The sequence below is a fragment of the Streptomyces sp. NK08204 genome, from assembly GCF_020400585.1.
Classification (GTDB): Bacteria; Actinomycetota; Actinomycetes; order Streptomycetales; family Streptomycetaceae; genus Streptomyces.
The window spans coordinates 1-56,281 of record NZ_JAINVF010000032.1 but is presented as its reverse complement, the minus strand read 5'-3'; the positions used below and the strand labels follow the sequence as shown (position 1 = coordinate 56,281).

51 protein-coding genes (1 of these 51 cut by a window edge) are annotated in these 56,281 nt (G+C 72.0%); 21 read left to right on the top strand and 30 right to left on the bottom strand.

Annotated features, from left to right (window positions below):
- Nucleotides 1–496, bottom strand: partial view of a carbohydrate binding domain-containing protein gene (locus tag K7G59_RS31195; protein ID WP_225840049.1) — the beginning only. It extends 1,190 nt beyond the left edge of the window; the window shows 496 of its 1,686 coding nt (coding positions 1–496); it begins with the start codon at nt 494–496; the stop codon falls past the left edge of the window.
- 195 nt (nt 497–691) lie between these two features.
- Nucleotides 692–1,813: an ATP-grasp domain-containing protein gene (locus K7G59_RS31190; protein ID WP_225840048.1), complete on the bottom strand. Its 1,122-nt coding sequence runs from the start codon at nt 1,811–1,813 to the stop codon at nt 692–694.
- Nucleotides 1,814–2,132: 319 nt separating this feature from the next.
- On the opposite strand from K7G59_RS31190, the gene K7G59_RS31185 reads away from it, so the two are divergent.
- Together K7G59_RS31185 and K7G59_RS31180 are read left to right on the top strand one after the other, a co-directional pair.
- The gene (locus tag K7G59_RS31185) at nt 2,133–3,038 is read left to right on the top strand and encodes a metallophosphoesterase (RefSeq protein ID WP_225840047.1); all 906 of its coding nucleotides are present in this window, start codon (nt 2,133–2,135) and stop codon (nt 3,036–3,038) included.
- On the top strand, nt 2,986–3,678 hold the full coding sequence (locus K7G59_RS31180; protein WP_225840046.1) for a 4'-phosphopantetheinyl transferase superfamily protein: 693 nt from the start codon (nt 2,986–2,988) through the stop codon (nt 3,676–3,678). The genes K7G59_RS31185 and K7G59_RS31180 overlap by 53 nt, the downstream gene beginning before the upstream one ends.
- 102 nt (nt 3,679–3,780) lie before the next feature.
- On the opposite strand, the gene K7G59_RS31175 is transcribed toward K7G59_RS31180, so the two are convergent.
- The 3 genes from K7G59_RS31175 to K7G59_RS31165 form a co-directional block, all read right to left on the bottom strand.
- A complete protein-coding gene (locus K7G59_RS31175; RefSeq protein WP_225840045.1) occupies nt 3,781–4,008 on the bottom strand; it encodes a hypothetical protein in 228 nt (75 codons plus the stop codon).
- A gap of 199 nt (nt 4,009–4,207) precedes the next feature.
- Nucleotides 4,208–4,780, bottom strand: coding sequence for a toxin-antitoxin system, toxin component (locus K7G59_RS31170; protein WP_225840044.1), 573 nt, complete (start codon nt 4,778–4,780; stop codon nt 4,208–4,210).
- Nucleotides 4,781–4,794: 14 nt separating this feature from the next.
- Nucleotides 4,795–5,451 (bottom strand): helix-turn-helix transcriptional regulator, encoded by a 657-nt coding sequence (locus K7G59_RS31165; RefSeq protein WP_225840043.1) that lies wholly within the window; start codon nt 5,449–5,451, stop codon nt 4,795–4,797.
- Nucleotides 5,452–5,689: 238 nt separating this feature from the next.
- On the opposite strand from K7G59_RS31165, the gene K7G59_RS31160 reads away from it, so the two are divergent.
- Nucleotides 5,690–6,364: a hypothetical protein gene (locus K7G59_RS31160; protein ID WP_225840042.1), complete on the top strand. Its 675-nt coding sequence runs from the start codon at nt 5,690–5,692 to the stop codon at nt 6,362–6,364.
- Nucleotides 6,365–6,586: 222 nt separating this feature from the next.
- Entirely contained in the window at nt 6,587–7,420 is an 834-nt protein-coding gene (locus tag K7G59_RS31155) for a phospholipid scramblase-related protein (protein ID WP_225840041.1), read from the top strand.
- 111 nt (nt 7,421–7,531) lie between these two features.
- On the opposite strand, the gene K7G59_RS31150 is transcribed toward K7G59_RS31155, so the two are convergent.
- Entirely contained in the window at nt 7,532–8,482 is a 951-nt protein-coding gene (locus K7G59_RS31150; RefSeq protein ID WP_225840040.1) for a hypothetical protein, read from the bottom strand.
- The gene (locus K7G59_RS31145) at nt 8,479–9,282 is read right to left on the bottom strand and encodes a phosphatase PAP2 family protein (protein ID WP_225840039.1); all 804 of its coding nucleotides are present in this window, start codon (nt 9,280–9,282) and stop codon (nt 8,479–8,481) included. The genes K7G59_RS31150 and K7G59_RS31145 overlap by 4 nt, the downstream gene beginning before the upstream one ends.
- Nucleotides 9,283–9,568: 286 nt before the next feature.
- Here K7G59_RS31145 and K7G59_RS31140 point away from each other — a divergent pair, with 286 nt between their 5' ends.
- Nucleotides 9,569–10,183 carry a TetR-like C-terminal domain-containing protein gene (locus K7G59_RS31140; protein ID WP_225840038.1) on the top strand — a complete coding sequence of 205 codons (615 nt, stop codon included), beginning with the start codon at nt 9,569–9,571 and terminating at the stop codon, nt 10,181–10,183.
- A gap of 161 nt (nt 10,184–10,344) precedes the next feature.
- Here the strand turns inward: K7G59_RS31140 and K7G59_RS31135 are convergent, their stop codons facing one another.
- A complete protein-coding gene (locus tag K7G59_RS31135; RefSeq protein WP_225840037.1) occupies nt 10,345–11,403 on the bottom strand; it encodes a DUF2510 domain-containing protein in 1,059 nt (352 codons plus the stop codon).
- Nucleotides 11,404–11,819: 416 nt separating this feature from the next.
- Here K7G59_RS31135 and K7G59_RS31130 point away from each other — a divergent pair, with 416 nt between their 5' ends.
- Nucleotides 11,820–14,504: an AAA family ATPase gene (locus K7G59_RS31130; RefSeq protein WP_225840036.1), complete on the top strand. Its 2,685-nt coding sequence runs from the start codon at nt 11,820–11,822 to the stop codon at nt 14,502–14,504.
- 86 nt (nt 14,505–14,590) lie between these two features.
- On the opposite strand, the gene K7G59_RS31125 is transcribed toward K7G59_RS31130, so the two are convergent.
- From K7G59_RS31125 to K7G59_RS31115, 3 genes are all read right to left on the bottom strand, one after another.
- On the bottom strand, nt 14,591–15,382 hold the full coding sequence (locus K7G59_RS31125) for an SDR family NAD(P)-dependent oxidoreductase (RefSeq protein WP_225840035.1): 792 nt from the start codon (nt 15,380–15,382) through the stop codon (nt 14,591–14,593).
- 76 nt (nt 15,383–15,458) lie between these two features.
- Nucleotides 15,459–16,376, bottom strand: coding sequence for a DUF3048 domain-containing protein (locus tag K7G59_RS31120; RefSeq protein WP_225840057.1), 918 nt, complete (start codon nt 16,374–16,376; stop codon nt 15,459–15,461).
- A gap of 170 nt (nt 16,377–16,546) precedes the next feature.
- Nucleotides 16,547–17,617, bottom strand: a complete 1,071-nt coding sequence (locus K7G59_RS31115; protein WP_225840034.1) for an ATP-dependent DNA ligase — start codon at nt 17,615–17,617, stop codon at nt 16,547–16,549.
- 112 nt (nt 17,618–17,729) lie between these two features.
- Between K7G59_RS31115 and ligD (K7G59_RS31110) the strand changes: the two genes are divergently transcribed.
- Nucleotides 17,730–18,749: a non-homologous end-joining DNA ligase gene (gene ligD / locus K7G59_RS31110; protein WP_225840033.1), complete on the top strand. Its 1,020-nt coding sequence runs from the start codon at nt 17,730–17,732 to the stop codon at nt 18,747–18,749.
- 168 nt (nt 18,750–18,917) lie between these two features.
- On the opposite strand, the gene K7G59_RS31105 is transcribed toward ligD (K7G59_RS31110), so the two are convergent.
- The 4 genes from K7G59_RS31105 to K7G59_RS31090 all read right to left on the bottom strand — a co-directional run bounded on the left by K7G59_RS31105 (nt 18,918) and on the right by K7G59_RS31090 (nt 22,116).
- The gene (locus K7G59_RS31105) at nt 18,918–19,088 is read right to left on the bottom strand and encodes a hydrophobic protein (protein ID WP_225840032.1); all 171 of its coding nucleotides are present in this window, start codon (nt 19,086–19,088) and stop codon (nt 18,918–18,920) included.
- A gap of 92 nt (nt 19,089–19,180) precedes the next feature.
- The gene (locus K7G59_RS31100; protein WP_225840031.1) at nt 19,181–20,284 is read right to left on the bottom strand and encodes a hypothetical protein; all 1,104 of its coding nucleotides are present in this window, start codon (nt 20,282–20,284) and stop codon (nt 19,181–19,183) included.
- Nucleotides 20,285–20,436: 152 nt separating this feature from the next.
- Nucleotides 20,437–21,375 carry a non-homologous end-joining DNA ligase gene (gene ligD, locus K7G59_RS31095; protein WP_225840030.1) on the bottom strand — a complete coding sequence of 313 codons (939 nt, stop codon included), beginning with the start codon at nt 21,373–21,375 and terminating at the stop codon, nt 20,437–20,439.
- A gap of 531 nt (nt 21,376–21,906) precedes the next feature.
- Entirely contained in the window at nt 21,907–22,116 is a 210-nt protein-coding gene (locus tag K7G59_RS31090; protein ID WP_225840029.1) for a hypothetical protein, read from the bottom strand.
- 355 nt (nt 22,117–22,471) lie between these two features.
- Here K7G59_RS31090 and K7G59_RS31085 point away from each other — a divergent pair, with 355 nt between their 5' ends.
- Nucleotides 22,472–22,717, top strand: a complete 246-nt coding sequence (locus K7G59_RS31085) for a WhiB family transcriptional regulator (protein WP_225840028.1) — start codon at nt 22,472–22,474, stop codon at nt 22,715–22,717.
- Nucleotides 22,718–22,899: 182 nt separating this feature from the next.
- Here K7G59_RS31085 and K7G59_RS31080 read toward each other — a convergent pair whose 3' ends face one another.
- The 4 genes from K7G59_RS31080 to K7G59_RS31065 form a co-directional block, all read right to left on the bottom strand.
- Nucleotides 22,900–23,874 (bottom strand): acyl-ACP desaturase, encoded by a 975-nt coding sequence (locus tag K7G59_RS31080; protein WP_225840027.1) that lies wholly within the window; start codon nt 23,872–23,874, stop codon nt 22,900–22,902.
- Nucleotides 23,875–24,111: 237 nt separating this feature from the next.
- On the bottom strand, nt 24,112–24,888 hold the full coding sequence (gene ddaH / locus K7G59_RS31075) for a dimethylargininase (protein ID WP_225840026.1): 777 nt from the start codon (nt 24,886–24,888) through the stop codon (nt 24,112–24,114).
- Between the two features lie 132 nt (nt 24,889–25,020).
- Nucleotides 25,021–26,664 (bottom strand): ABC-F family ATP-binding cassette domain-containing protein, encoded by a 1,644-nt coding sequence (locus K7G59_RS31070; protein ID WP_225840025.1) that lies wholly within the window; start codon nt 26,662–26,664, stop codon nt 25,021–25,023.
- A gap of 274 nt (nt 26,665–26,938) precedes the next feature.
- Nucleotides 26,939–27,355 carry an SsgA family sporulation/cell division regulator gene (locus tag K7G59_RS31065; protein WP_225840024.1) on the bottom strand — a complete coding sequence of 139 codons (417 nt, stop codon included), beginning with the start codon at nt 27,353–27,355 and terminating at the stop codon, nt 26,939–26,941.
- Nucleotides 27,356–27,575: 220 nt separating this feature from the next.
- Here K7G59_RS31065 and K7G59_RS31060 point away from each other — a divergent pair, with 220 nt between their 5' ends.
- Entirely contained in the window at nt 27,576–27,914 is a 339-nt protein-coding gene (locus K7G59_RS31060) for a plasmid stabilization protein (protein ID WP_225840023.1), read from the top strand.
- A 10-nt stretch (nt 27,915–27,924) separates the two neighbouring features.
- Here the strand turns inward: K7G59_RS31060 and K7G59_RS31055 are convergent, their stop codons facing one another.
- Nucleotides 27,925–28,221, bottom strand: a complete 297-nt coding sequence (locus K7G59_RS31055) for a YciI family protein (protein WP_225840022.1) — start codon at nt 28,219–28,221, stop codon at nt 27,925–27,927.
- A 60-nt stretch (nt 28,222–28,281) separates the two neighbouring features.
- Between K7G59_RS31055 and K7G59_RS31050 the strand changes: the two genes are divergently transcribed.
- Nucleotides 28,282–28,977 carry an endonuclease V gene (locus K7G59_RS31050; RefSeq protein ID WP_225840021.1) on the top strand — a complete coding sequence of 232 codons (696 nt, stop codon included), beginning with the start codon at nt 28,282–28,284 and terminating at the stop codon, nt 28,975–28,977.
- Here the strand turns inward: K7G59_RS31050 and K7G59_RS31045 are convergent.
- A complete protein-coding gene (locus K7G59_RS31045; RefSeq protein ID WP_225840020.1) occupies nt 28,967–30,145 on the bottom strand; it encodes a trans-acting enoyl reductase family protein in 1,179 nt (392 codons plus the stop codon). The two genes, K7G59_RS31050 and K7G59_RS31045, sit on opposite strands and share 11 nt — an antisense overlap.
- A gap of 160 nt (nt 30,146–30,305) precedes the next feature.
- Between K7G59_RS31045 and K7G59_RS31040 the strand changes: the two genes are divergently transcribed.
- The 3 genes from K7G59_RS31040 (at nt 30,306) to K7G59_RS31030 (ending at nt 35,144) form a co-directional block, all read left to right on the top strand.
- The gene (locus K7G59_RS31040; protein WP_225840019.1) at nt 30,306–31,478 is read left to right on the top strand and encodes a CaiB/BaiF CoA-transferase family protein; all 1,173 of its coding nucleotides are present in this window, start codon (nt 30,306–30,308) and stop codon (nt 31,476–31,478) included.
- A 220-nt stretch (nt 31,479–31,698) separates the two neighbouring features.
- Nucleotides 31,699–32,913, top strand: a complete 1,215-nt coding sequence (locus tag K7G59_RS31035) for an acetyl-CoA C-acetyltransferase (protein WP_225840018.1) — start codon at nt 31,699–31,701, stop codon at nt 32,911–32,913.
- Between the two features lie 47 nt (nt 32,914–32,960).
- Nucleotides 32,961–35,144, top strand: a complete 2,184-nt coding sequence (locus K7G59_RS31030) for a 3-hydroxyacyl-CoA dehydrogenase NAD-binding domain-containing protein (RefSeq protein WP_225840017.1) — start codon at nt 32,961–32,963, stop codon at nt 35,142–35,144.
- Here K7G59_RS31030 and K7G59_RS31025 read toward each other — a convergent pair.
- Nucleotides 35,130–35,876 (bottom strand): MerR family transcriptional regulator, encoded by a 747-nt coding sequence (locus K7G59_RS31025; RefSeq protein WP_225840016.1) that lies wholly within the window; start codon nt 35,874–35,876, stop codon nt 35,130–35,132. The genes K7G59_RS31030 and K7G59_RS31025 overlap by 15 nt on opposite strands.
- 211 nt (nt 35,877–36,087) lie before the next feature.
- On the opposite strand from K7G59_RS31025, the gene K7G59_RS31020 reads away from it, so the two are divergent.
- From K7G59_RS31020 to K7G59_RS31010, 3 genes are read left to right on the top strand one after another with little or no spacing between them, the layout of a single operon-like run.
- A complete protein-coding gene (locus K7G59_RS31020; protein ID WP_225840015.1) occupies nt 36,088–37,554 on the top strand; it encodes an amino acid permease in 1,467 nt (488 codons plus the stop codon).
- A 42-nt stretch (nt 37,555–37,596) separates the two neighbouring features.
- A complete protein-coding gene (locus K7G59_RS31015) occupies nt 37,597–38,088 on the top strand; it encodes a macro domain-containing protein (protein ID WP_225840014.1) in 492 nt (163 codons plus the stop codon).
- A complete protein-coding gene (locus K7G59_RS31010; protein ID WP_225840013.1) occupies nt 38,085–39,002 on the top strand; it encodes an adenosine kinase in 918 nt (305 codons plus the stop codon). The genes K7G59_RS31015 and K7G59_RS31010 overlap by 4 nt, the downstream gene beginning before the upstream one ends.
- A 12-nt stretch (nt 39,003–39,014) precedes the next feature.
- On the opposite strand, the gene K7G59_RS31005 is transcribed toward K7G59_RS31010, so the two are convergent.
- On the bottom strand, nt 39,015–40,508 hold the full coding sequence (locus K7G59_RS31005) for a M1 family metallopeptidase (RefSeq protein WP_225840012.1): 1,494 nt from the start codon (nt 40,506–40,508) through the stop codon (nt 39,015–39,017).
- 190 nt (nt 40,509–40,698) lie between these two features.
- Here K7G59_RS31005 and K7G59_RS31000 point away from each other — a divergent pair, with 190 nt between their 5' ends.
- Nucleotides 40,699–42,654 (top strand): Xaa-Pro dipeptidyl-peptidase, encoded by a 1,956-nt coding sequence (locus K7G59_RS31000; RefSeq protein WP_225840011.1) that lies wholly within the window; start codon nt 40,699–40,701, stop codon nt 42,652–42,654.
- Between the two features lie 4 nt (nt 42,655–42,658).
- Here the strand turns inward: K7G59_RS31000 and K7G59_RS30995 are convergent, their stop codons facing one another.
- Nucleotides 42,659–43,606 carry an FAD-dependent oxidoreductase gene (locus K7G59_RS30995; protein WP_225840010.1) on the bottom strand — a complete coding sequence of 316 codons (948 nt, stop codon included), beginning with the start codon at nt 43,604–43,606 and terminating at the stop codon, nt 42,659–42,661.
- A 79-nt stretch (nt 43,607–43,685) separates the two neighbouring features.
- Here K7G59_RS30995 and K7G59_RS30990 point away from each other — a divergent pair, with 79 nt between their 5' ends.
- Nucleotides 43,686–45,326, top strand: a complete 1,641-nt coding sequence (locus K7G59_RS30990; protein ID WP_225840009.1) for an ABC-F family ATP-binding cassette domain-containing protein — start codon at nt 43,686–43,688, stop codon at nt 45,324–45,326.
- Here K7G59_RS30990 and K7G59_RS30985 read toward each other — a convergent pair.
- The 4 genes from K7G59_RS30985 to K7G59_RS30970 all read right to left on the bottom strand — a co-directional run bounded on the left by K7G59_RS30985 (nt 45,323) and on the right by K7G59_RS30970 (nt 50,457).
- Entirely contained in the window at nt 45,323–46,108 is a 786-nt protein-coding gene (locus K7G59_RS30985) for a calcium-binding protein (RefSeq protein WP_225840008.1), read from the bottom strand. The genes K7G59_RS30990 and K7G59_RS30985 overlap by 4 nt on opposite strands.
- 96 nt (nt 46,109–46,204) lie before the next feature.
- Nucleotides 46,205–46,774 (bottom strand): DinB family protein, encoded by a 570-nt coding sequence (locus K7G59_RS30980; protein WP_225840007.1) that lies wholly within the window; start codon nt 46,772–46,774, stop codon nt 46,205–46,207.
- A gap of 90 nt (nt 46,775–46,864) precedes the next feature.
- Nucleotides 46,865–49,264 carry a Tex family protein gene (locus K7G59_RS30975; protein WP_225840006.1) on the bottom strand — a complete coding sequence of 800 codons (2,400 nt, stop codon included), beginning with the start codon at nt 49,262–49,264 and terminating at the stop codon, nt 46,865–46,867.
- A gap of 437 nt (nt 49,265–49,701) precedes the next feature.
- The gene (locus K7G59_RS30970; RefSeq protein WP_225840005.1) at nt 49,702–50,457 is read right to left on the bottom strand and encodes an enoyl-CoA hydratase/isomerase family protein; all 756 of its coding nucleotides are present in this window, start codon (nt 50,455–50,457) and stop codon (nt 49,702–49,704) included.
- 184 nt (nt 50,458–50,641) lie between these two features.
- Here K7G59_RS30970 and K7G59_RS30965 point away from each other — a divergent pair, with 184 nt between their 5' ends.
- Nucleotides 50,642–51,256 carry an HdeD family acid-resistance protein gene (locus K7G59_RS30965; RefSeq protein ID WP_225840004.1) on the top strand — a complete coding sequence of 205 codons (615 nt, stop codon included), beginning with the start codon at nt 50,642–50,644 and terminating at the stop codon, nt 51,254–51,256.
- Between the two features lie 138 nt (nt 51,257–51,394).
- Nucleotides 51,395–51,925 carry an ATP-binding protein gene (locus K7G59_RS30960; RefSeq protein ID WP_225840003.1) on the top strand — a complete coding sequence of 177 codons (531 nt, stop codon included), beginning with the start codon at nt 51,395–51,397 and terminating at the stop codon, nt 51,923–51,925.
- Between the two features lie 268 nt (nt 51,926–52,193).
- Here the strand turns inward: K7G59_RS30960 and idi are convergent, their stop codons facing one another.
- Together idi and K7G59_RS30950 are read right to left on the bottom strand one after the other, a co-directional pair.
- Nucleotides 52,194–52,787: an isopentenyl-diphosphate Delta-isomerase gene (idi, locus tag K7G59_RS30955; RefSeq protein ID WP_225840002.1), complete on the bottom strand. Its 594-nt coding sequence runs from the start codon at nt 52,785–52,787 to the stop codon at nt 52,194–52,196.
- Between the two features lie 233 nt (nt 52,788–53,020).
- Nucleotides 53,021–53,962, bottom strand: coding sequence for a cation diffusion facilitator family transporter (locus K7G59_RS30950; protein WP_225840001.1), 942 nt, complete (start codon nt 53,960–53,962; stop codon nt 53,021–53,023).
- A gap of 454 nt (nt 53,963–54,416) precedes the next feature.
- Between K7G59_RS30950 and K7G59_RS30945 the strand changes: the two genes are divergently transcribed.
- Nucleotides 54,417–56,222, top strand: a complete 1,806-nt coding sequence (locus K7G59_RS30945) for a DUF5941 domain-containing protein (RefSeq protein WP_225840000.1) — start codon at nt 54,417–54,419, stop codon at nt 56,220–56,222.
- Nucleotides 56,223–56,281 lie beyond the last annotated feature (59 nt).

Sequence of the window (56,281 nt, the reverse complement as noted above, 5' to 3'; positions counted from 1 at the left end):
CGGGGCCGTCCAGGCTGATGTCGTCCGCGTAGTAGGTGCCCTGCGCGTACCAGCCGTGGACGTAGATCGTGGCGCTGGTCTGCGAGGCGCCGGTGGTGAAGGACACGGTCAGCTGGCTGTACGCCGAGGGGGAGGTGGTCCAGGTGGAGGGGCCGCCGTCCACGCCGAGGTAGACGTACGAGCCGCGGACCCAACCGGTGAGCGAGTAGGTGGTGTTGGGCTGGACGGCGACGGTCTGGCTGCACTGGGCGTCGTCGCTGTTCGTCACTGCGCCCTGGAGCGCCCTGGTGCCGCTGTGGACGGGGGAGGAGACGACAGAACCGAGGTTGCCGGTGCAGGTCCAGGGGGAGAGGCCGCCCGACTCGAAGCCGGGGTTGGCGAGGACGTTGGCCGCCTCGGCCGTGCCGGGAAGGGCGATGGCCCCGCCGAGCGCGAGGGCGGCCGAGCCGAGGAGGGCGAGGAGCCGGCGTCTGGGACGCCCGGATGTGTGGCGCACGCGATCTCCCTGTGGGGATGGGGGTGTGGGGAGTGCACGGGGTGCGTGGGGGTACACGAGGGTAGGGGAACGGCGGAGTTGGAGGGGTGCGGAGAAGTACCGAGTGGTGCGCCAACCAAGTTGGTATGGACCAATCCGGCTGTCAAGGAGAACAGCGGAATTGGTCCACACCGATGAGCGAACTTCTGTCCAGGTCTACAGGGGCAGCGCCTGTGCCGCCCCGGCCGTCTGGACGGGCGACGGCACCGCCGGCAGCACGACCTCCGCCTCCGTGGTCCGCTGCCGCGGTATCGCCGTGGGCAGCAGCGGGCGCGTACCGGACACCACCGTGTAGTCCTGGCCCAGGAACGGCGGTTCGATCACCCCTGGGTCCTCGCCCAGCGCCAACTGCACTGCCGCCCACGGCGCGTTGATCCCGCACTGCGACAGCTGGTGGAGGCCCCCGGCAGGCCGGGTGTTGACGTCGAGCAGCACCGGACGGTCGCCGAACATGCGGAACTGGATGTTGGACAGGTGGTGCAGCCCGAAGCCCTCCGCGATCAGCCGGGCCGGCTCCAGCCACTGTTCGTGCAGCGTGAAGCCCCGGCGGCGGCCGTTCTTGGTCCGGCCCACCGCGAGCCGGACCCGGTTGTCCCGGCCGGTCAGGCAGTCGACGGACACCTCGGGCTGCTCCAGGCGCGGCATCACCAGCCAGTCCACGGGCTCCTCGGCCCGCCTGAGCGCCTCCACGACCAGGTCCAGCTGCACGCACGGCCCCGGGAATCCGTCCAGATGCGTCAGCGACAACGGGGCGCGAGTGATCACCCGGAAGCCGGTCCCGCCCGCGCCGGCGGCCGGTTTGAAGCAGGCCCGGTGCCCGCCCGCCTCCAACGCCTCGACGGCGGCCACGAGTTCGTCTGCCGTGCGCACCCGCCACCAGGGGGGCACGGGCACACCGATCGAGCGGACCGCCTCGTACGCGGTGGCCTTGTCCTCGAACACGGCCACCGCCTGCGGGGTCGGCGCCAGCAGAGCCGTGCCGGCCGCCTCGAACTCGGCGCGGTGCGCGACGATCGCCGCCTGGTGCAGCCGCGGCACGAACACGTCGATGCCGCGCCGGACGCACTGGTCGAGGGCGTACTCCACGTACCCGGCAGGGGACAGGCCCTCCGGCTCCAGGTCGGCGGTGTCGGCGGCGGCCAGCACCGGGGAGTCGGTGTCGCCGTGCGTCGCATGGATCTCCACCGCGCGATCGCTGGGATTCTTCCGCAGCTGATCGATGAAGAACACGTTCTCCGCGTACGTGCGGTTGAGCCAGACGCGTACGCGAGAGAGCATGCAGGCCGCCTTTCGGGGGTTTCCGGGCAGGGCGCAGCGGCCCGTGCCCGGGCAGAAGGAAGGGAGGGTCACCAAACGGCCCTGTGTGAAGGGAAGTCGGGGCGCTGGTGTCGGGGCGATCATACGGCTTTCAAGAGCCCGCGCGTGCAACGCGCGTGTTACGGAAATCCCGGCCCGATGTCCACACGGCGCGCCGCAGAGGCCGCAAGGGACGCGACCACGTTTCCGGGCGCGGCGACACGGCCGCGAAATCCCCTTGCCCTGCTGGGGAACGTGTGTTCTCGTGGTGCGGACGACGTGATCGGAAGGAGCGTGCGGGGTGGAGCCTGCGGGCGGGGCCGGACAGCTGTTGGCCATCAGTGACCTGCACATCACCTATCCGGAGAACCGCGCCCTCGTCGAGGAGCTGCGCCCCGGCACGGACGAGGACTGGCTGATCGTCGCGGGTGACGTCGCGGACACCGTCGCCGACATCCGCTGGGCCCTCGCCACCCTCGCCGGCCGCTTCCGCAAGGTGCTGTGGGCGCCCGGCAACCACGACCTGTGGACCCACCCGAGGGACCCGGTCACCCTGCGCGGCGTCGCCCGCTACGAACACCTGGTCGCCATGTGCCGGGACTTGGGCGTGGTCACGCCCGAGGACCCTTACCCGGTGTGGCGGGGAGCGGGCGGCCCGGTCGTCGTCGCCCCGCTGTTCCTCGGGTACGACTACACCTTCCTGCCGGCCGGCTGCGCCACCAAGGCGGAGGGCCTGGCCTACGCGGAGAGCACCGGGGTCGTCTGCAACGACGAGTACCTGCTGCACCCCGACCCCTACCCGAGCCGCGAGGACTGGTGCCGGGCCCGGGTCGCCGAGACGGAGCGCAGGCTCGCCGAGCTGCCCGAGGACCTGCCGACGGTGCTGGCCGGCCACTACCCGCTGGACCGGCACCCGATGGAGGTGCTGTGGTACCCGGAGTTCGCCATGTGGTGCGGCACCGAGCTGACCGCGGACTGGCACCGCCGTTTCCGCGTCGCCACCATGGTCTACGGCCACCTGCACATCCCCCGCACCACCTGGCTCGACGGAGTCCGCTTCGAAGAGGTTTCCCTGGGATACCCCCGCGAGTGGCGAAAGCGCCCCGGGCCCCCGGGACGGCCGCGCCGCATCCTGCCGACGGAGGACGAGACAGGTGATCGAGGAACTGCTGCCCGCATCGGTCGTGGCCGTGGCGGCACACCGTGACGACCCGCTGTGGGACGACGCCCCCCTCTATCCGGAGGAGGAGGCCCTCGTCGCACGGGCGGTGCCCAAGCGCCGCCGCGAGTTCGCCGCCGTACGCGGCTGTGCCCGGCGCGCCATGGAGAAGCTCGGCGTGCCCCCGCAGCCCGTCGTCAGCGGTGTGCGGGGCGCGCCGCGCTGGCCCGCCGGGCTCGTCGGCAGCATGACCCACTGCGACGGCTACTGCGCCGCCGCCCTGGTCCGCGCCTCGGACCTGGCCTCTCTCGGTATCGACGCCGAACCGCACGGGCCACTCCCGGAGGGCGTCGGCCCCTCCGTCTTCCTGCCCGCCGAGACCGAGCGGCTCACCCGGCTCGCCGGGCAGTGGCCCACCGTGCACTGGGACCGGATCCTGTTCAGTGCCAAGGAGTCCGTCTACAAGGCGTGGTTCCCGCTCACCGGCCGCTGGCTGGACTTCGCCGAGGCCGACATCACCCTGCACGCCGGACACCTCGCTGCCGGCGGCGCGCCGCGCGGCACCCTGCGCGCCGAACTCCTCGTGCCCGGCCCCGAGGTCGGTGGGCGCCGGCTCCAGGCCTTCGACGGCCGGTGGGGCGTGCGCGACGGCGTGGTGACCACCGCGGTAGTCGTCCCGTACCTCTGAGGTCGGCGGTACGGTCCCCTGCCTCTGAGGTCGGCGTGACCGGCCCTGCCTCTGGGGGCGGTGGGACCCGGTCGCGCCGCCCCCGCGCCGTCGCCCCCCGGCTCAGGCGGGCGGGCACCACTCGCGCAGCAGCCGGAAGAACTCCGCCTCGTTGCCCGCCAGTCCGGCCCCCACCAGGGCCGCCTCCGCCTCGGCGAGTACGCCGGGTGGCACGATGACCGGCCCGCCGCCGCCCGGCGGCCCGTCGAAGGCCGCGCGCACGGTGTGCAGCAGCCGCAGATAGGCCTGTACGGCGGTACGCTCACGGTCGGTCAGTACGGCGGTGCGCATCGGTCGGCTCTCCCCGGATCGGCGTCACGGTCACGCGCCCTGCGGCGCCGCGCGCCGCAGTCGTACGACGCACACCTTCAGCTTGCCGCCCACCACTGACAACGCCGTCGCGCACAGCCCCGGTTCCCTCGCTCAGCGCAGGCAGAAACCTCTCTGCGGTCCCTTGCCGGCGATTCCGAAGGCCGGCGCGACCGGGCCGTCAGCCCTGTGGCCCGGGATACCCCAGCGACGCCCCGATGCGTCCGGCCACGTCGTCCCGCTGCACCCGTCCGCGCAAGGCAGAACCGGCCAGCCAGGTACGGCACTTGCTGGCGAGCAGCAGTCCGAAGGTCTCGGCCTGCCGCTCCTCGGTCGCGTCGGGACCAGGACGGCTGCGCGCGGCGACCCGCCGCACCGTGGCCTGAAGCGCCGCCGGGTCGGTGTCGTCGCCCAGCAGCCGTGTGGCCACGCAGACGTCGTCGGTGTCGCCCACATGGTGGCCGTGGTGGCCGGCGTGCAGGTGCCACAGCTCGTGGCCCAGGATCACCAACTGGTGCTCGGGAGCGGTGCGTTCCTCCACCACGACCAGATCGCGGTCGGCCATGTCCAGCCACAGCCCGCTGGCCGTGTCGGGCGGGAAGACAGCCGTACGGAAGAGGACCGGGCGGCCGCGGCGGTGGCTCATCGCCTCGCACAGTGCCCGGTACAGCTCCTGCGGCGGCCCCGGCGCGGGCAGATCCAGCCCGCCCACCAGCTCGGCGCACAGCCGGCGCATGTCCCTGCCGATGCCCACAGCTCTCCCCCGGATCACGACTCGGGCCGCTTGACGCTCTCCAGGAGCATGTCGAGCCACTCGGCGACCTTGTCCCGGTGTTGGTCGGTGGGGAGTTGAGCGGCCCGCCAGGCGATCCCGCGCACCCCGTGGTCCTGCAGCAGCCGTTCCAGCGGGTCCTCGGCCGCCTCGGCCGCGGCCCGCTCGCGGTCGGCGAGCCTCTGCAGCAGCTCCTGCTCGGTGCGCTGCAGCGCACCCGCGACCGCCTCGGCGTCCTCCGCCGTGAGGAATCCGGCGTGCACACGGAAGAACCGCTGCAGCGCGTCGCAGTGCTCCATGGTGGGCCGCCGGTCGCCGTTGATGAGAGCACCGGCCTGCTGCCGGGACATGCCGGCCCCGTCGGCGATCTCCTGCTGGGTGTACCTGCGGCCGTTCGGTTTCAGCCGGGTGCGGCGCAGCAGGTCCAGCCGTTGCAGGAAGCGGGCCTGGACGTCCGGCTCACCTGCGGGGCTGCCGCTGAGCAGGGCGTTGACCACCGCCTCCGGGACTCCGCAGGCAACGGAGAGCCGGCCGACGGCGAAGACCTCGGTATGCGGCACACCGAGCCGGTCGGCGAGCGCGGTGACGCGGGTGACGACGGCCGTAAGCTCAGCGGTCCCCGTGGCGCCCGGATCCTCAAAGCCATCCGTCACCGACAGAACTCCTGTGTCTCTCAAAGGCTTCGGGTGCGTCCTTGGTTCTCACATGCGGTTGTATGAACTACCCGGACAGTAGCGGGTGCCTCGAACTGACATCCAGGTGTCGCCACAACTGTGGCGAGTTCCAGCCGTCAACCATCACGAAATGCCACGATAGTTGACACGGCTCTTGCCGGGCAGCAGGATCGCATCGCCGCGTGAAGGCCGCAGAGGCAAGAGGGGTGACCTCCCGATGGCACATCAGGCAGGAGGGAAGCGGCCGGCGCCGCGGCCCGTCCCCGACGCCCGCGAGACCCAGACCTATCTCCAGGACTACACCGTGCTGCTGGAGGCCGTTCCCTTTCCGTCACTGATCGTCGACCACCGCTGGGGCGTGGTCTCGGCCAACCGCGCTTTCGAGACGCTCTTCCGCGGAACGCGCCCGCACCCGAGCGCCATGCCGACGGACAACTTCCTGCGGTTCGTGCTGTTCCATCCGGACGCGGGAGACGTCCTCGGTGAGCACGAGCAGGGCTGGTGCCTGCCGATGCTGGCCCATCTCAGGGCCGCTCTGGAGTGCTACGGCCACGATCACGAACTCCAGGCGATCAGGCGGGACGTCGCCCAGGACCCGATCATGGAGGCCGCCTACCGGCACGGTCTGCCGCACTGGATCCGCGCGGTCGGCGAAGATGCCGCAGGCCTCGATGGAGCCGTCCGGCTGCTGTTGCATCCGGATCCGTCCCGGGGGCCCACCGAGTGCCGCATCGTGGACGAGACCACCAGGACCCTGCGGGAGACCGGTCATCGGCGTCTGACGATGATCACGCGCGATCCCCGCCGTCCTGCCGCGCCCGCCGCCCGCCGTGTGCGCCGGCCGCGCGGCGCGGGCGCCCATCTGACGGTCGTCCCGGCACCCGAGGACTGAACCGGCCCGCCCGGCGCCGGCCCGGGTTCCGGTCAGGGTCGGTGAGTGCCCGGTGCCGGACAGGTGTCGGACGCCGACCCCGCCTGTGTGCGCGGCTTCGCAGGTCATGTGCACCACGGCCGTCCCGGCGCGGCGACCCGGCGATCGTCACGCGGTGAGCGGGCGGTGGACACGCTCCTGTGAACTGGTCAGGTACGGGTCACATCAGGGTAGTGTGCCCCGGTGACCACGCAATCGAACACCCCTGCAGGCTGGTACCCCGATCCGAACGGGGCGGCCCAGACGCTCCGGTACTGGGACGGCATGCAGTGGACCGAGCACACGAACCCGGCGCAGCAGGCCGCCGGGCAGGTTCCGCAGCCGCAGCACGTCGTTCCCCCGCAGCAGGGCGCCGACCCGAAGGTGCAGCGCCAGGTGCAGCAGCAGGCCGGTGTCGCGGCCGGCGGACCCGGCGGCGGCACCCTCTTCACCGAGCCCGTCCTGGTGGTGAACCAGAAGGCCAAGCTGATCGAACTGACCAATGAATACAAGGTCATGGATCAGAACGGCCGGGAGATCGGCTCGGTCGGCGAGGTCGGTCAAGGCATCCTGAAGAAGATCTTCCGCTTCATCTCCAGCTGGGACCAGTTCCTGACCCACAAGCTGGAGATCCGCGACGCCTACGGCCAGCCGCAGCTGCTGCTGACCCGGCCCGCGAAGATCTTCAAGTCCCGGGTGATCGTGACCCGGCCGGACGGCTCCGCGGTCGGCGAGATCGTCCAGAAGAACATGATCGGAAAGATCAACTTCGCCATGATCGCCAACGGCCAGCAGGTCGGCGCGATCAAGGCGGAGAACTGGCGTGCGTGGAACTTCGCCATCGTCGACCACGCCGACAACGAGGTCGCCCGGATCACCAAGACCTGGGAGGGCCTCGCCAAGACGCTGTTCACGACGGCGGACAACTACGTCCTGCAGATCCACTACCAGCTCCCCGAGCCGCTGCTGAGCCTCGTGGTGGCGACGGCGCTGACGGTCGACACCGCGCTGAAGCAGGACGCGCGCGGCCTGGGCTGAGCCGGGGCAGCGCACACCGCGGACGCCATACGTCGAACGGCGGCCGACGCGTCCGAGGGGACGGGGTCGGCCGCCGCTTCGGCGTAGGGCCTTCATCTTGCGCTCGCCCGGCTACAGCGGACTGAGATGCCCCGGCTCCGATCGCCGTTGCACCAGCGCCGGTTCGGTGGCCGCGGGTTTCGTCTCCAGTGCGAGGACCGCGGCGACCGGGTGCTCGTCGTGTGCGACGCCGTGGTCGGGTTCCGGAGCGGACCGGGTGAGCAGGATCACGCCCCAGGCGGCGAGGCCGGCCCCGGCCAGTGCCAGCAGCACCCCGGCGGCGCCGGCCTTCAGGCCCTGGCCGAGCAGGGTCAGTCCGATGACCGCCGCGGCCACCGGGTTGGCCAGGGTGACCACGGCCAGCGGGGCGCCCAGGCCGCCGCGGTAGGCGGTCTGGGACAGCAGCAGTCCACCGGCGGCGAACGCGGCGACGAGGACGGCGATCACGATCACCTTCGCGCTCAGCACGGGGCCGGAGCGGTCCGTGGCCGCCACGGTGACCGTCTGGGTGAGCGCGGAGGCGACGCCCGAGGCGATTCCCGAGCCGGTCGCGTGCCTGAGCCCCGGCCGGGCGCCGGGCCAGGAGAGCAGACCGACCAGCGCGGCGGTCGTACCGGCGACGGCCAGTGCCTGGGCAAGGGTGAGCACACGCGCGGGCGCCGGGCCCGACGCGGCGACCAGCAGTGCGGCGAGGCCGAGCAGCGTGAACGCCGTACCGCGCCACTCCGGGGCGCTGACCCGGCGGCCGGCCGCCCGCGCCCCCAGTGGTACGGCCGCGACCAGGGTGAGCGCACCCAGCGGCTGAACCACGGTCAGCGGGCCGTACTTCAGAGCGACGACGTGCAGCAGTGCGGCGGCGGCGTTCAGGCCGACCGCCGACCACCAGGCGCCGGTGGACAGCAGTCGTACCAGCCCGGCGTCGGCGTTGCGGGAGGCGAGGCGTTCCTGGGCGACCGCGGCGAGGGCGTAGGCGACGGCGGAGACCAGCGACAGGGCCACGGCGGCCAGGGCGGCGGCGGTCATCGGCCCGCTCCCGCCAGAGCGGTCTTGCGTGGGGCGACCCGGTCGGGGCCGCCCTTGTCGGTGGTGTCCGCTGTCCGGCCCGGTCGGCGGACGACCGCGAGAGCCACGCCGAGCATGGCCGTGGCGGCGACGGCGTCGAGCCAGTAGTGGTTGGCCGTGCCCACGATCACCAGCAGGGTGATCAGCGGGTGCAGCAGCCACAGCCGGCGCCATCGCGACCGGGTCGCCGCGATCAGGCCGATCGCCACCATCAGGGCCCAGCCGAAGTGCAGTGACGGCATCGCCGCGAACTGGTTGGAGAGGTGGTCGCTGGACGGCGGGCCGTACACGGACGGGCCGTAGACCCGGGCGGTGTCCACGAGCCCGGTCCCGGTCAGCATCCGTGGCGGGGCCAGCGGAAACGTGAACGGCAGCACCAGGGCGGCGGTGGTGAGCACGGCGAGGACCCGGCGGGCCCACAGGTAGTGCGCGGGCCGCCGTACGTACAGCCAGACCAGGAAGGCCAGGGTGGCCGGGAAGTGGACGGTCGCGTAGTAGGTGTTGGCCAGGTGGACGAGGGTGTCGCCGTGCAGCAGCGCGGACTGCACGGAGGTCTCGCGGGGAAGGTGCAGGGTCCGCTCCAGGTCCCACACGCGGTGGGCGTTGCGGAAGGCGCCCGCGGTCTGGCCGGTGGCCAGCTGCCGGCCGAGCTTGTAGACGAGGAAGAGTCCGGCGACGAGCAGGAGCTCGCGCAGCAGCGGCGGACGGGCTATCGCGTCCGGTTCCGCTTCTGCCTCTGCAGGCTCGGTTCGGGCAGTCATCCCCCGGCCCCTTCGCTGACGGTCGTACGTGTGTTGGTGCGAACGAGAGTCACTGGGCTGTGCCCGGAGAACTCATCGATACGTTTCCGTACCGATACGCCAGTGTACCGATACGCGCCAGTACCGGTACACTGGCGTATCGATTGATGTGCGACACACTGGAGTCGGGCTCGGTGCCCGTCCTCGCCGGATTGCGGGAACGGGCCGTACACGAGTAGTGACAGATGCCGGCAGCGAGTTGTGACACACACGAGTCAGGTACACGAGCAGCGAGGAGAAGCAGCGCATGACGTCGCAGGCCGCGGACGCACCGGAGCCGGTCGCCGCCTCGCGCCGCTCCAAGATCACGCCCGAGCGTGAGCGGGAGTTCTTCGACGCCGTGCTGGACCAGATCCGTGAGTGCGGATACGAGTCCGTCACCATGGAGGGCGTCGCCACGACCACCCGGTGCAGCAAGTCCACGCTCTACCGGCAGTGGAAGACCAAGCCCCAGTTCGTCGCCGCCGCACTGCGGGCCAACCGCCGGGTGCGCTTCGCCGGCATCGACACCGGCTCGCTCGCCGAGGACCTGCGCCGGGCCGCACGGGCGGCGGGCGACTGGTCCGGCAAGGACACCAAGCTGCTCCAGGCGCTCTCGCACGCGATGACGGTGGACCAGGAGCTGGCCCAGGCGCTGCGTGAGGCGCTCGTCGACCCCGAGATCGCGGCGCTGCAGGAGATGCTGAGGCGGGGTGTGGAACGCGGGGAGGTCCCGGCCGGTCATCCCGCGCTGGAGTACATCCCCGCCATGATGTTCGGGGTGCTGCGCGTCCGGCCCGTGCTGAGCGGCCATTACGCCGACTCCGACTACCTCGTCCGGTTCGTCGAGGCGGCCGTGCTGCCCGCCCTCGGACTGACCTGAGACTCAGGCCGCCGTTCACGGGATGACTGAACGGCGGCCTGCCTGCGCCGCACCGTGGGGACGGGGGCGGCGCACACCACGGCCCGGTGGGGTGCCTCTTGAGCGGAGAGGCGCCCCACCCGGCCCTTTTCCGTCAGGGGTTCACGCGTGTCCGGCGTCCGTCACACGTTCTGGCCGCTGCCCCCGCCGGACGACACCTTGATGCCCTGGGTGATCTCGTCGATGACGGACACGTCCTGCCCGACGTCCACACCGAAGCGGACGACGACGATCTGCTTGGCGTCGTTGGGCGAGGGGAAGGCCAGCGACTCCACATAGCCGTCGGCGCCCTTGCTGGTCACCGCCTTCCAGCGCACCAGGTACCCCTTCTGCCCGGCCACCGTCACCGCCCTGGAGGCCAGCACCTGGTGCGAGGTGATGCCACCGTAGGTGCTGCCGCCGTAGGACTGTCTGGCATTGGCCGCGATGTCCTTCTTGGCGACCTCCTCCGGGGTGTCGCCGGTGAGCTTCAGCGCCTGGGCGGGCGCCGAGTACGCGCCGCCCGGCGTGCACTTCTGGCTGGTGTTGCCGGGGCACTTGTAGTAGCTGTCGGAGGTCACCGCCGCGCCGATGCTGATCACCCGACCGGTCCAGCCCTGCGGCACGGGCAGGCTGATCCCGTCGAGCGGGTCCGCGACCGCGCCGCCGCCCTTGACCTCGGGTGACCCGGGCCCGCCCGGCGAGGGTGAGGCGCTCCCCGAGCCGCCGGACCCGTCCGACCCGCCGGAACCATCGGAACCGCCGGAATCGCCCGAGCCGCCGCCGGACCCGCCGAACGGTTTGTCCCGGCCGCCGTCCTGGCCCTGATGCGACCCGGCACGGTCTCCGCTGCCGCCGTCGTCCTTGGTCAGGGCGTACACCCCCACACCGATGCTCCCCAGCACGGCTGCCGCGGCGGCCACGGCTATGCCCGTGCGCAGCCCGCGCCGGGGCCCGGCCGGCGGCGGCGCGGGATACGGCGCGTAGCCCGGGTAGGCCCCGTACGCCGGGGCAGCCGGCTGTGCCGCTGGAACGGGCTGTGCCGGGTGGGCCGGCTGCGGCGGGGGACCCCACGTGGCGGCAGCCCCGGCGGGGCGGGTCTGGTCCGTCCAGGCCTTGCCGTCCCACCAGCGCTCGGTGGGCGGAGCGTTGTTCGTCTGCCCGGGATCGGGGTACCACCCGGGAGGAGTCACCTGCGTCATGCCACCACCGTATGAGGCATCGGTGAAAGCGGGATGAGAAGATCCGCCGCCAATCCGCCGGAACCGAACATACCGACCCAGGATTTTCCGTCACACCCGCCGTGCAGCCCTCCCCGCCCCGCCTTCGGGCCGGTCTCCCGAGCCTCCACGACCTCGGGATCACCATGATCACCGTGGCCGTGGCCGTGGCCGACTGCCGTGCCGGTCACCGCCGTCGTCCCCACGGTCCCCGCGGCCACCGGCAACCGCGCTGTTCCCCGGCGTCGCTGACGGTCCGTCGCCTCCCGCAGCCTCTTTCACCCGGCGGGGCAACAGCTGCACGGACCGGCCACCGCACACCCCACCGGAGGACTACGCTCGTCCTCTGTACGTCATTCGGGTGTACGTCAGTTCGGGCGACCTGGGGAGGAGACGGGATGACGGAGGGACGGCCACCGGCGGACACCTCGGCTTCCCTGTGGGAGCGGGACGCGGAGATCGCAGCCGTCTCGCAGGCGCTCGACGTCCTGTGCGCCGATCAGTCGTCCGCGGGCAGCCTGCTGCTCGTGCGCGGCGAGGCCGGACTGGGCAAGACGGCGCTGCTGGCCGAAACGCGCCGTATCGCCGAACGCCGTGGCTGCACCGTGTGGTCCGCGCGTGGCGGCGAGACCCTGAGATCCGTCCCGTTCAACGTCGTACGGCAGCTGCTCCAGCCCGCGCTGGTCCCCTTACTGCCCGACGAGGCCCGCGCATACCTGGGCGACTGGTACGACATCGCCGGCCCCGCGCTCGGCATAGCCGACCCCGGCGGGCGCAGCGCCGACCCCCAGTACGTGTGCGACGGCCTCGTCGCCGCCGTACACAGCCTCGCCCGGCGGCGGTGGCCGCTGGTGCTGCTCGTCGACGACGCCCACTGGGCCGACCAGGAGACGCTGCACTGGCTCGCCGCGTTCGTCGAACATCTCGACGACATCTCCGTGCTGGTCGTGGTCGCCCGCAGGCCCGGTGAGGTGAGCGGCGACAGCGCCCGCCACCTCGACACGGTGGCCGCCGCGGCGGGCGTGAGCAACCTCAGCGCCCTCACTCCGGCCGCCACCGCCGGACTCACCCGCACCACCCTCGGCCGGCACGCCGACGACCCCTTCTGCCGCGAGGTGTGGGCCGTCACCGGCGGCAACCCGTACGACACCGTGGAACTGCTCGCGAAGGTGCGGGACAGCGAACTGCAGCCGGTCGAGGCACAGGCCGGGGAACTGCGTGCCCTGAACCGGTCCGCGCGCGGCGGAGGGCTCGTCGACCGCCTCAAGGGCCTCGGCCTGGAAGCCACCCAGTTCGCCTGGGCGGCTGCGATCCTCGGTACCGGGATCAGCGTCGACATGGTCGCACGGCTCGCCGGGCTGAGCCCCGAAGCGGCCCAGGACTGCGCGGAACTGCTCGGCACCGCCCGCATCCTCACCGCACCCGAACCCACCGGCCACAGGGGTGTCGAACCACGCCCGGACGAGCTGGAGTTCGTGCACCCGCTCATCGCGACCGCCGTCTACAACTCCATCCCGCCCGCCATGCGTACCGCGATGCACGGCGTCGCCGCGCAGATCGTCACCGAGACGGGGCGCGGCGCGGCCGAGGCCTCCCGGCATCTGCTCAAGATCCACCCGGACGACGACGAGGAACTCGTCGAGCAGCTGCGCGAGGCCGCCCGCGAACACCTGGCCGTCGGCGCGCCCGACGCGGCCCGCCGCTGCCTGGAGCGCGCCCTCAAGGAGCCGCCCCGCCCCGAGGTCCACGCCCACGTCCTGTACGAACTGGGCTGCGCCACCCTGCTGACCGCGCCCGCCGTCACCATCGACCACCTGCAGTTCGCGCTCGGCATGCCCGGACTCGACGGCGACCGGCGCGTCGACGCCGTGATCCGGCTCTCCCAGGCGCTGCTCCACAACGACCAGCTGGAGGAGGCCGTGCGCACCGTCGAGGCGGAGGCCGCGCGGCACGAACCCGGACCCGTGCGGATGCGGTTGCAGGCCGTGCAGTTCATGTGGGAGGGCATCCACGGCGAGATCGCCTCCCCGGCCCGCTCCCAGCGCCTCGCCGAACTCGCCGGCACCTGCACCGGCCGCGACAACTCCGAACGCGCCCTGCTGATCCTGCGCGGCTTCGACGCGATGACGCACGGCGAGAGCGCCCAGGAAGTCCTCGAACTGTGCGACCGTGCCCTCGTCAACGGCCGTCTCGCACCCGGCCTCGGCTGGACCGACCGGGAATGGGGCATCGAGCTGCTGATGATGCTCGGCACTTCGTACGCCTACGCGGACCGGCTCGACCGCGCCGAGAGCCTCTTCGCCGAGGCTCTGCGTGCCTACACCAGCGCCGGCTGGCACGGTGGCCACCTCTCCCTGGCCAACGCCTTCCTCGGCCTCGCCTACCGCAGACAGGGCCGGCTCCGTGACGCCGAGTCCACCCTGCGCGAGGCACTGAGACTGGCCGAACGCGTCGGCCGCGGGCTGCCGTTGTACTGGGCGGCCATCTGCGGACTGGTCGACACCCTGCTCGCCCGCGGCCATGTCGACGAGGCCTGGTCCACCGCCGAACGGTACGGCTTCGCCCCGCCCTACCCGTCCACCATCATGCTGCCCGACATCCGCACCGTCCGCGGCCGGCTCCTGCTCGCCGCCGGCCACACCGAGGACGGCATCAACGAACTGGAGGCCGCCGAGAAGACCGCCGCCTCCCGTGGCGGCCACAACCCGGTCCTCGCCCCCTGGTCCATCGACCTCGCCAAGGCCCTCGCCACCCAGGACCCGGACCGAGCGGCCCGACTCGCCGCCGAAGCCCGTCGCCAAGCCGAACGGTTCGGCACCGACACCGCCATCGGCGAGGCCCTGCGCTGCGCCGCCGCCCTGGAGACGGGCCGGCGTGCGGTGAGCCTCGCCGCCCAGGCAGTCGCCTATCTGGAGGCCTCACCCTGCCAGTACGAGCACGCGGCGGCCCGCGTCGAGTACGGCATCGCCGCCCGCTCGGTCGCCGAACTCAACCGGGGCCTGGTACTAGCGCGTTCCTGCGGGGCGGACGGCCTGGTGGCACAGGCGAGACAGGTGCTGGAGACAGGGCGGGGGCTGCGGTAGACAGTCGCCGGCATGCGGGACGGTCCTCGGTATGCGGTGGGCAGGCGACGGACCACGGTCGACGGCAGATGGTGGCCGTCGGCACCTCATGCGGTGAGCAGCTGCTCGGTGACGGCCGCCAGCCGCTCGCGCACCTCCGGGTCGTACGCCGCCTCGTGCGCCCGCGCCGGGCGGTTTCCGTCGAAGTAGCCGCCGGTGCCCAGGTCACGGGTTGCCAGTGCCAGGACGCCGGGTGCCCCGTCGGCGACCGAATTCCACGGGGCGATGCCGCTCTCGCGGACCATGACCGTGTCCATGTAGGTGGCCGGGTGCAGCACGTTCACCGAGACCCCGGTGCCGGCCAGCTCCTCGGCCAGGGTGAACGTGTGCGTGGCGAGGGCGAGCTTGCTGCGGCAGTAGGCCGACACGCCGCTGTAGTCGCGGGTGAGTTCCGGGTCGGCGAAATCGAGGGGCTCCTGGCCGGCCGAGCCGACGTTGACGATGCGGGCAGGCGGGTTGGCGCGCAGGACCGGCAGCAGGGAGCGGGTGAGGGCGACGGGCGCGAGGTAGTTCACGGCGAGCCGCAACTCGTGCCCGTCGGCGCTCACTTCGCGCCCGGTACCGGGGGCGCCCCCACCGATCCCCGCGTTGTTGATCAGAACGTCCAGCTCGGGATGTGCCTCGGCGACCCGGGCGCCCAGCTCACGGACCTCGGCCAGCCGGGCCAGGTCGGCGACGAACCCCTCCGCCCGGCCCTCGGTGCGCAGCTCGGCGACCAACCGCTCCGTGCGTGCCCGGTCTCGGCCGTGGGCGAGGACGAGATGGCCGCGGCGGACGAGTTCGAAGGCGACGTAGCGGCCGAGCCCGGAGGGCGCGCCGGTGATCAGAACAGTGGACATGCCGTCAGCGTAGGCACGGCCGGCGGTCGGTGTGGAGGTGCTGCTGAAGCTACCACCGACAGGGTCACCCTCGTTCTCACGGCGCCCCGGTGAACACCACCCACACCTGGCCGGCGGCGAAGTCGAGCGGGCCGCCGCCGGCGGTGGCGAACGTCGTGCCCCGCGTGGCGTCCGGCCGCGACCAGGTGGCGTCGAAGGACCGCCCGTCGCGCAGCACCTCGGCCTTCCCGGAGCCGACCGTCTGCGTGTACGGACTGTTGTTGCCGAGTGCGTCGTGGTACGCCGAGGTGCGGACCTTCACGTACTGCACGACCACCGTCGCGGGCGCCACGCGCTTCCCGGCGCTCGTCACCGAGGGTGTGCCGTCCGTCGAGACCAGCCAGCGGGCCCGCTCGGCCGACCAGGTGAAGGTGAAACGCGCCGACGGGTAGCGCACGGTGCGCGAGGCCGTGGGTGTGCCGCCCGACGGGGGCGGGCCGTAGCGGAACCCGGTGGTCAGCGCGGCCCTCCCCGGGGCGGCGGACAGCAGCCGGGCGGGCCGCAGACAGAGGTTGTGCGGTGCGGGCCTGTCGCTGCCCCGGAAGTACGCCTCCGGCGCGTGGGCGGGGGACCCCGCGATGAGCGGCGCCCTGTCGATCAACGGCAGCAGCTTGCGCTGGGCGCCGGAGAAGGCGAGTACCGGACGGTCGAACTGACGCAGCAGCTCCAGGTCGGACTCGCGAGCGCTGCGCACCGGCCCGACGACCACCGGGAGCTTCGTGGCGTACACCGCCATCAGACGGCTCAGGCCGCCCTCGACCTGCTCCGCGTAGACCACGTCCGCCGCGTCGAGCCCGGTCTGCGGGCGTGCCGCGGGCACGTTGTCGATCTTCACGGCCAGTACCGAGCCCGCCCCGGCCTGCCCGCCCGGCCCCGTTGTTGCCGTGGGGCGCGGGGTGCGGCCGTCGCCGCCCGGGCCGTGGCGTGCGCAGCCCGCTGTGAGGGAGGCCGCCATCACGGTGGCGAGCGCCAGCGTCGTCAGCGCTGCGCGTCGCAGGCGCCCGCCGTGTCCCCTGCCTGCTGTGCGGTCTGCGATGCCCACCGCCTGTCGCCCCTGTCCTTGCGTCGATGGTGCGTTCATCGGTCACCACCGGCCATGCCCCCGACGTGCGCCGGCGGCGGGGCTCATCCCCTGGAGCCCAAGACCTCCGCGAGGTCGTACCGCACCGGCTCCTCCAGTTGCGCGTACGTGCAGCTCTCCGGGGTACGGTCAGGGCGCCAGCGGCGGAACCGGGCCGTGTGCCGGAAGCGCTGACCGTTCTCCAAGTGGTCGTACGCCACCTCGGCGACCCGTTCCGGCCGCAGCGGCACCCAGGACAGGTCCTTCCTGCCCGACCAGCGGCTCGGCGCGCCGGGCAGCCGGGCCGACTCGTGCGCGGTCGCGTCCGACCAGGCCGCCCAGGGATGCCCGGCCACGTCGTCCATGCGCAGCGGCTCCAGCTCCTCGACCAGTTCGGCGCGCTTCTTCATGGAGAACGCGGCCGACACCCCCACATGCTGCAGCGCGCCCCGGTCGTCGTACAGGCCGAGCAGCAGCGATCCCACCACCGGGCCGCTCTTGTGGAAGCGGTAGCCGGCGACGACGACATCGGCCGTCCGCTCGTGCTTGACCTTGAACATGGCCCGCTCGTCCTGGCGGTAGTGCAGGTCGAGCGGCTTGGCGACGATCCCGTCGAGGCCCGCGCCCTCGTACTGCTCGAACCACCGCTCGGCCACCGCCAGGTCGGTCGTCGCGGGCGCCAGATGGACCGGGGCCGTCGTCTCGGCAAGCGCCCGGTCCAGCAGGGCCCGCCGGTCGGTGAGCGGCACGTCCAGCAGCGACTCGTCGTCCAGCGCCAGCAGGTCGAAGGCGACGAAGGAGGCGGGGGTCCGTTCGGCGAGCGTCCGCACCCTGGAGTCCGCCGGGTGGATCCGTTCGGTCAGCGCGTCGAAGTCCAGCCGCCCCTCGCGTGCGATCACGATCTCCCCGTCCAGCACGCACCGCCGCGGCACCCGCTCCCTGAGCGCCGCCACCAGCTCGGGAAAGTACCTGGTCAGCGGCTTTCCCGTACGGCTGCCCAACTCGACCTCGGTGCTGTCGCGGAACACGATCGAGCGGAACCCGTCCCACTTCGCCTCGTAGTGCATACCGGGCGGGATCTTCGCCACCGGCTTGGCGAGCATCGGCTTCACAGGTGGCATCACTGGGAGATCCATGCGTCCGATTCTGCTCGCATACGATGCTAGTCGCCCATTTTGGGCTATATGTACCTGCTTGATATGAATGTTCCGGTATGCGAAGTGTGCGCGGTGCACCTACCGTGGCCGCATGGGTGATGCGGTGGAACTCGACGTGGCCGGGCGGACCGTACGGCTGTCCAGCCCGGACAAGGTCTTCTTCCCGGAACGCGGGTTCACCAAGCTGGACCTCGCCCGGTACTACGCCGCCGTCGGCCCCGGCATCCTGCGCGCCCTGCGCAACCGGCCCACCACCCTCCAGCGCTATCCGGATGGCGTCGACGGCGAGTGGTTCTACCAGAAGCGCGCCCCCAAGGGCATGCCCGACTGGATCCCGACCGCGCACATCACCTTCCCCAGCGGGCGCAGCGCCGACGAGATGTGCCCCACCGAGCAGGCCGCCGTGGTGTGGGCCGCGCAGTACGGCACGCTCACCTTCCACCCCTGGCCGGTCCGCGCCACGGACGTCGACCACCCCGACGAACTGCGCCTCGACCTCGACCCGCAGCCCGGCACCGACTACGCCGACGCCGTCCGTGCCGCCTTCGAACTCCGGTCGGTCCTGCACGAGTTCGGCGGGCTGCGCGGCTGGCCCAAGACCTCCGGCGGGCGCGGCCTGCACGTCTTCGTGCCCATCGAGCCCCGCTGGACCTTCACCCAGGTACGTCGCGCCGCCATCGCCGTCGGCCGGGAACTGGAACGCCGGATGCCCGACCAGGTGACCGTCAAGTGGTGGAAGGAGGAACGGGGGCGCCGTGTATTCCTGGACTACAATCAGGCGGCGCGAGACCGCACCGTCGCCTCGGCCTACTCCGTACGGCCCTACCCGCACGCCCCCGTCTCCGCACCCCTGCGCTGGGAAGAGGTCCCCGACTCCCGGCCCCGCGACTTCGACCTCACCACCATGGCCGCCCGCTTCGCCGAACTCGGCGACATCCACGCCGACATGGACGACCACGCCTACTCCCTCGACGCCCTGCTGGAACTGGCCCGCCGCGACGAACACGACCACGGCCTGGCCGATCTGCCGTACCCGCCGGAGTACCCGAAGATGCCGGGCGAACCGAAACGCGTCGAGCCGAGCCGGGCCCGCCGCGAGCCGACGAGCTGAGAGCGGCGTCGTCGAGAAGAAGGCCGTCTGATGGCCCGCCTCCTGCTGCGCGGCGCTGCGGGCCGCGGCCAGCCACGGCGTACCAACGGCGACACCGGCGGACACGGCGTCCGCCGGTGTGATCCTGCCGACCACGCTGATACGACGCGCGTCCGCCTGGTGGCGACGTCACCACCTGTACCAGCGGTACCTGCCTCCTCCCGCGGTGGTCCCGCGCACCAGGAATCCCAGTAGCCACACCACCAGAACCACCAGGGCGATCCACCAGAGCGCCTTCAGCGCGAAACCGGCGCCGAACAGAAGCAGTGCAAGAAGCAGTACCAGAAGGATGGGGACCATGATGTGAACCTCCTGGACCCCGGGTATCCCGAAATCGGTGGATCAGACACGCCCCGTGCACCAAGGTCGCCGTGCAGCCCGGACACGGGTGGTCACACCGGGGGTTCGGGTTCGGCGTAGCGGAGCAGTACGCCCACGCCCTCGTACAGACTCATCTGCTGCTCGGGCACGAGGACGAGTTCCGCCCGGGTGCCGACCAGGGAACGCGTGAGCACCGCGTCGGCACGTTCCTCGCGGACGTCCTGGATGCCGTAGGAACGCAGTTCCTGTTCGGTGAGGGCGAGTTGGCTGGGTTCGGGGCCGGCCCACAGACGCAGCGGCGACTCGGGGTGGTTGTTGAGGAAGAGGGCTTTGACCTGGCCGCGCTGCAGGGCCGACACGGCTGCGGCCAGGCCCTCGGCCGAGGCTCCGTCGTGTGCGCGCTGGGCGAGGAAGGCGGCCAGCAGGGACTGGTCGTGCGCGGCCATGCGCCCCCTGAAGAGATCTTCGAGCCGGTGCTCCAGCAGTGCCCGGCGCGGCTCTGACTCACCGGCGCCCTCCACGGTGGTGACCTGCGCGCGCAGGACGGCGGGAAGCCGGCGGACGAGAATGCCGCGGGCCCACACGTCCCCGGCGACGACGACCGCCTCGGCGTCGACGCGCCGCGCATGGCCCTCCAGCTCCCGGCCTATCACCTCGGCGGCGTTCAGCCAGTCGGCCACCGGGACCTCCTCGTCGAGGCGGTGTCCCGGCGAGACCTTGGTCATGGGCCACACGCCGACCTCGGCCTCGATCCGCACCGTGCCCTGGGCGTCCGTGGAGTGCCGGCCGCTGTAATGGACGTGCGCGGCCACATAGGGGATCCCCGGGCAGTGCTGGACGACCAGCGGCATGGTGTCCGGCAGCGCGCCGAAGTGCGCGCTGTCCCGCGCGGGCGGGACGGGCAGCTCGTCCAGCAGGGCGAGGTGGCCGTGCGCGGTGAACACCGCCTGCCCGTGGGTGCCGGGCACGTCGCTGTCGTGGCCCACGGCCCGCCCCGCCGCGGTGAGGGACTCCGGATCGGCTCCCTCGGCGGACAGGGCATCCCGCAGGCGCCGCCAGCGCAGTTCGATCGCGGCGTCGGGATCCTCGATGAGGCTGTCGCGGGAGGTGTCCAGGTAGACCGATGCGAAGGGGCCGGCCTGCTTGTACAGGGGTTCGAGGAAGGAAAGTCTCATGCTCCGCTCCGCACGTCTGCCGGGGAGACCAGGCGACCACCCGGGTCCGTTTCCACCGTCCGGGTCCCTTTCCATAGTGCGCGTCCGTGCCGAAGGGGTCGAGTCAGCCCCATGGGCACCGCGAAGACCGCCGACACCGACGACACCTCCTGTCACCTTCCGTCGAGATCGTCGAGACGCTGTGCCGCCTTCGCGAGGGAACGCCGGCAGCGGCTCAGCCCCTTCCACGGGTCTGCGTGTTCTTCGAGACGCTCGGGGAGGCTGCGCAGCGTCCACCGCCGCGGGCCGAGCTCCGGGTCGTCGAGTTCGTCCCAGTCCAGCGGGGTGGCGACCGGAGCGTGCGGGCGGGCGCGCACGGCGTACGGGGCGACCGAGGTCTGCGCGTACGCGTTGCGCTGGACGTCCAGGTAGAGACGGCCCCGCCGCTTGTTCTTGCGCGGCTCGGTGGTCAGCCGGTCGCTGTGCCGTGCGGCGAGCACGTCGGCGACGCGCCGGGCGAAGTGCCGCGCGGTGTCGAAGTCCGTGCGCCGGTCGAGCAGGACCAGCAGATGCAGGCCGCGCGACCCGGTTGTCATCACCGCCGGGCGCAGCCCGAGTTCGGTGAGCAGACCGCCGAGCTGGTGGGCGGTCCACCGTACGGTCTCGAAGCCGTCACCGTCGCTCTCGGCGGGGTCGAGGTCGAAGACCAGCCGGTCGGGGCAGTCCAGGCAGGTCGCGGGGCTCAGCCAGGGGTGCGGTGTGATGCACGCCTGGTTGGCGAGGTAGACGAGGGTGGCGGTGTCGTCGCAGACCGCCATGGTGAGGCTGCCGCCCTCCTTGGGCACCCGGACGGTACGGATCCAGTCGGGGAAGTGGTCGGGAACGTCCTTGTGGATGAAGGACTTCCCGCCGTATCCGTCGGGATGGCGTTCCATCACCAGCGGCCGGTCCCTGAGATGGGTCAGCATCGGACGTGCGACGCTCCGGTAGTAGTCGATCAGCTCGGCCTTGGTGATCCCGTCGTCCGGGAACAGCTCCTTGTCGAGGTGGGACACCGGCACCCTGCGGTCGCCGACCCGGATCTCGTCCTGGGGCCTCGCCCTGGTACTCATGGTCCTGCCCTCGCCTTCTGTGTCTTCCCCTCCCGGGTTCCTCGTCGGGCCGTTCTCGACCACCTTCTTCTCGGGTTTGTCGCACGAGTCGTCGTCCCTGGTGGTGACCGGTCGGAAGCGGACAGTGCCCGCCGCACGCGCTCGCACGTGTCACGCCGCCGTGACGACGAAGAGCACCGCGACACCGACGACGATGCGGGTGACGTGGTCGCCGGATACCCGGGGTGCGGACGACGCGGCGGCGGGACGGCGCGGCGTCCCACCGCCCGGCAGACGCCGCCGACGAGGTCCGGGACCGGCGGGGAAAGGGCGGGGCCCCGCGCGGCGGCAGCGGCGAGGAACGCCGCCGGGAGGGTGGAGGCGAGCGCGACCACGCCCTCGGCATGCCGGGCGGGGAACGGCCCGGTGCCAAGCAACGAGCAGTGATGTTGGGGGAGTTGACGACGCCGAAGACCAGGGCGCGGCGGTCGCCAGCAGCCACGCGTTCACCGTCGGTTCCCACGGGGCCAGGACCGTTCCAGTGGCGTCCGGTCACCGGTCGGGCAGTGCACGACGACCGCCTGCCCGGCTCTCGTCGGCCGTCCGGGACGTCGACGTCGTACGTGGAGCGGCGATCGCCGCGGTCGCCGTACGGGCGGTGCGCACGGTGTCGGGGTCCGGTCCGGGCGGCGCGCGGCGCGCGGCGCGCGGCACGCGGCACTGGGGCTCGGCGATGTCCGTCCGGCCCGGCTCCGTGCTCACGGGCCCGGGACGCCTGAGCACGGCCACCCTCCGCCTGCTGCGCGGCCGTCGGCCGGGTCGGCCCTCAAGACCGTGACGCTGCCGTCGGGTACGGCGGCCGTGTGGGCCTGCTCCGTCCGGTCGTCCGCTCCCGGCACTTCGGCCGCCGTGGCGGTGGACTGTGCGTCCATGCTCCGGGTCCCCGGCCGTCACCCAGGGACACCAGTCGTGTTCTGGCTGTTTTCACAGCGGTTCCGCGCGCCGCCGTGCGTACGTGTGTTCCGGGGGTGGATGATCGAGGTGGCCGGAGGCCCTGAACGCCGCCGTTGACCCGGCGTTGATCGAATGTTTTTCGCCGCCCGGCAAGATCCTCGCCATGCACATCGACACCATCATCCCGGCCGACACCACCTGGCAGACCCGGGCCCTGTGCGCGCAGACGGGGGCCGACTTCTTCTTCCCCGAGCCCGGCAGCTCGGTGCGCGAGGCGAAGCGCATCTGCGGCATGTGCGAGATCCGCTCCGCCTGCCTGGAGTACGCGCTGGCCAACGACGAACGCTTCGGCGTGTGGGGCGGCCTGTCCGAGAAGGAACGCCTCGCTCTGCGGCGCGTCTCCAACTGACGCAGCCGCCCGACTGACGCGCGCCCCCGTTGACGCGGTCCTCACGCTGACGCCGGCCTTGCGCTGACGTCCCCCCGTTGACGCCGGCCTTGCGCTGACGCGCGCCCCCGTTGACGAGCACCCCACGGAGGCAAGCCACCTGAAGGCACGCCCCGCTGAGGAGCGCCTCGACCCGAGGTGCGTCAGGCGCCCGCGCGTGCCGCCATCCTGGCCTTGCGGGCGGCCAGCCGCTCGTCGAACTTCGAGGCCTCCGCGTTCAGGCCGCCCATGAACAGACCCAGTTCCTCCTGGGCGTGCCGGCCCTCGGGGCCCAGACCGTCGATGTCCATGACCTTCAGATGGCGCAGCACCGGCTGCAGGACGTCGTCGTGGTGGATGCGCAGGTTGTACACCTCACCGATGGCCATCTGGGCGGCGGCCCGTTCGAAGCCGGGGATGCCGTGGCCCGGCATGCGGAAGTTCACGACGACGTCCCGGACCGCCTGCATGGTCAGGTCGGGGGCGAGTTCGAAGGCGGCCTTCAGCAGGTTGCGGTAGAAGACCATGTGCAGGTTCTCGTCGGTCGCGATACGGGCCAGCATGCGGTCGCAGACCGGGTCGCCGGACTGATGGCCGGTGTTGCGGTGCGAGATCCGGGTCGCCAGTTCCTGGAAGGCGACGTACGCGATCGAGTGGAGCATCGAGTGCCGGTTGTCGGACTCGAAGCCCTCGCTCATGTGCGCCATACGGAACTGTTCGAGCTTGTCCGGGTCGACCGCGCGCGAGGTGAGCAGGTAGTCCCGCATGACGATGCCGTGCCGGCCCTCCTCGGCCGTCCAGCGGTGCACCCAGGTGCCCCAGGCCCCGTCGCGGCCGAAGAGCGTGGCGATCTCGTGGTGGTAGCTCGGCAGGTTGTCCTCGGTGAGCAGGTTGACCACGAGGGCGGTACGGCCGATCTCGGTCACCTTGGACTGGTCCTTGGCCCAGGCCTCCCCGTCCTCGAACTGGCCGGGGAAGTTGCGGCCGTCGCTCCACGGCACGTACTCGTGCGGCATCCAGTCCTTGGCGACCTTCAGGTGCCGGTTCAGCTCCTTCTCGACCACTTCCTCCAGCGCGTACAGCAGGCGCGCGTCCGTCCACACGGACAGGCTGTCGAGATGAGGTGAGGTGATCGTCACGGGGAACTCCAGGGGGACGCCGAACCAGCGGAGAAAGGGGGATGGTCCGGGAAGCGGTGCCGGAAACCTACGTGATCGTAGGCTACGAATCCGTAGGTTACGAACCCGTAGGTTAAGGGTGTCGTAAAGATCGCTGATCAGAAGCCCCGATCAAGGTGCCGAGAGCATGCGGAACAGCCCCGGGACCTGCGGGTTCCGGGGCTGTGAGGGGGACGCTGTCACCCCGGTCGAGGCGTGTCAGGCGTACAGCTCGCGCATGCGCACCGAGAGGCAGGTGACGCAGCCCTCCAGCTTCTCGAACTCGCTGATGTCCACGGTGATCACCTCGTGGCCGAGGTCGGTCAGCAGCTCCGCGGTCATCGGCGCGCTCGCCGCCATCAGCAGCTTGCCGCCGCCGAGCAGCACCACGTGTGCGCCGGACTCCTCCGGCACCGACAGGAACCCCGGGAACAGCGACGGCCGGTCCACCTTCGGGATGTGCCCGATGACCGTCCCGTCGGGCAGCGCGGTCACCGCCGACTTCAGGTGCAGCACCTTGCTCACCGGTACGGCCACCACGCGCGCCCCCAGCGGCTCGAACGCCGCCCGCAGCTGCTGCACGCCCGCCGCGTTCGTGCGCCCGCCCCGGCCGACGTAGACGGTGTCGCCGACCTTCAGCACGTCCCCGCCGTCCAGCGTGCCCGGTTCCCAGATCCAGTTCACCGAGCAGCCGAGGCGGGCCACCGCCTCCTCGACGCCGGCGGTCTCCGCGCGCCGGGACTCGGCACCGGGCCGGGTGATCAGCGCCACGTTCCGGTACATGACGACGGTGTCCTCGACGAACACCGAGTCCGGGCAGTCGTCTTCCGGTTCGACCTCGATCGTCTCCCAGCCGTGCGCGCGCAGCGCCTCGACGTACGCCTCCCACTGCTCGACGGCGAGCCCGGCGTCGACCTCCTCCCGCTCTATGTGCGTCACCAGGCCTTCGGCGAGGCGGGGGCTGGGGCGGCGGACGAGGGCCTTCTTGCTGGGCACGACGGGCCTTTCGAATCGGTGGTGCGGATCCGGCGCCCGTGACGCGGCGCCGGTCCGCCATCATGCAGGGCGCCCCGGCCAGGACAAAACCCCTGGTGCCAGGCTGTGCTCCTCCTGAGACGTCCCGCGCTGTCAGGCGCGGCCCCCGAGGGTCGCCGCTGTGGTCTCCTTCAGTTCTCCTTCCTCCATCAGCAGCCAGCGCGTGATGCCCACCGACTCCAGGAACGGCAGATCGTGGCTGGCCACGATCAGGGCGCCCTCGTACGACTCCAGGGCCGACGTCAGCTGCCGCACGCTCGCGATGTCGAGGTTGTTGGTCGGTTCGTCCAGCAGCAGCAACTGGGGGGCGGGTTCGGCCAGCATCAGCGCGGCCAGGGCGGCGCGGAAGCGCTCGCCGCCGGAGAGGGTGCCCGCCCGCTGGTCGGCGCGGGCGCCCCGGAACAGGAAGCGGGCCAGACGCGCCCGGATCCGGTTGTTGGTGGCCTCCGGCGCGAACCGGGCGACGTTCTCGGCGACGGTCAGCTCGTCGTCCAGCACGTCCAGCCGCTGGGGCAGGAAGCGCAGCGGAACGTGCGCCGTGGCCTCGCCGGCCGTCGGCGGCAGCTGTCCGGCGATCGTCCGCAGCAGTGTCGTCTTGCCGGCGCCGTTGCGGCCGACCAGCGCGATCCGCTCCGGGCCGCGCAGGTCGAACAGGCCGTCGACGCGCGCCCCGTACGCCATCGTGAGGCGCTCCAGGGTGAGCACCTGCCGGCCCGGCGGTACGGCGGTGTACGGCAGGTCGACGCGGATCTCGTCGTCGTCCCGTACGGCCTCCACCGCCTCGTCCAGCCGCTCCCTTGCCTCGGCGAGCCTCTCCTCGTGCATGATGCGGTGCTTGCCGGCCGAGACCTGCGCCTGGCGCTTGCGCTCGCCCATGATGATCTTCGGTTCGCGCTTGTTGTCCCACATCTTCTGTCCGTACCGCTTGCGGCGGGCCAGCTTGACCTGGGCGTCGGCCAGTTCCCGTTTCTGCCTGCGCAGATCCGCCTCGGCGACGCGCACCATCCGCTCGGCCGCCTCCTGCTCGACGGCAAGGGCCTCCTCGTAGGCGGAGAAGTTGCCGCCGAACCAGGCGACCTCGCCGGTGCGCAGCTCGGCGATCTGGTCGACGATGTCGAGCAGTTCACGGTCGTGGCTGACCACGACCAGCACGCCGGGCCAGGAGGCGACGGCCGCGTAGAGCCGGCGGCGCGCGTACAGGTCGAGGTTGTTGGTGGGTTCGTCGAGCAGCAGCACGTCGGGGCGGCGCAGCAGCAGGGCGGCCAGGCGCAGCAGCACCGACTCGCCGCCCGACACCTCGCCGACCGTGCGGTCCAGCCCGATATGGCCCAGGCCGAGTTCCCCCAGGGTGGCCAGGGCGCGTTCCTCGACGTCCCAGTCGTCGCCGAGCGTCTCGAAGTGCTCCTCGGCGGGGTCGCCCGCCTCGATGGCGTGCAGCGCGGCCCGCCGGGCGGCGATGCCGAGTGCCTGGTCGACGCGGAGCGTGGTGTCGAGGGTGACGTTCTGCGGGAGGTGACCGATCTCGCCGGCCGCCTTGACCGTGCCGTCGGCCGGGCTGAGTTGCCCGGCGAGCAGCTTCAACAGCGTTGACTTTCCTGATCCGTTGGCGCCGATGAGCCCGGTCCTGCCGGGTCCGAAGGCGATGTCGAGATCGTCGAAGACGGGAGTGCCGTCGGGCCAGGCGAAGGACAGGGACGTGGCGGTGAGGAAAGCGGATGACGCGGATGACGTAGACATATGGGCCTCGCGGTTGCTGGTGCGGTCCGGACGGGGACATGTCGAGACACCGCGAGGCGGAAACCGAGGGCCGTGAAAGAAGGCCTGTGCCGGAGGACGGCTCGGACGCCGAGGTCGTACGCCACGCACACCTCACGGGTGTGAACGCGGTGTCTCAGGACCTCAGACGAGCAACGTCCTTCTCCAATCGACGGCAACAGGAACGCTTACAACGTAGGAGGGGCCGGAAGGCCTGTCAACGAATTAAAGGCCGGCTCGTATGCCGGCAGTGGACTCAGCAGGAGTCCCGCATCAGCTCGGCCAGACCGTGGTCGAGGTCGAGGTGGAGGTGCTCGAGGCCGACCGGCACCAGTGCGCCGGTGGCCTCCAGGAACCGCCGGATCTCACCCGAGCGCACATGCACGATCGCGGTGCCCTCCGGGGCGTGGAACTCCAGTACCGTGCGGTCGTAGCCGTACGGCCGCACCCGGACGTCCCCGTACCCCTCGGCGTCCTCGAGGCCCGCGGCGAGCAGCTCCCGGGAGAAGGTCCAGCAGACGTCGACACCCTCCAGGGTGGCCGGCGCCGGGAACGTCATGCGAACGGCGAACGGATCACGCCGGTCGTAGTGCAGCGTGGCCGGAATGTTCGGCATGCGCGGTGCGGCGGCGACAAGGCGGGCCTCTACTGGCTGCTCGATGACGGTGGACAACGCCTTGCTCCCTCGTGACGGCTGGACTGCTTCCGGGCGGGTGAGGCCTGGCACAGGATGAGACGACGGAATCGGCCGATCCGTGCACACGGGACGAGTGACCTCGGTCACCGGGTCCATGCATGCCGACGCCCTTGTGGCCGAAAGTCGCATGGCGGGTACTCGTCCGCTGTCGCACAGCGACGCAGCGAAGCAGAGCGACGCAAGGAGGCGAGCGATCATGCCGGCGGGTTCCAGCCCCAAGCGGGAGCGCCAGTACGAACACATCCGCAAGAGCGCGCAGGAGCGGGGCGAGAGCGCCGAACGGGCCAAGGAGATCGCGGCGCGGACGGTCAACAAGGAACGCGCCCGCTCCGGCGAGGCGAAGACCGCGAGCCGCAGCTCCACGCAGGACATGTCCTCCAGCAGGCGCGGCGGCCAGCGGTCCGGCAACCGGGTCGGCTCCCAGGGTCCGACCCGCGACCAGCTGTACAACGAGGCGCGGCAGCGCGGCATCGAGGGCCGTTCGCGCATGAACAAGGACGAGCTGCAGCGCGCGCTGGACGCCAAGAAGGGATGACCGGCGGGGATCAGTCCAGTGTCTGCCGGTGGCTCGCCAGCTCGGGTGCCGTCTTGGTGGCGATGAACTCCGTGACGCGGTACGCGCACACCCCGGCGGCCACGAACGGGTCGCCCGCGATGATCTCCTCGATGCGGTCCCGGTCCTCCGCGACGGCGAGGACGATCCCGCCGTCGCGGGGGTTCTTGCGCCCGGAGGCCAGGAAGAACCCCTTGTCGTACTGCTGGTCCAGCCACACGACATGGTCCGGCAGCACGGCGTCCACGGCCTCGAGCGGCGCGGTGTAGGTCAGCTCCAGTACGAACATGATCGCGAGCCTACCCCCGGGGCCCGTCGGTCCGCCGCGGGCCCGTACAGTCTGGCCACCATGACGACCGTACGCGTACCCGCGGGCTGGCCCGCGACCGAGGAAGAGGCCCGCGCCGTACAGGACGAACTGCGCGGCCGGGTGGTGCTCGACGAGCCCGGACCGCCGCCCCGGACGGGCCGGGTCACGGGCGTGGACGTCGCCTACGACGACGGGCGCGACCTCGTCGCCGCCGCGGCCGTGGTGCTGGACGCGGCGACGCTGGAGGTCGTGGCGCAGGCCACGGCGGTCGGCCGGGTGTCCTTCCCGTACGTGCCCGGACTCCTCGCCTTCCGGGAGATCCCCACCGTCCGGGCCGCCCTGGACGCGCTGCCCTGCCCGCCCGGTCTGGTCGTGTGCGACGGCTACGGCCTCGCCCACCCGCGCCGCTTCGGCCTCGCCAGCCACCTCGGTGTGCTCACCGGCCTGCCCACCATCGGCGTCGCCAAGAACCCGTTCACCTTCACCTACGACGAGCCCGGCCCCGAGCGGGGCAGCTCCGCGCCGCTCCTCGCGGGGGCCGAGGAGGTCGGCCGCGCCCTGCGCACCCGGGACGGCGTCAAGCCGGTCTTCGTCTCCGTCGGCCACCGTGTGAGCCTCGGCAACGCCCTGGCGCACACCCTCGCGCTGACCCCGCGCTACCGGCTGCCGGAGACCACCCGCAGGGCGGACGCCCTGTGCCGGCGGGCGCTTCGGGAGGCGGCCGTCAACGGGTAGCGGCCACCCGGAACGTGATGCCCGCGGCTTGCAGCCGCCGCATCAGCGCGTCGCCCATCGCCTGAGCGGTGGTGACCTGGCCGGCCGTCGGCGGGAGGTCGTCGAGGACCAGGGCGAGGGCCGCCTCGGCGAACATCTTCGCCGTCTCCCCGTAGCCGGGGTCGCCGCCCGCCACCTCCGTGAACACGCGCCGGCCGCCGCCCTCGCCGACGAAACGCACCGTGAACCAGCTCTTCGCCCGCTTCTGCGCGCCCGGTCCGTCGCCCGGCCGGAGCCGGTCCGACAGCCAGCGCCGGGCGGGCGGCACTTGCGCGGCGACCGAGAGCGCGCCGACGGCCGCGACTCCGCCCAGCGCGACGGGCAGGTGCCGGACGGCGGCGTAGTGCCGGTACCGGAAGTCCGGGCCATAGCGGTCGAGGGCCGCCGCCGAGCGGCGCACGACCTGCGGGTCGACGGTCGGCAGCGGCAGCGCCCACGCGCCGATCTCCTTGGCGAACTTCGGCGCGCCCGTCGGCGCCGCCGCCCGGCGTCCGGTCGGGCGTGGCTCGTGCCGGCGGCGGTCGCGTGCGGCGGCGGCCATCTGCCGCCCGCGCGCGAACTGGTGGAGCGCGGAGGCCAGGGTGCCGCCGGAGATGGCGCCGTGGGCGGCGACGTACCCGTCCACGGTCAGTGGCACCCCCTCCGGCAGCTGCTGGACCGTGAAGTACGCGCCCAGGTCGTGCGGGACCGAGTCGAAGCCGCAGGCGTGCAGCAGGCGGGCGCCCGTCTCCCGCGCGCGTGCGTCGTGCCGCACGTACATGAGGTCCACGAACTCCGGCTCGCCGGTCAGGTCGAGGTAGTCGGTGCCGGTGTCCGCGCAGGCGGCGACCAGTTCCTCACCGTAGAGGTTGTACGGCCCCACGGTGGTGGCCACCACGCGTGCGTGCTCGGCGAGGGCGCGCAGGGTGGCCGGTTCGGCGGCATCGGCCCGCAGCACCCCGATGTCACCGCCTCCGGGCAGCCGCTCGCACAGGGCCCGCAGCCTGCCCTCGTCGCGGCCCGCGACCGCCCAGCGCAGGCCCTGGGGGGCGTGCGCGGCGAGGTACTCCGCGGTGAGCGTGCCGACGAAGCCCGTGGCTCCGAAGAGCACGAGGTCGTACGGCCGGTCGGCCGTTCTGAGCCTGTTCATGACACCCCTTGGGCCATGTGGTCCGCGCCGCTGTCGATGGCCGAGGCTAGCGTGATTGGCTAAGCGCTTGCTCGTCGGGGGCTTGTGCCCGGTGAATGGCGTTCCTAGCATCACCGGTGTTACATCAGTTGTGTCACACACGCTTTGGGGGCTGGACGGCATGACCACGGCAAAGACGCCAGGGGCGCCGGGCGCGGCCGGCGACGGCCCGCTCACCGGCGTGCGCGTGGTGGAGCTGGCCGGCATCGGGCCGGGGCCGTTCGCCGCCATGCTGCTGGCCGACCTGGGCGCCGACGTGGTCCGCGTGGACCGCCCGGGCGGCCAGGGCCTGACGATCGACCCCGCGTCCGACGTGACGAACCGCAACAAGCGTTCGGTGGTCGTCGACCTCAAGGCGCCGGACGGTCCCGAGCGCGTGCTGGACCTCGCCGAACGGGCCGACATCCTCATCGAGGGCTACCGCCCCGGCGTGGCCGAGCGCCTCGGCGTCGGCCCCGGCCCCTGCCACGCCCGCAACCCCCGTCTGGTCTACGGCCGGATGACCGGCTGGGGCCAGGAAGGCCCCCTCGCCGACCGCGCCGGGCACGACGTGACCTACATCGCGCTCACCGGAACCCTCGGCATGATCGGCCGCCCGGACGAGCCCCCGGCGGTCCCCCTCAACCTGCTCGGCGACTTCGCGGGCGGCTCCCTGTACCTGGTCGTCGGTGTCCTCGCGGCCCTGCACCACGCGCGCGTGACCGGCACCGGGCAGGTCGTGGACGCGGCCATCGTGGACGGCACCGCGCACCTGTCGGCGATGATCCACGGCATGCTGGCCGCCGGCATCTGGCAGGACCGGCGCGGCGCCAACCTCTTCGACGGCGGCTGCCCGTACTACGGCACCTACGAGACCGCCGACGGCCGGTACATGGCGGTCGGCGCCCTGGAAGGGCAGTTCTACGCGGAGTTCCTGCGCCTGATGGACCTGGACGACCTGGCCCCGGCGCACCGGGACCCGAGCCGCTGGGGCGAGCTGCGCGAGCGCGTCGCCGCCCGGTTCACGTCCCGCACCCGGGACGAGTGGACGGCCGTCTTCGAGGGCTCCGACGCCTGCGTGGCCCCCGTCCTGTCCCTCTCCGAGGCCCCGCACCACCCGCACCTGGCCGCCCGCGGCACCTTCACCGACCACGGCGGACTCACCCAGCCCGCCCCCGCCCCCCGCTTCTCGGCGACCCCGGCGACCATCCGCACCGGCCCGGCCCTGCCCGGCGCCGACACCCGGACGGTGGCGCGGGACTGGGGCATACCGGAACTGGCGCACGACGGCCCCGCCGCCGCGGACACCCACTGATCCGCCCGGCAGGCCGCCGATCCACCCGGACGCCACCGATCCACCCGGACGCCACCGGCCCGCCCGGACGCCCCACCGGTCCGGCCCGGCCACCGCCGATCCGGCCGGACACCCGCAGATCAGGCCGGACACCCACTGATCCGCCCCTGACCCCGAACGACCCGCACCACCGCCCTCGACGACCGAGTCCCGCTCGGCCCACCCTCCCGAAAGGCACACCGTGAGCACCGAAGCGTACGTGTACGACGCGATCCGCACCCCGCGCGGCCGCGGCAAGGCGAACGGCGCCCTGCACGGCACGAAGCCCATCGACCTGGTCGTCGGCCTCATCCACGAGATCCGCAGCCGCTTCCCGGGCCTGGACCCGGCCGCGATCGACGACATCGTGCTCGGCGTCGTCGGCCCGGTCGGTGACCAGGGCTCCGACATCGCCCGGATCGCCGCGATCGCCGCGGGCCTGCCCGACACGGTCGCCGGCGTCCAGGAGAACCGCTTCTGCGCCTCCGGCCTGGAGGCCGTCAACCTGGCTGCCGCCAAGGTCCGTTCGGGCTGGGAGGACCTGGTGCTGGCCGGCGGCGTGGAGTCGATGTCCCGCGTACCGATGGCCTCCGACGGCGGCGCCTGGTTCAACGACCCGATGACGAACCTCGCCGTCAACTTCGTGCCCCAGGGCATCGGAGCCGACCTGATCGCCACCATCGAGGGCTTCACCCGCCGGGACGTGGACGAGTACGCGGCCCTGTCCCAGGAACGCGCCGCGACCGCCTGGAAGGAGGGCCGCTTCGACCGCTCCGTGGTCCCCGTCAAGGACCGCAGCGGCCTGGTCGTCCTCGACCACGACGAGCACCTGCGCCCCGGCACCACGGCCGACTCCCTCGCCAAGCTGAAGCCGTCCTTCGCGGACATCGGCGAACTGGGCGGCTTCGACGCCGTGGCGCTGCAGGAGTACCACTGGGTGGAGAAGATCGACCACGTCCACCACGCGGGCAACTCCTCCGGCATCGTGGACGGCGCCTCGCTGGTCGCGATCGGCTCCAGGGAGGTCGGCGAGCGCTACGGCCTCACCCCGCGCGCGCGGATCGTCTCCGCCGCCGTCTCCGGATCCGAGCCCACCATCATGCTCACCGGTCCCGCCCCCGCCACCCGCAAGGCCCTCGCCAAGGCCGGGCTGACCATCGACGACATCGACCTGGTCGAGATCAACGAGGCGTTCGCCGCCGTCGTGCTGCGCTTCGTCAAGGACATGGGCATCGGCCTGGACAAGGTCAACGTCAACGGCGGCGCCATCGCCCTCGGTCACCCGCTCGGCGCCACCGGTGCGATGATCCTCGGCTCGCTCATCGACGAGCTGGAACGCCAGGACAAGCGCTACGGCCTGGCCACCCTCTGCGTGGGCGGTGGCATGGGCATCGCCACCATCGTCGAGCGCATCTGAACTCCCCGCGGAGCCACGAGACTTTCACCTTCAACGGAGACGAAGACATGACCGAGAGCACCACCATCCGCTGGGAGCAGGACGACACCGGTGTCGTCACCCTCGTCCTGGACGACCCGAACCAGTCCGCGAACACCATGAACCAGGCGTTCCGCGACTCCCTCGCAGCGATCACCGACCGCCTCGAGGCGGAGCAGGACGCGATCCGCGGCATCATCTTCACCTCCGCGAAGAAGACCTTCTTCGCGGGCGGCGACCTGCGCGACCTGATCCGGGTCACCCCCGAGACCGCCCAGGAGCTGTTCGACGGCGGCCTCGCCATCAAGCGCAACCTGCGCCGCATCGAGACCCTCGGCAAGCCGGTCGTCGCCGCGATCAACGGCGCGGCCCTCGGCGGCGGCTTCGAACTGGCCCTCGCCTGCCACCACCGCATCGCCCTCGACACCTCCGGCACCAAGATCGGCTGCCCCGAGGTCACCCTCGGCCTGCTCCCCGGCGGCGGCGGAGTCGTCCGCACCGTACGGCTGCTGGGCATCGCCGACGCCCTGCTGAAGGTGCTCCTGCAGGGCACGCAGTACAACGCCCGGCGAGCCCAGGACAACGGCCTCGTCCACGAGGTCGCCGCCACGCCCGAGGAGATGCTCGCCAAGGCACGTGCCTTCATCGACGCCAACCCCGAGTCGCAGCAGCCCTGGGACAAGCCCGGCTACAAGATCCCCGGCGGCACCCCGGCCAACCCGAAGTTCGCCGCCAACCTGCCCGCCTTCCCGGCCACCCTGCGCAAGCAGACGAACGGCGCCCCCTACCCGGCGCCGCGCAACATCCTCGCCGCCGCCGTCGAGGGCGCCCAGGTCGACTTCGAGACCGCCCAGGTCATCGAGGCCCGCTACTTCGTGGAGCTGGCCGCCGGGCAGACCTCGAAGAACATGATCCAGGCGTTCTTCTTCGACCTCCAGGCCGTCAACTCCGGCGCCAACCGGCCGAAGGGCATCGAGCCCCACCAGGTCCGCAAGGTCGCCGTGCTCGGCGCCGGCATGATGGGCGCGGGCATCGCCTACGCCTGCGCCCGCGCGGGCATCGACGTCGTCCTCAAGGACGTGTCCCTGGAGGCCGCCGTCAAGGGCAGGGGCTACTCCGAGAAGCTGTGCGCCAAGGCCGTCGCCAGGGGCCGCACCACCCAGGAGAAGGCCGATGCGCTGCTCGCCCGCATCACGCCGACCGCCGACGTGGCCGACCTCGCGGGCTGCGACGCGGTGATCGAGGCCGTCTTCGAGGACACCACGCTCAAGCACAAGGTCTTCCAGGAGATCGAGTCCGTCGTCGCTCCCGACGCGCTGCTGTGCTCGAACACCTCCACGCTCCCCATCACCACGCTCGCCGAGGGCGTGGAACGCCAGGCCGCCTTCATCGGGCTGCACTTCTTCTCGCCCGTCGACAAGATGCCCCTGGTCGAGATCATCAAGGGCGAGCGCACCGGCGAGGAGGCCCTCGCGCGCGCCTTCGACCTGGTCCGGCAGATCAACAAGACGCCGATCGTGGTCAACGACTCGCGTGGCTTCTTCACCTCCCGGGTCATCGGCCACTTCATCAACGAGGGCGTCGCCATGGTCGGCGAGGGCGTCGAACCGGCCTCCGTGGAGCAGGCCGCCGCCCAGGCCGGCTACCCGGCGAAGGTCCTCTCCCTCATGGACGAGCTGACCCTCACTCTCCCGCGCAAGATCCGCAGCGAGACGCGGCGGGCCGTGGAAGAGGCGGGCGGCACCTGGACCGCGCACCCGGCGGAGGCGGTCATCGACCGCATGGTCGACGAGTTCGGCCGCACCGGCCGCAGCGGCGGCGCCGGCTTCTACGACTACGCGGCGGACGGCAAGCGGGCCGGGCTGTGGCCGGGGCTGCGCGAGCACTTCACGAAGCCCGGGTACCGGATCCCGTTCCGGGACATGCAGGAGCGGATGCTCTTCGCCGAGGCGCTCGACACCGTCCGCCTCCTCGAAGAGGGCGTCCTGACCTCCGTCGCCGACGCCAACATCGGCTCCGTCCTCGGCATCGGCTTCCCCGGCTGGACCGGCGGTGTGCTGCAGTACATCAACGGCTACGAAGGCGGGCTGCCCGGGTTCGTGGCACGCGCGCGGGAACTCGCCGAGCGCTACGGCGAGCGGTTCACGCCGCCCGCGCTGCTGGTGGAGAAGGCGGAGAACGGGGAGCGGTTCAGCGACTCAGCCCGCTCCTGACCCGGTGAGCAGCTCGCTCAGCTCTTCCCGCAGCGACCGCTGGAACGTGGTCAGCAGCGCCTGCACCACCAAGGGGTGCATGTGCGCCGACAGGGACTTCACGTCCCGGGCGTCACGCTCCGCCACCTCGCCGCGGAAGAGCTGGGCCAGCTCATGAGCAGCGGCGCGCGAGTGCTCGACGAGCACGTTGCGCGCCGCGAGTATCGCCTCCTGCGACAGCGGTGCGCCGAGGAGCTGGACACCGAGGCGCAGCAGCCCGGCGTCGACCCGGACGTCGTCGTCCCCGTCCCCCGGTATCAGGACGTTCATCGCCGCCAGCCGTTCCATGTCCTCGGCGCGCAGCGGCCGTCCCGCCCGGCGCTCCAGTTCCCGCCGCGACACCGTCTCCAGCGCGTCCGGCGCCCAGGACGCGACCACCGCGCGGTGGATGGCCAGGTCGTGCGGGGTGAGGTCCGGTGGCAGCTGCCGCAGGTACCGCTCGATCGCCGCCAGGGTCATGCCCTGCTGCTGCAGCTCCTCGATGAGGGCCAGCCGCGCCACATGCCCGGGCCCGTAGCGGCCCACCCGCCGCGGACCGATCACCGGCGGCGGGAGAAGCCCCTTGCTGCCGTAGAAGCGGACGGTGCGGACGGTGACGCCCGCCCGCGCGGCCAGCTCGTCGATGGTGAGGGTCGGCTCCCCGGCCCGGCTCGTCGCCGCGGTCGTCGCCCCGCTCGTCGCCTCGGTCGTCATGTGCAGCAGTATCGCTGTCTCACCAACGCTGTGAAACCCGCGGGAGCGGTGTGAGAAGTAACGCTCTGTGATCTGTGTCATCGCCCACGAGGCGATCTTCCTGGGAAGCTGCTCGCTCGGTCTGTGCCGCACTCACGAGGACGGTGCGGGCCGAAAACATACGGACACCCGGGCCCACGAGGTCCGGGCGCACCAGGAAAGTGGTACCACCGTGAGCAAGGACGCCCTGGAGACGGCACCAGACGCAGCACCTCCCCAGGCGGCCGCGTCGCCCGCGGACGCGGGCGACGCCGGTTACAGCAAGGACCTCAAGGCCCGCCACATCAACATGATCGCCATCGGCGGCGCGATCGGCACCGGCCTCCTGCTGGGAGCCGGCGGCCGGCTGCACAACGCGGGACCGGCGCTCGCCCTGGCCTACCTGGTCTGCGGCGTCTTCGCCTTCTTCGTCGTCCGGGCCCTCGGTGAGCTGGTCCTGTACCGGCCCTCCTCCGGTTCCTTCGTGTCGTACGCACGCGAGTTCCTGGGGGAGAAGGGCGCCTACGTCGCCGGCTGGATGTACTTCCTGAACTGGTCGACGACCGGTATCGCCGACATCACCGCGATCGCGCTCTACACGCACTACTGGAGCATGTTCACGAGCATCCCCCAGTGGGTGCTCGCGCTGATCGCCCTCGCGGTGGTCCTCGCCGTGAACCTGATCTCGGTGAAGATCTTCGGTGAGCTGGAGTTCTGGTTCGCGATCGTCAAGGTCGCCACGATCGTCGGCTTCATGCTGATCGGCGTCTTCCTGCTCGCCACCCAGCACAAGGTCGGCGGCCACACCCCGGGCCTCAACCTGATCACCGACCATGGCGGCGTCTTCCCGCACGGCTTGATGCCGGTCGTCCTGGTCATGCAGGGCGTGATCTTCGCGTACGCCGCGCTGGAGCTGGTCGGCGTCGCCGCCGGCGAGACCGCCGAGCCGGAGAAGGTCGTCCCGCGCGCGGTGAACTCGATCATGTGGCGCGTGGGCCTGTTCTACGTCGGCTCGGTCGTGCTGCTCGCCCTGCTGCTGCCGGGTTCCGTGTACTCCGCCGACGAGAGCCCGTTCGTGACGGTCCTGTCGAAGATCGGCGTACCGGCGGCCGGTGACGTGATGAACCTGGTCGTGCTGACCGCCGCGATGTCCTCGCTGAACTCCGGTCTGTACTCCACCGGCCGCATCCTGCGCTCGATGGCCATGGCGGGCTCCGCCCCGAAGTTCACCGCCCGCATGAACCGCAGCCAGGTCCCCTACGGCGGCATCCTGCTGACCTGTGCGGTCTGCGTGCTCGGCGTCGGCCTGAACTACCTGATGCCCGGCCAGGCCTTCGAGATCGTGCTGAACATCGCCTCCCTCGGCATCATCAGCACCTGGGTGATCATCATGCTCTGCCACATGATCTTCGTCCGGCGGGCCCGCGCCGGGCTGGCCACCCGGCCGCACTTCCGCCTGAAGGGCAGCCCGGTCACGGAGATCGCCACGATCACCTTCCTGCTGGTCTGCCTCGGCATGATGTGGAACGACCCCGAGGTCGGCCGCAAGACCATCCTGCTGATCCCGGCGATCGCCGCGCTGCTGGTCGCCGGCTGGTTCGGTGTGCGCCGCCGGGTGAACCGCGGCACCGAAGAGGAACTGTCCCAGCTGACGAAGTAGCAGCTCAGCGCCACTGTCAGTGGCATCGCCTACGGTGGCGTCATGTCGGAGATCACGTATGTCCGGGGTGACGCCACCGTTCCGTCCGTCAAGGGCGCCAAGGTGATCGCGCATCTCTGCAACGACATCGGCGGCTGGGGGAGGGGCTTCGTCCAGGCGGTCTCGCGACGCTGGCCGGAGCCCGAGGCGGCCTATCGCGCCTGGCACCGCGACCGCGCGAAGAACGACTTCGGTCTGGGCGCGGTCCGGCTCGTCAAGGTAGCCCCGGACGTGTGGGTGGCCAACATGATCGGCCAGCGCGGCATCCGCAGGGCGCGCAGCAGCGGCGCACCCGTCCGCTACGAGGCGATCGACTCCGCGCTCGCCCGCCTCGCCGACGAAGTGGTGGAACTCGGCGCGTCCGTGCACATGCCCCGCATAGGCTGCGGTCTGGCGGGCGGCAGGTGGTCCCGCGTGGAGCCGCTCGTCACCGAACGGCTGGTGAAGCGCGGGATCTCGGTGACGGTGTACGACCACGGGGAGGGCGGGGGATGACCCCACGCAGCGGAGCGATCGACGTCCTGGTGGTGGGCGGCGCCGGAGTGGACACGATCGTCCAGGTGCCCGAGCTGCCGCTGCCGTACGCGGACAGTTACATGATCGACTCCGGGATCCGTACCCGGGCCGGGCAGACCGGTGACTTCGTCGCGCTGGGCCTGGCCGCCCTCGGCCTGCGCACCCACCACCTCGACCTGCTCGGCGACGACCCCGAGGGCGACCTGGTCCGTGCCCTGCACCGCGAGCACGGCATCGGGCTCACCGCGCTCCCGCAGCCCGCCGGGACCAAGCGCGCGGTCAACCTCGTCGGCCCGGACGGACGCCGGCTGTCCCTGTACGACACCAGCCGCGCCCGTCCCGAGGACCGCTTCCCCGAGGAGACCCTGCGCCGGCTGGCTACCGCCGGCCGCCATGTGCACCTGACCATCACCCAGCCCGGCGCCCACGCCCTTGCGGTACTCGCGGGGACGGGCGTCCCGCTCTCCACCGACCTGCACGACTGGGACGGAGAGAACCCGTACCACGAGCCGTTCGCCTACGCGGCGGACGTCGTCTTCCTCTCCGCCGCCGCCCTCACCGACCCGGAGCGCACCCTGCGGCACATCGCGGAGCGGGGCCGGGCCGAGGCCGTCGTCGCGACCGCCGGTGCCGAAGGCGCGTATCTGCTGGCCGGCGGCGAGCTGACCCGGATACCGGCGGTGGCCCCGCCCGCGCCGGTGGTCGACTCCAACGGCGCGGGCGACGCCTTCGCCGCCGGGTTCCTCTACGGTCGCCTCAGCGGCGAGCCGCCCGCGCGGTGCGCCCTGTACGGCGCGATCGCGGGGGCGTACGCCTGCACGGTCCCGGCCACCCGCGCGGACGCGATAGGCCGGGACGAACTGCTCGAGCGGGCGGCCGAGCCGCGTCGGTGAGGCGTCCCGGGCTCAGTGCCCGTGGATGTCGTTCGTCGCCTCGATCTTCTTCCACGACTTCGGCCGCGCGACGGCGGTACCCGTCGTCGCGAGGGACGCCGCGCGTGCCGCGGGCGCGGCCGGCTTCGACGGCTGGAACAGCCAGGTGTCGAACAGCGCGGACAGTGACCTGCCGGAGACCTGCTCGGCGTACGCCTGGAAGTCGGCCACCGACGCGTTGCCGTACGCGTGCTCCTTCGGCCAGCCCTTCAGGATGGCGAAGAACGCGTCGTCGCCGACCTCGTTGCGCAGCGCCTGGACGGCGAGCGCGCCCCGGTCGTAGACGGCGAGGTCGAACTGGTCGTCCGGGCCCGGGTCACCCGGCTTGACCGTCCAGAACGGATCGTCGGCCGGATGCGAGGCGTACACGTAGTCGGCGAGTTCCTGCGTGGTGCCCTCACCCTCGTGTTCCGACCACAGCCACTGCGCGTACCGCGCGAAGCCCTCGTTGATCCAGATGTCCTTCCAGCCCTTGAGCGACACGTCGTCGCCGTACCACTGGTGGGCCAGCTCGTGCACGACCACCGAGGTGTTGGCGCCGTTCGCGAACTGCCGCGGGCTGTAGTAGACGCGGGTCTGCGTCTCCAGCGCGTACCTGGTGGTGGTGTTCGGGACGTACCCGCCGGCCGTGCTGAACGGATACGGCCCGAAGTAGCCGCTCAGCCAGTCCACGATCTCCCCGCTGCGCTCCACGCTCGCCCGCGCGGCCCCGTCGTTGTCGCCGAGGTCCTGGCTGTAGGCGTTGACGATCGGTACCCCGCCCTCCGAGGTGCCGGTGGTGATGTCGAACCTGCCGACCGCGAGGGTGGCCAGATAGGTCGCCTGCGGCTTGTTCTGCCGCCAGTTGTAGCGGGTCCAGCCCAGCCGCGAACTGGTCGACTGCAGGGTGCCGTTGGAGATGGCCTGGGTGCCGTCGGGCACGGCCACGGACACGTCGTAGGTGGCCTTGTCGCTCGGATGGTCGTTGCTCGGGAACCACCACCATGCGGCCTCGGGCTCGTCGGCGGCGACCGCCCCGTCCGGCGTGCGGTGCCAGGTGGTGAAGCCGTACGCGCTCTTCGTGGACGGTACCCCGCTGTAGCGGACCACCACGGTGATCGACTGGCCCTTGGCAAGCGGTGTCCTCGGTCTGACCACGAGTTCGTGCTCGCCCGAGGTGGCGAAGGAGGCCCTGGTGCCGTTGACCCGCACCTCGTTCACGTCCAGCAGGAAGTCGAGGTCGAAACTGGACAGGTCCTCGGTGGTCTTCGCCAGGATCGTCGCCGTACCCTCCAGCTGGTCCGTCTGCGGCTGGTAACGCAGTCTCAGGTCGTAGTGGGAGACGTCGTAGCCGCCGTTTCCGTAGTACGGGTAGTAGGGGTCACCGATGCCCGGTGCGCCGGGGACGTAGCTCGCGGCCGATGCCGGGATCGCCAGCAGGAGGGAGGCCGCCGCGAGTGCGCCCGGCACAAAGATTCTGCGGTGCACGTCAGCTCCAAGTCGTCGGGACAGCAAGTCTGTTCGGAGCCTATTGAGTCCCTGTGGCCCCTGCCCTGTCCATGGCCCCGACTGTCACACGATTGCCATTCGGCCGCCATGGACCCTGTGTCACCGAACGCCCTCTCTGTACAGGAAGTAGCGTCTTTCACACGGGAGTTGGCCGGGATACCGTCCCTGCATGCCGATACGCACGCGCTCCGCGATCTGGAGAACGCTCGCGACCGCGGCCGTCGCCTCTCTGACCGCCGCGTTCCTCACCCCCGCCACCGCCCGGGCCGCGCCCCGCGAGAGCCTGCCCGTGTACTCGTACGCGCACGCCGTCCGTGAGTCCGTATGGGTGGACACCGGCCTCGACGCCGACGGCGACGGGAAGTCCGACCGGGTCGCCGCCGACATCGTCCGGCCCGCCGAACCCGCCCGGCAGGGCCGCAAGGTGCCCGTCATCATGGACGCCAGCCCCTACTACGCGTGCTGCGGACGCGGCAACGAACACCAGCTGAAGACGTACGACACGCACGGCCACGTGGTCCAGATGCCGCTGTACCTCGACAACTACTTCGTTCCCCGCGGCTACGCCTTCGTCGGCGTCGACCTCGCCGGCACGAACCGCTCCGACGGCTGCGTCGACGTCGGCGGACGCTCCGACGTCCAGTCGGCGAAGGCCGTCGTCGACTGGCTGAACGGCCGCACCAAGGCGTACACCAGCCGCACCGGCACGAGGACCGTCAAGGCGAGCTGGACCAACGGCAGAACGGGCATGATCGGCAAGAGCTGGGACGGCACGATCGCGAACGGCGTCGCCGCCACCGGCGTCAAGGGCCTGCGGACCATCGTGCCGATCAGCGCGATCTCCTCCTGGTACGACTACTACTTCGCCCAGGGTGCCCCGCTCTACGACGGCGGGCCCGACGAACTCGCCGGCTACGTCGAGAGCGACGCGGCGCACACCCGCTGCGCGGCCGTCCACAGGAGACTCGCCGACGGCGCCCCGCGCTCCGGCGACTGGACCCCGCTGTGGACCGAGCGCGACTACGTCAAGGACGCGGCCAAGGTGCACGCGAGCGTGTTCGTCGTCCACGGCATGCAGGACCTCAACGTCCGCACCAAGCACTTCGGCCAGTGGTGGGACGCGCTCGCCGAGCACGGCGTCGAGCGGAAGATATGGCTGTCCCAGACCGGTCACGTCGACCCCTTCGACTACCGGCGCGGCGCCTGGACCGACACCCTGCACCGCTGGTTCGACCACGAACTGCTCGGCTACGACAACGGCATCGACCGTGAACCCATGGCCGACATCGAACGCCACCCCGACCAGTGGGTCACCTCGACCGCCTGGCCGCCGCGCACCACCCGCACCACCACCCTGCACCCGGCCCCCGGGACCGCGGCGGGCGTGGGCACGCTCGGCCTCCGCCCGGCCGACGGCACCGCGACCGTCACCGACGACCCCGGGCTGAGCGAGACCGACTGGGCCGCGCACCTCACCACGCCCACACCGGAGAAGGCCGGCTTCCTCACCGCGCCGCTCACCCGCGACCTGCGCCTGTCCGGCTCTGCCCAGGTGACCGTGACCGCCACCCCGACCACCGCCTCGGCCCACCTGTCCGCCGTCCTGGTGGACCTCGGCCCGGACACCATCCGCGACTACGCCGATGCCGCCGAGGGCATCACCACGCTCACCGACCGCACCTGCTGGGGCGCGAGCACGGCCGGCGACAGCGCCTGCTTCAAGGAGACCAGGGCCAGGACGGCCAAGGTCGACTACACGGTGTTCAGCCGCGGCTGGGCCGACCTCGGCCACTACGCCTCGCTCGCCCACGGCGCCCCGCTCACCCCGGGCAAGGCGTACACCATCACCCTGGACCTGGCGGCCACCGACCACGTCGTCCCCAAGGGCCACCGCCTGGCGCTCATCGTCGCCGGTACGGACAAGGACCTGATCGACCCTCCGTCCACCAGACCGACCCTGACCCTGGACCTGTCCCGTACGACCGCCCGGGTGCCGCTGGTCGGCGGCGCGCCCGCGTTCGCCCGCGCCACGTCCGGCAGCGCGTCGTCGTCCGGCACCACCGGGCCCGGGAACCTGGACGGCGTCCACGGAGCGCACACCGGTCTGCGCATCCCGCAGGGCTGACCGCTCAGGCGGCCGGACCCGCCAGCCCGGCCGCCTCGCGGGCGCAGCCCCACGCCACCGTGACCCCCGCCCCGCCGTGGCCGTAGTTGTGCACGAGTACCCGGCCACCGGGAAGGGGCTGCCGTTCCAGCCGTACCGCGTCGCGGGCCGGCCGCAGCCCCACCCGGTGGGCCAGCACCCGCGCCCCGGCGATCTCCGGCCGGACGGCCGCGCACCGGGCGACGATCGCCGCGGCGGTGTCCGGGTCCGGGGCCGGCGACCAGACATCGTCCTCGGCGGTACCGCCCAGCAGCAGCCCGTACGGCTGCGGCATGAAGTAGGTGGAGTCGGCCGAGGAGTGGCCGACGGACGTGTACCAGGTCGTGATGCCCGGGTTGGCCACCACGACGAGCTGCCCGCGCACCGGCCGCACCGCGGGATCGGGAACCAGTGAACGGGCGCCCAGCCCGGTGCAGTTGACCACGACCGGCGCGGGCACCGCGGCCAGGTCCGACACCGTGCGCTCCTCGACCGTGCCTCCCGCCCCGGTGAGCCGCTCACGCAGCCACGCCAGGTGGACCGGCATGTCGATCAACGGCAGCCGTGCCGCCACCCCGTCGGCCACCTCCCGCAGCCCCGGCACCCGGCGGGCCCACTCGCCCAGCCCCTCCAGCCGCGCCCCCTGGTGCACGCCCTCGACCAGGCGGACGCCCGTCTCCCCGGGACGGCCCGCCAGCTCCTCGTACACGGCGAGGGACGTCAGCGCCCAGGCGCCGGCCAACGGCTCGGGTTCGATGCGGTACGGCCACCACAGGCCGCCCGCGACCGCCGACGTCGTGCGCTCGGCGGGCTCCCGCGCCCACACCCGGACCCGCCGCCCCGACTCGGCCAGCACCACGGCCGTCGTCAGCCCGGCGATCCCGCCCCCGACCACGATCACATCATCCGCTTCGTCACGCGACTCGCTGTCCATGCCAGGACGATAGGGGCATCGGCGACCGGGGGACATCCGGCTGAGCGGCACTTCCTGGCCCGTTAGGATCGGCGTTCTGATGACTGCCACTCTCGTCGCCAAGAACCTCGCCGCCGGGCACGGCGACCGCTCCCTGTTCACCGGGCTGGACCTCGTCGTCGCGCCCGGCGACGTGATCGGGCTGGTCGGAGCCAACGGCGCGGGCAAGTCCACCCTGCTGCGCCTGCTCGCCGGACTGACCGCGCCCGAGCAGGGCGAGCGGAGGCTCTCCCCGCCGACCGCGACCGTCGGCCACCTGCCGCAGGAGCCGGAGCGCAGGCCGGGGGAGACCGTGCGGGAGTTCCTCGGCCGCCGCACCGGTGTGGCCGAGGCCCAGCGGGTCATGGACGAGGCGACCCAGGCGCTGGTGGACGGCGCACCCGGCGCCGACGACGCGTACGCGGTGAGCCTGGAGCGCTGGCTGGGCCTGGGCGGCGCGGACCTGGAGGAGCGTGCGGAGGAGACCGCCGACTCCCTCGGCCTGGCCGTGGACCTCGACCAGCCGATGACCACCCTGTCCGGCGGCCAGGCGGCCCGCGCCGGCCTCGCCTCCCTCCTGCTGTCCCGCTACGACGTCTTCCTCCTGGACGAGCCCACCAACGACCTCGACCTGGACGGCCTGGAACGGCTGGAACGCTTCGTCACCGGCCTGCGCGCGGGCACGGTCGTCGTCAGCCACGACCGCGAGTTCCTCACCCGCACGGTCACCAAGGTCCTCGAACTCGACCTCGCCCAGCAGCAGATCAACCTCTTCGGCGGCGGCTACGAGGCCTACCTGGAGGAACGGGACGTCGCCCGCCGGCACGCCCGCGAGGAGTACGAGGAGTACGCCGACAAGAAGGCCTCCCTCCAGGAGCGCGCGCAGACGCAGCGGGCCTGGATGGACAAGGGCGTGAAGAACGCCCGGCGCAAGGCGGGCAACGACAACGACAAGATCGGCCGCAAGTTCCGCAGCGAGGCCAGTGAGAAGCAGGCCGCCAAGGCCCGGCAGACCCAGCGCATGATCGAGCGCCTGGAGGTGGTCGAGGAGCCGCGCAAGGAGTGGGAGCTGCGCATGGAGATCGCGGCGGCCCCGCGCTCGGGCGCGGTCGTGGCGACCCTGCGCGACGCCGAGGTCCGGCGTGGCGACTTCACCTTCGGCCCGGCATCCCTCCAGATCGACCTCGCGGACCGGGTCGCCGTCACCGGGGCCAACGGCGCCGGCAAGTCCACTCTGCTCGGCGCGCTGCTGGGCCGCGTCCCGCTCGACTCCGGGCACGCAGCCCTCGGCTCGGGAGTCCTGGTCGGCGAGGTCGACCAGGCCCGGGGGCTGTTCCACGGCGCCGAGACCCTGCTCGACGCGTTCCGCGCGGCCGTCCCCGACACCGAGCCGGTCGACGTCCGCACCCTCCTGGCCAAGTTCGGCCTGAAGTCCGACCACGTGCTGCGCCCGGCCGCCACGCTCTCCCCGGGCGAACGCACCCGCGCGGCCCTGGCGTTGCTCCAGGGCCGCGGCGTGAACCTCCTCGTGCTGGACGAGCCGACGAACCACCTCGACCTGCCCGCCATCGAGCAGTTGGAGTCCGCACTCGACGCCTATGAGGGCACCCTGCTCCTGGTCACCCACGACCGGCGGATGCTGGACGCGGTGCGGGTGACCCGGCGCCTGGAGGTGGCGGACGGCAAGGTGACGGAGCGCTAGACGCCCGTCACGTCGACGTAGTCGCCGGAGGCCTTGGCCGATCCGGTCGTGCTGGTACCGGCGAAGCTCCAGCGCCAGTATCCGTCCGCGGAGGCCGTCACGGTGGTCGTGAGCGCGCCGCCGGTGCCGCTGGTCACCGTCTTCACGGTGCTGTAGGTCGAGGTGCCGGCCTTGCGGAACTGCAGCTTCACCGACTGGCCCGCGTAACCGCTGTAGGGGGTGCCCATCATCCAGTTGGCGCGGGTCAGCGCGCCCTTGACGGTGATCGTGCCGCCCTTGGCCACCGGCTCGGGGGAGGCGTCGGCGGTCAGCTTGGCGGCGCGCTTCATCAGGAAGGTTCCCGCGCTGTCCTTGTCGATGTAGTCGAAGTCGTTGGCGTCGACGGACGTCCACACGTGCCAGGTGCCCGCGGTGGCGTTGGTCATGGTGGAGTTGGGGTCGATCGTGATGCTGGTGGTGCAGTTGGAGGCGGTGGTGCCGGGGATGGGCGTGCAGTCCAGCGGGGTGTCGGAACCGGGGCCCGCGAAGCCGTCGGGGTCGTCGAAGGAACCGTGGTAGAGCCAGCCGTAGGCGTCCTTGATCCCGGAGTTGTCCGTGGCGATGATGCTGAGCGTGATCGTCTTCGGCGTGTAGTGGCCGACCACGACCGGTTGGCCGCCGTTGACGACGGCCTGGATGATCTGGGTGTCTCCGGCGCCGGAGTCGGCCCGGGCGTTCGACGCGGTGAGAGCGGACAGGGCCAGCGCACCCGACAGGGCGGCGACGGCGGAACGTCTGAGCATGGGTCCTCGTAGGGGTGAAGGGTCCGCCCGGAACAGGGCGGAAGGGAAACCGATCGAATGGTAGTGATCCGGCCGTTCTCTCCACCGCCCTTTGCGTCAAGCCTCCTTGGCCGCCCGCTCCGCCCGTTCCCGGTGCCGTGCCCACGCGGCGCCGTCGCCGGGGGCCATGTTCGTGCCGTTCGGCCGCTGCCCGGCCGCTCCGTCGATCAGCTCCCGCACGATGTCGGCGTGTCCGGCGTGCCGCTGGGTCTCGGCGATCATGTGGGTGAGGCTGTGGTGCAGTGTCACCTCACCTCCCCCCGGGATGTGTCCGACCGCGTCCAGGGGCAGCGAGGCGATGGTCTCGTCGGAGTGCGCCCAGGCCGCGCGGTACCGGCCGACGACGTCCTCGCGGCTCTCCTCCGGCCGCGCCCACAGGTCGGCGTTGGGCTCCGCGTCCCCGGTGATCCACAGGGGCGTGCCGTCGAAGGGCCGGCCGTAGGTGGCGCCGAAGTACAGGGCTTCGGCGCCGGTGAGGTGCTTGACGAGACCCAGCAGATTGGTACCCGTCGGGGTCAGCGGGCGCCGGACGTCGTACTCGGACAGGCCCTCCAGCTTCCACAGGAGGGCGTCACGGGCGTCCTGGAGATACACCCGGAGGTCGTGCTTGGGATCGGTGACGGTCATGGGGCGAGTCTGCCGACCGGGCGATCTTCGCGCACACGGTTTCGCGGTCCGGGCCGGGCGGCGTGACGCGCCCGGCCCGGACCGCGTCGGTCAGCGCTTGTTCGGATCCAGCAGCCCTGCCCGCCGCAACGCGTCTGCCATCGCGCTGTTGGCCGGCGGCGGCGCCTGACGCCCGCCGCGGTCGCCGCCACGGCCCTGCCGCTGCCCCTGGCCCTGACGCTGCTGGGGCGGCCGGTTCCCGCCACCGCGCTGCTGGCGGCCCTGCCCCGGGCCCTGGGCGGGGCCCTGGCCCTGCGGCGCGGCCTCGTCGTCCAGCCGCAGCGTCAGCGCGATCCGCTTGCGCGGGATGTCCACGTCGAGGACCTTCACCTTGACGATGTCACCGGGCTTCACGACGTCCCGCGGGTCCTTGACGAACGTCTTCGACATCGCCGAGACGTGCACCAGCCCGTCCTGGTGCACACCGACGTCCACGAACGCCCCGAACGCGGCCACGTTCGTGACCACGCCCTCCAGCACCATTCCCGCGGACAGGTCGGAGATCTTCTCCACGCCCTCCTTGAACGTGGCCGTCCTGAAGGCGGGCCTAGGGTCACGCCCCGGCTTCTCCAGCTCCTTCAGGATGTCCGTGACGGTCGGCAGGCCGAAGCTGTCGTCCACGAAATCGGCGGGCCGCAGGGAGCGCAGCACTGCGGTGTTGCCGACGAGGGAGGCGACCTCCTGCCCGGTCGTCTTCACCATGCGACGCACCACCGGGTACGCCTCCGGGTGCACGCTGGAGGCGTCCAGCGGATCGTCGCCGCCACGGATCCGCAGGAAGCCCGCGCATTGTTCGTACGCCTTCGGGCCCAGCCGGGCCACCTTCTTCAGCTCCGGGCGCGACCTGAAGGGGCCGTGCGCGTCCCGGTGCGCCACGATGTTCTCGGCGAGTCCGGAGGAGATGCCCGACACCCGCGAGAGCAGCGGTACGGACGCGGTGTTGACGTCGACGCCGACGCCGTTCACACAGTCCTCGACGACCGCGTCCAGCGAGCGGGAGAGCTTCACCTCGGACAGGTCGTGCTGGTACTGGCCGACACCGATCGACTTCGGGTCGATCTTCACCAGCTCGGCCAGCGGGTCCTGGAGCCGGCGGGCGATGGACACCGCGCCGCGCAGCGACACGTCCATGCCGGGCAGTTCCCTCGAGGCGTAACTCGACGCCGAGTACACGGAGGCGCCCGCCTCGGACACCACCACCTTGGTGAGCTTCAACTCCGGGTGCCGGGAGATGAGTTCGGCGGCGAGCTTGTCGGTCTCCCGGGACGCCGTGCCGTTGCCGATCGCGATCAGCTCGACCGCGTGCTCCTTCGCCAGCCGGGCGAGCTTGGTGAGGGCCTCGTCCCACTTGTTGGCCGGGACGTGCGGGTAGATGACGTCGGTCGCCACCACCTTGCCGGTCGCGTCGACCACGGCCACCTTCACGCCCGTACGGAAGCCGGGGTCCAGGCCCAGCGTCGCGCGCGTACCGGCCGGGGCGGCGAGCAGCAGGTCACGGAGGTTGGCGGCGAAGACGTCGACCGCCTCGTCCTCGGCGGCCGTCCGCAGCCGAAGGCGCAGGTCGATGCCGAGGTGCACCAGGATCCGGGTGCGCCAGGCCCAGCGGACCGTGTCCGTCAGCCACTTGTCGGCGGGGCGGCCCCGGTCGGCGATCCCGAACCTCGAGGCGACGATCCCCTCGTACGACGACGGGCCCTCGGTGGGCTCCTCCGGCTCCAGGACGAGGTCCAGGACCTCCTCCTTCTCACCGCGCAGCATCGCCAGGATCCGGTGCGAGGGCAGTTCGGTGAACGGCTCGGCGAAGTCGAAGTAGTCGGCGAACTTGGCGCCCGCCTCCTCCTTGCCCTCCCGCACCTTGGCGGCCAGCCGCCCGCGCACCCACATGCGCTCACGCAGCTCGCCGATGAGGTCGGCGTCCTCCGAGAACCGCTCGGTCAGGATGGCCCGCGCGCCCTCCAGCGCGGCCTGCGGATCGGCCACGCCCTTGTCCGCGTCCACGAAGGCGGCGGCAGCGGCCGGCGGCTCCACGGTCGGGTCGCCCAGCAGCCCCTCCGCCAGCGGCTCCAGGCCCGCCTCACGCGCGATCTGCGCCTTGGTGCGCCGCTTCGGCTTGTAGGGCAGGTAGATGTCTTCCAAGCGCGCCTTGGTCTCGGCGGCGCGGATCCGGGCCTCCAGCTCCCCGGTGAGCTTGCCCTGCTCGCGCACCGACTCCAGGATCGCGGTCCGCCGCTCCTCCAGCTCCCGCAGATAGCGCAGCCGCTCCTCGATCGTGCGCAGCTGCGCGTCGTCGAGCATCTCGGTCGCTTCCTTGCGGTAGCGGGCGATGAAGGGCACCGTCGAACCGCCGTCGAGCAGCTCCACCGCGGCCTTCACCTGCCGCTCCCGTACGCCGAGTTCCTCGGCGATCCTGCCTTCGATGGACCCTGCTTCGAGGGACTCGGGTGTCGTCACGATCCCGTACCGCCTTCTCCATGTGAGCCTGCGCGCAATTGTGGCAGGTGGCACCGGCAACCGGGGATCAGGGCCACGCCGCGCCGTTCCCGCGTCGTACCCCGCACCGCACGGCAGGAAAGGTGTGAAACGCGTCGCCGCGTCCATGCGGGGAGCCCGCGAGGCATCGACGGCCTGGCGCGGCGGACACCTGCAGCGGCTTCACCCTCGTACCGGACGGATCACTCATGCGCGGCGCCTCGTCCCGTCTTCGTCCGCACCGTGCGATGCCGCTCGCCCCTGCGGGTCACCACCCACCGGTGCACTGCGACGCGCGCCCAGGAACAGCCGGGGTCGAGGCCGGCCCCGGCCTGACCTGCGTCCGCCACGGGCCTGGGGCCCCTGCGACGGTGTCACCTCGTCGAGGAGCTCCGCACCGGCAGTCGCCCCGGCCTGCCTCACGGTGCGCCGGCCGCGCTCCAGGTGAAGCGCGGCTGCCTGCGCTCCAGGAACGCGGCGACGCCCTCCGCGGTGTCGCCGCTGCCGCGCGCCTGCGCGGTCCAGTGGGCGTCCCGGTCCGTGCGGCCGTCCGCGAACTCCTTCGCGGCGGCCTGGGTCAGCTGTGAGCGGGACACCAGGATCCGGGTCAGCTCGGCGACCCGCTTGTCCAGTTCGCCCTCCGGAAGCACCTCGTCCACGAACCCGGTGCGCAGCGCCCGCTGGGCGTCGATCAGCTCGCCGCTGAACAACAGGTACTTGGCGGTTGCCGGACCCACCAGCGAGACCAGCCGACGGGTCGATGACGCCGGGTAGACGATGCCGAGATTCGCGGGCGTCACCCCGAACAGCGCCTCCTCCTCCGCCAGCCGCAGGTCGCAGGCCGCTGCGAGCTGTGAGCCGCCGCCGACACAGTGACCGCGTACCGCCGCGAGGGTCGGCTTCGGGAACGCCGCCAGGGCCTCCTCGGCCGCGACGGCCAGCCCCTGCGCCTGTTCCGGCGACTGCCGCAGCGTGGAGATGTCCGCGCCCGCGCAGAAGGTCGCGCCCTCCCCGGTCAGTACCAGCGCCCGCACCTCCGGATCGCCCGCCAGCTCGCTCAGCAGGGGCGGCAGGGACCGCCACATCGCGACCGTCATGGCGTTGCGCTTGGCCGGATGGCGGATGACGACGGTGGCGACGGAGTCGGCGACCTGGTGCGACAGCTGGGGCTCCATGCGGCGGATGCTACCGACCGGGTGAGCCGTCCCGGGGGGCCGGGAGTGCCGCTGCGAGGTACGACACTGCGCCCGTGCGAGCCGGGGCACACCGGCGTCGCGGGTTTCCGTGCCTGTTACGGCACCCAGCTTGCCGGGGACAAAAGGTTCAAGAAGGAATAAATCTGGTTTTGAGGAGGCAGCGATGGCCAGGTCCGGCAGGCCCCGGGACAAAGCGAAGAACAACCAGGCGGCGAGTCTGCGCCGGGGCTTCGGCCTGCTCGCGGCGCTCGGTGTGATCCTCGTGCTCGCCGGAATCGTCGGGCTCGTGTACGTCGGCGTCGCCACGCTGACCACGATGCTGCTGTTCGGCTGGCTGCTGCTGATCGGCGGGGTCGTCGGGCTGCTGCACGCGGTCCAGTCCCGCGGCAGCAGCTTCTTCTGGCTCGGCGTCGTCGTCGCCGCCCTGAACATCGCGGCCGGCGTTGTCGTCATCCGGCTGCCCCACGCGGCGGCCGACGCGCTCACCATGTTCGCCGCGCTTCTGTTCCTGTCGGCCGGAATCTTCCGGCTGGTCGGCAGCCTCGTGGTGCGCGGCCCCCAGTTCGGCCTGACCCTGCTGCTCGGCGCCTTCGACCTGCTGCTCGGGGTCCTCGTCCTCGGCTCCTGGCCGAGCAGCAGCCAGTACGTCATCGGCGCCTTCATCTCGCTCGCGCTGCTCTTCGACGGCTTCGGCCTGATCGCCACCGGCTACGGCGGGCGGCGCATCGTCGGCCTCGTCTCGGACGAGGAGCACACCAAACCCGTACAACCGGAATAGTTCGCGAACCGGCGCGCGGACGACAGGAACGGTCCTACACGTGACGTTGTCATACTCAGGCGGTAAGAAACCGTTCGATACCCGCTGACTTGTGTTCAGTTCCGCGGAGTGGAGCGGATCCTTACCAACACTCGACGTGTGGTGACAATCGAGCGCGAGGGCGGCGACCGGACGAGGGACGACCACGGGCGCGGGGACGGACCGCGCCCGGCGGGGGCCGAGGGGCCGCCGCCGGACCCACTGCCGTACGAGGGCGTCTGGCGGTTCACCGCCGCCGCGGAGGACGCCTCCGTCCCGCAGGCCCGGCATGCCGTACGGGACCTGCTGCTGCGCCAGGGCGTACCGGTCTGCGACGAGGTGGCCCACGGACTGCTGCTCATCGTGTCCGAGCTGGTCACCAACGCGGTCCGGCACGCGGTGCTGCTGTCGCCCATGCTGGCCGTGGAGGTCGCCGTCGGGGCCGAGTGGGTGCGGGTGTCCGTGGAGGACAACCACCCCTACCGGCCGACCGCCCTGGAGGCCGACCACGCCCAGACCGGCGGCCGGGGGCTGCTCCTGGTCCGCGAGGTGGCCCGGGAGGCGGGCGGGGTGGTCGACATGGAACACACGGCAAGCGGCGGCAAGGTGATCTGGGCCGCCCTGCCCCTCAAACCGCCCGGACCACGGTGACGGCCCCCGACACCCGGCCCCGCCGTTCACCCGCTCCCTCAGCCGCGGAAACGTTCAGCTCCGGCATCCCGCGAGGCCGTGCCTACGCCAAGGAGGCGGTCAGCCACCGCCTGGTCCGCCCCCGCAGCCGGCGAACGCCGACAGCGAGCGGGGGTGCCTGCCCCCGAAGCGGCTGTGTCTGCACAGTGGGCCACCGGCCGGGACCACGTCTGCCGAGACGGCCGGATCCGCCGACGTCAGGCCGGGCCTCGCCGGCCAGGCGGTGTCCTCACCAGCCGGCCGAGGGGCCCGTCAGCTCCCTGATCGCCGGGCGGGCCGCGTCCAGTACGGTCATGAACCAGGCCGAGAAGGTGTCCCGGGCGTGCCGCTCGGCCAGCTCGGCCGCCGTCACGAAGGCGGTCGACTCGATCTCCTGCGGGTTCGGCGCGAGCGGGGCCTGTACCAGGCCGACGAAGAGGTGGTTGTACTCCTGCTCGACCAGGCCCGAAGCCGGGTCCGGGTGGTTGTAGCGGACCGTGCCCGCCTCCGCCAGCAGCGACGGCGACACTCCCAGCTCCTCGAAGGTGCGCCGGGCTGCCGCCGCGAACGGTGCCTCGCCGGGGTAGGGGTGGCCGCAGCAGGTGTTGGACCACACACCGGGGGAGTGGTACTTGCCGAGCGCGCGCTGCTGGAGCAGAAGCCGTCCCCGCTCGTCGAAGAGGAACACGGAGAACGCGCGGTGCAGCCGCCCCGGCGGCTGATGGGCGGCGAGCTTCTCCGCCGTGCCGATCGTCACGCCCGTCTCGTCGACCAGTTCCAGCAGGATCGCCTCTGCGGTGCCGTCGGACGAGCTGTGCGTCGTGGTGGCAGGTGTGATCGGCATACCCATCCTTCGCCTCGGTCTTCGCACCCCAAGTCTGCCGTACGAATCCGGCACTCCCGACAACGTCCGGACGTCCACGTTTCCACCCGAGCCGGGAGAAGGGTCCGATAGGTGATCATGCCCGGTCCGGCGCCCGCGAACCGTCCAGGCACACCGCGGGAGCGTGCCGCCGGACCGTGAACCGTCCCCGGTCGACGCGCCCTCCGGCCGTCCGCCCGCGCCCGTCCCGGCGGTCAGTGGCAGAGCCTCGCCTCGTGCTCCGCGTGCCCGCGCGGCTCCAGCTGGAAGGTGCAGTGCTCCACGTCGAAGTGGACGCCGAGGCAGCCCTGCAGTTCGTGCAGCATCTTCTCGTGGCCGATGGCGTTCAGCACCTCGGAGCTGACCACCACGTGCGCCGACAGCACGGGCAGCCCGGAGGTGATCGTCCAGGCGTGCAGGTCGTGCACGTCCTCCACGCCGTCGAGCGCCAGGATGTGCGCCCGCACCTCGGCCATGTCGACGTCCTTCGGTGCGGCCTCCAGCAGCACGTCGAGCGTCTCGCGCAGCAGCTTCAATGTCCTCGGTACGATCATCAGCCCGATGATCAGCGAGGCGACCGGGTCGGCGGCCTGCCAGCCGGTGGTGACGATCACCGCCGCCGAGATCAGCACCGCCACCGAGCCCAGCGCGTCCGCGGCCACCTCCAGGAAGGCGCCGCGCACGTTCAGGCTCTCCTTCTGCCCGCCCATCAGCACGGCCAGCGAGATCATGTTCGCGACCAGGCCGATCAGACCGAACACGATCATCAGGCTGCCTTCGGTGCCCGCGGGCGTGACGAACCGCTGGACGGCCTGGATCAGGACGTATCCGCCGACCACGAGCAGCAGCAGACAGTTGGCCAGCGCGGCGAGGATCTCGGCGCGGGCGTAGCCGAAGGTGCGGTTCGTGCTCGGCGGGCGGTTGGCGAAGTGGATGGCGAGCAGCGCCATGCCGAGGCCCACCGCGTCGGTCGCCATGTGCGCCGCGTCCGCGATCAGCGCGAGCGAGTCGGCGACGAGACCGCCGACGATCTCCACCACCATGATCGTGAGCGTGATGCCCAGCGCGATCCGCAGCCGGCCGCGGTACGCAGCCGCGGCCGTACCCGTGGCGGGTGCGTGGCCGTGCGCGTGCCCGTGGTCGTGCCCTGCCCCCATGCCAACCGCCCTTCGGTTTCCGTTCCGCAAGCCAGTGAACTACGGGCGGGGGGTACCGGGCAACGCGGCACTGAACACCGTTGTCGTCTGCGTTGACCTGCGGAAACGACGTGCAGGTCAACGCGCCGCCGCCCGCACCGGCCGCTCGCCGGCCGGCCGGGGTGCCGCCCGCGGGGCGGTGGCGGCGCATGCCCGGTCCCGGCGGCCCGTGTCCCGCATGCCCGGGGATGCCCGGCTCTGCGACGGCGGTTTGTGGGGCGAGCCCGGTTTCCCCGATGATGATCGCGGCAAAGGCCGGGGCAGCCCCCATGGACCGGGCCGTGAACGGCCGGTGAACACCGGCCCGGTGCCATCGGATAGCCTCTGCCGACATGCCGCCCGGGTGCCGCCGGCAGGGGCGCCCACCATGCAGACGACCGGCGCCCGCGCGCCGGCACCCAGGGAGTGAGTTCGGTTGTCGACCGCCATCGTCACGGGTCCGCCGGTCCCCGGATCGTCTCTCGACAGCGATCTGCGGGCCCTCGGCTTCGATGTGCGCATGGCCGCCGACGACGCCGAGGCGGAAACCCTGCTCGCGGCCGTCCCCGGTGACCGGCGCGTGGCCCTGGTCGACGCCCGCTTCGTCGGCCACCTGCACGCGTTGCGCCTCGGCCTCACCGACCCGCGCTTCCCGCTCGCCGCGCTCCCCGGCGCCGTCACCGCCCAGCCGGCCGCCCGGCAGGCGCTGACCCGGGCCGTGGCCCGCGAGACCTCCGCCGGCACGGGCACCCTCGCCGTCGACAGCCTCGCCGACCGCATCGTCACCGCCCTCGACACCGACGGCAGCCCCGTGCACCGCCCCGAGCTGGGCAGCCTGGTCGCCGCCGTCCCCGTCGACCCGCAGGGCCGCAACGAGGCACGGCAGGCCGTCGCCACCGTCGACGAGGAGGCCGTACGCCTGAAGTCGGCCGTGAAGTCCCGCGACGGGTTCTTCACCACGTTCTTCATCAGCCCCTACTCGCGTTACCTCGCCCGCTGGTGCGCCCGCCGCGGCCTGACCCCCAACCAGGTCACCACCGCATCGCTGCTGACCGCCCTGATCGCTGCGGGCTGCGCGGCCACGGGCACCCGCGCCGGGTTCGTCGCGGCCGGTGTGCTGCTGATGGCCTCCTTCGTGCTGGACTGCACCGACGGCCAGCTCGCCCGCTACGCCCTGAAGTACTCCACGCTCGGCGCCTGGCTGGACGCCACCTTCGACCGGGCCAAGGAGTACGCGTACTACGCCGGTCTCGCCCTCGGTGCGGCCCGCGGCGGTGACGACGTGTGGGCCCTCGCGCTCGGCGCGATGGTCCTCCAGACCTCCCGGCACGTGGTCGACTTCTCCTTCAACGAGGCGAACGTCGGGGACCCCGCCGCCACCGCCAACACCAGCCCCACCGCCGCCCTCTCCGGCAGGCTCGACAGCGTCGGCTGGACGGTCTGGGTGCGGCGGATGATAGTGCTGCCGATAGGCGAGCGCTGGGCACTGATAGCCGTCCTGACCGCAGCCACCACCCCGCGCATCACCTTCTACGCCCTCCTCGCGGGCTGCGCCTTCGCCGCGACCTACACCACGGCGGGCCGTGTGCTGCGGTCGCTGACCCGCAAGGCGCGGCGGACCGACCGGGCGGCGCGGGCGCTGGCGGACCTGGCCGACTCCGGCCCCCTCGCCGTCGGCGTCACGCGCGCACTCGGCAAGGGACTGCCCGGTCTCGCCGTACCGGCCGTGGCCCTGCTCGGCGGCGGCGCCGTCGTGGCCTGCTCGGCCCTGTCCGGCTTCGGCGGCGTGCTGCCGGTCGTCGGTGCCCTCGTCTACGTCCTCACCTCCGCCCTGGCCGTCGCCCGCCCCCTCAAGGGCGCCCTCGACTGGCTGGTGCCGCCGTTCTTCCGGGCCGCCGAGTACCTCACCGTCCTCGCTCTCGCGGGTAAAGCCGCGGTGAACGGTGCCCTCCCGGCCGCTTTCGGCCTGGTGGCCGCCGTCGCCTACCATCACTACGACACGGTGTACCGCATCCGCGGCGACGCCGGAGCGAGCCCGGCCTGGCTGGTGCGCGCCATCGGGGGGCACGAAGGACGGACGCTGCTCGTCACCGTCCTGGCCGCGCTGCTCACCGCCTCGCAGTTCACGGTCGCGCTCACGGTCCTCGCCGTGTACGTGGCCCTCGTGGTGCTCGTCGAGAGCATCCGATTCTGGGCGTCCGCAGGGGCGCCCGCCGTACACGACGAAGGAGAACCCGCATGATCGGCCTCGTGCTGGCGGCCGGCGCCGGACGGCGTCTGCGCCCCTACACCGACAGCCTT

Bases quoted from the DNA above. Each gene is read 5' to 3' on its own strand.
- K7G59_RS31040 (WP_225840019.1), top strand. From the start codon at position 30,306: ATGACCACGGCAAAGACGCCAGGGGCGCCGGGCGCGGCCGGCGACGGC.
- K7G59_RS31015 (WP_225840014.1), top strand. From the start codon at position 37,597: ATGTCGGAGATCACGTATGTCCGGGGTGACGCCACCGTTCCGTCCGTC.
- K7G59_RS31160 (WP_225840042.1), top strand. From the start codon at position 5,690: ATGGCACATCAGGCAGGAGGGAAGCGGCCGGCGCCGCGGCCCGTCCCC.
- K7G59_RS31120 (WP_225840057.1), bottom strand. From the start codon at position 16,376: ATGGCGGCCTCCCTCACAGCGGGCTGCGCACGCCACGGCCCGGGCGGC.
- K7G59_RS31145 (WP_225840039.1), bottom strand. From the start codon at position 9,282: ATGACTGCCCGAACCGAGCCTGCAGAGGCAGAAGCGGAACCGGACGCG.
- K7G59_RS31000 (WP_225840011.1), top strand. From the start codon at position 40,699: ATGCCGATACGCACGCGCTCCGCGATCTGGAGAACGCTCGCGACCGCG.
- K7G59_RS30995 (WP_225840010.1), bottom strand. From the start codon at position 43,606: ATGGACAGCGAGTCGCGTGACGAAGCGGATGATGTGATCGTGGTCGGG.
- K7G59_RS30970 (WP_225840005.1), bottom strand. From the start codon at position 50,457: ATGGAGCCCCAGCTGTCGCACCAGGTCGCCGACTCCGTCGCCACCGTC.
- K7G59_RS30990 (WP_225840009.1), top strand. From the start codon at position 43,686: ATGACTGCCACTCTCGTCGCCAAGAACCTCGCCGCCGGGCACGGCGAC.
- K7G59_RS30950 (WP_225840001.1), bottom strand. From the start codon at position 53,962: ATGGGGGCAGGGCACGACCACGGGCACGCGCACGGCCACGCACCCGCC.
- K7G59_RS31055 (WP_225840022.1), bottom strand. From the start codon at position 28,221: ATGTTCGTACTGGAGCTGACCTACACCGCGCCGCTCGAGGCCGTGGAC.
- K7G59_RS31135 (WP_225840037.1), bottom strand. From the start codon at position 11,403: ATGACGCAGGTGACTCCTCCCGGGTGGTACCCCGATCCCGGGCAGACG.
- K7G59_RS31070 (WP_225840025.1), bottom strand. From the start codon at position 26,664: ATGTCTACGTCATCCGCGTCATCCGCTTTCCTCACCGCCACGTCCCTG.
- K7G59_RS31030 (WP_225840017.1), top strand. From the start codon at position 32,961: ATGACCGAGAGCACCACCATCCGCTGGGAGCAGGACGACACCGGTGTC.
- K7G59_RS31100 (WP_225840031.1), bottom strand. From the start codon at position 20,284: ATGAGACTTTCCTTCCTCGAACCCCTGTACAAGCAGGCCGGCCCCTTC.
- K7G59_RS30980 (WP_225840007.1), bottom strand. From the start codon at position 46,774: ATGACCGTCACCGATCCCAAGCACGACCTCCGGGTGTATCTCCAGGAC.
- K7G59_RS31025 (WP_225840016.1), bottom strand. From the start codon at position 35,876: ATGACGACCGAGGCGACGAGCGGGGCGACGACCGCGGCGACGAGCCGG.
- K7G59_RS31060 (WP_225840023.1), top strand. From the start codon at position 27,576: ATGCCGGCGGGTTCCAGCCCCAAGCGGGAGCGCCAGTACGAACACATC.
- K7G59_RS31105 (WP_225840032.1), bottom strand. From the start codon at position 19,088: ATGGTCCCCATCCTTCTGGTACTGCTTCTTGCACTGCTTCTGTTCGGC.
- K7G59_RS31010 (WP_225840013.1), top strand. From the start codon at position 38,085: ATGACCCCACGCAGCGGAGCGATCGACGTCCTGGTGGTGGGCGGCGCC.
- K7G59_RS30965 (WP_225840004.1), top strand. From the start codon at position 50,642: ATGGCCAGGTCCGGCAGGCCCCGGGACAAAGCGAAGAACAACCAGGCG.
- K7G59_RS31140 (WP_225840038.1), top strand. From the start codon at position 9,569: ATGACGTCGCAGGCCGCGGACGCACCGGAGCCGGTCGCCGCCTCGCGC.
- K7G59_RS31150 (WP_225840040.1), bottom strand. From the start codon at position 8,482: ATGACCGCCGCCGCCCTGGCCGCCGTGGCCCTGTCGCTGGTCTCCGCC.
- idi (WP_225840002.1), bottom strand. From the start codon at position 52,787: ATGCCGATCACACCTGCCACCACGACGCACAGCTCGTCCGACGGCACC.
- K7G59_RS31125 (WP_225840035.1), bottom strand. From the start codon at position 15,382: ATGTCCACTGTTCTGATCACCGGCGCGCCCTCCGGGCTCGGCCGCTAC.
- K7G59_RS31130 (WP_225840036.1), top strand. From the start codon at position 11,820: ATGACGGAGGGACGGCCACCGGCGGACACCTCGGCTTCCCTGTGGGAG.
- K7G59_RS30985 (WP_225840008.1), bottom strand. From the start codon at position 46,108: ATGCTCAGACGTTCCGCCGTCGCCGCCCTGTCGGGTGCGCTGGCCCTG.
- K7G59_RS31050 (WP_225840021.1), top strand. From the start codon at position 28,282: ATGACGACCGTACGCGTACCCGCGGGCTGGCCCGCGACCGAGGAAGAG.
- K7G59_RS31045 (WP_225840020.1), bottom strand. From the start codon at position 30,145: ATGAACAGGCTCAGAACGGCCGACCGGCCGTACGACCTCGTGCTCTTC.
- ligD (WP_225840030.1), bottom strand. From the start codon at position 21,375: ATGAGTACCAGGGCGAGGCCCCAGGACGAGATCCGGGTCGGCGACCGC.
- K7G59_RS31115 (WP_225840034.1), bottom strand. From the start codon at position 17,617: ATGGATCTCCCAGTGATGCCACCTGTGAAGCCGATGCTCGCCAAGCCG.
- K7G59_RS31190 (WP_225840048.1), bottom strand. From the start codon at position 1,813: ATGCTCTCTCGCGTACGCGTCTGGCTCAACCGCACGTACGCGGAGAAC.
- K7G59_RS31085 (WP_225840028.1), top strand. From the start codon at position 22,472: ATGCACATCGACACCATCATCCCGGCCGACACCACCTGGCAGACCCGG.
- ligD (WP_225840033.1), top strand. From the start codon at position 17,730: ATGGGTGATGCGGTGGAACTCGACGTGGCCGGGCGGACCGTACGGCTG.
- K7G59_RS31175 (WP_225840045.1), bottom strand. From the start codon at position 4,008: ATGCGCACCGCCGTACTGACCGACCGTGAGCGTACCGCCGTACAGGCC.